Raw genomic sequence first — 57,671 nt, forward strand, 5'->3', positions numbered from 1 at the left:
GCTCGGCGCCGAGAACATCCCGGCCGAGGGCCCGGTCATCATCGCCTCGAACCACACCGGGATCGTCGACGGCCCCCTGCTCCACGGAGCGCTCCCGCGCGGGTCGCACGTCCTGGTCAAGCAGGAGTTCTTCGACTCCAGGATCGGCTTCCTCATGACGTGGGCGGGCCAGATCCCCGTGGACCGGACCTCGGGGCGTGCGGCGCTGGCGGTCGGCAAGGCGATGCTCGACGAGGGCCGGGTGGTGGGGATCTTCCCCGAGGGCACCCGCGGTCGCGGCGATGCCTCCGAGGTGCGCGCCGGCGTCGCGTGGCTCGCGGTCAACACCGGCGCCCCGATCGTCCCGGCGGCCTGCCTGGGCACCCGGCGCACCGGCGACCCGCGCGGGTACGTCCCGCCGCCGCGCGCCAAGCTCCACGTGGCGTTCGGGGAGCCGATCAGGCTGAATTTCCCCGAGGGCAGCAGCCGGCGGGAGAAGATGGCGCACGCCATGTCGGCGATCGGTGCCGGGCTGCAGGCGCACGTCGACGAGGCGCAGCAGGTCACGGGAGTCCGACTGCCGAAGAGTGCCCTGTAACGGCCCGTCCGCCTGCCGTGACGTGAGTTGTCGCGGCCCATCGCCTGCCGAGGAGCGCGCTGCAGGGGCGTCCGCCTGACGAGCGCGCTGCAGGGGCGTCCGCCTGACGAGGAGCGCCCTGAGCGGCCGCGACGGAGGCGGGGTTCACACCCGCACCGGGCTCGCCACGGCACCGGCGACGGCGGATCGAGACCGATCGCACCACCCGGACCGGCCGGTCTGGTCGTCGGATGGCCGCGGGCACGGGAGAATGGCGCCATGAGCACCGACCCCGCGCGCGAGCGCACCGCCGCGCAGCCCGACGACGACCGCCTCGACCGGGCAGCCGACGAGCGCGTCGAGCCGGCCGCCGACGAGCGCACCCCCGAGGAGATCGCCGCCGACCTCGCCGAGGAGAACCGCCGCGCCGAGGCACTGCGCGCCGGCCTGGCCGACTACGTCCTGGAGGACGAGGACCTCGCCGTCCTCGAGGCGGGCGAGGCGGACGAGCTCCCCGGTGGCGAGCGGCCCGGCCTGCCGGTGCTCGCCGTCGTCGGCCGGCCCAACGTGGGCAAGTCGACCCTGGTCAACCGGATCCTCGGCCGTCGTGAGGCGGTCGTCCAGGACACCCCCGGCGTCACCCGAGACCGGGTGAGCTACCCGGCGGAGTGGGCCGGTCGCCGGTTCTCCCTCGTCGACACGGGGGGCTGGGAGGTCGACGTCGCGGGTATCGACGCGCGTGTGGCCGAGCAGGCCGAGGTCGCCGTCGAGATGTCCGACGCGGTGATGTTCGTCGTCGACGCGACGACCGGTCCGACCGACACCGACGAGCGGGTCGTGCGCATGCTGCGGCGCTCGGGCAAGCCGGTGATCCTCGTCGCGAACAAGGTCGACTCCCCGATGCAGGAGGCCGACGCCGCCACCCTGTGGTCGCTCGGGCTCGGCGAGCCCTACGCCGTCTCGGCGCTGCACGGCCGCGGCTCGGGCGACGTCCTCGACGCGGCGATGAAGGTCCTGCCCGAGGTGTCCGCCGTCGCGGCGCCCATGCCCGAGGGCGGCCCGCGCCGCGTGGCCCTGCTCGGCCGGCCGAACGTCGGGAAGTCCTCGCTGCTGAACTCCCTCGCCAAGGCCGAGCGCGTCGTCGTCCACGAGACGGCCGGTACCACGCGCGACCCGGTCGACGAGATCGTCGAGCTCGGGGGGAAGCCGTGGTGGTTCGTCGACACCGCCGGCATCCGCCGCCGCGTCCACCAGACCTCCGGCGCCGACTTCTACGCCTCGCTGCGCACCCAGGCGGCGCTGGAGAAGGCCGAGGTCGCCGTCGTCCTCGTCGACGCCTCCGTGCCGCTCACCGAGCAGGACACCCGCGTCATCCAGCAGGTGATCGACTCGGGCCGGGCGCTCGTCATCGCCTACAACAAGTGGGACCTCATGGACGAGGACCGCCGCCCGTTCCTCGAGCGGGAGATCGAGCTCGACCTCGTCCAGATCCAGTGGGCCCCGCGGATCAACATCTCCGCCAGGACCGGCTGGCACACCAACCGCCTCGTGCGCGCGCTCGAGACGGCGCTGGACTCGTGGGACACCCGCATCCCGACCGGCCGGCTCAACGCCTTCCTCGGCGAGCTCACCGCGGCGCACCCCCACCCGGTGCGCGGCGGGAAGCAGCCGCGGATCCTCTTCGCGACCCAGGCCTCGAACCGGCCGCCCCGCTTCGTCATCTTCGCGACGGGGTTCATCGAGGCCGGCTACCGGCGGTTCATCGAGAACCGGCTGCGGCAGAACTTCGGCTTCGAGGGCTCGCCGATCGAGATCAGCGTCCGGGTGCGGGAGAAGCGGCGCCGCTGATGGGTGCGGCACCGGGAGACGCGAGGGGCGGACCGTCGGGCGACGCCGGACCGTCGGGCGACGCCGGGCGCCGGCCGGCCGCCGACGTGCCGGTCACGCCCGACCGCCTGCTGCGCTGGGGCCTGCCCCGTGACCCCAGGGCCGTGGACCACGTCCTGGGGTTCGTCGTGACGACCGTGCTGACGATCGTCGTCACGCGCGGCTACCTCCAGCTCACCGGGTTCCCCCAGATCGGCGGCGAGACGCTGCACGTCGCGCACGTCCTGTGGGGCGGGCTCGCGATGGCGATCGCCATGGTGCTCGCGCTGTCGTTCGCCGGTCCCGTGGTGCGACCGCTCGTCGCGTTCATCGGCGGGGTGGGCTTCGGCCTGTTCATCGACGAGGTCGGGAAGTTCCTCACCCAGGACAACGACTACTTCTTCTCCCCGGCGCCGATGATCATGTACCTCACCCTCGTGGGCGTGGTGCTCCTGGCCGACGTCCTGCACGGCCGGAGGCCGCCGCACCCGACCGAGCACGTCGCCGCCGCCGCGGACCACGCCGTCGCCGGGATCGCCGGCGGGCTGAGCGAGCGCCGCCGCGCCGTCGCCGAGGACCTCCTCGCCAAGGGGGCCGGCGCCCGGGGGAGCGCGGAGACGGCGGCCCTGCTCGCCGTCGTCCCCGACGACGACGCCGAGGTCCCCGACCCCCTCGACGCCGCCGGGCGTCGGCTCCAGCGCGTCATGCGCGCGGTGGCCGGGCGCGAGTGGGCGCTGCGCAGCGTCGGCGTCGCCCTCGGCGGGCTCGTCGCGGTCTCGCTCGGCGCCGTCGTGCTCAGCCTCGACGAGGCGGCGGATCCCACGTGGGCCCGGGTCACCACCGTGGCGACGGTCGGGCTCAGCCTCGCCGCCGTCGGGCGAGCCCTGACCTGGTTGCGGCGCGACCGTTACCGCGCGTTCCAGTGGCTACGCCGCGCGGTGCTCGTCAACGTCCTGCTCACCCAGGTCGCGGTCTTCCGCATCGAGCCGTGGCTCGCGACGCTGGGACTGTTCGTGGCCCTGGTGGCCTTGGGGATCATCGCGGCGGAGAAGCACCGGCTGGAGCGGCTCCACCGCGGCGAGGCGTGAAGCGGACGGATCAACGCCCCGCGTGAAGGCCGGCCGGCGCTCCCAGGTCCCGGACAGAGCGCCAGGGCTGGGGCCGTGGGGTCACGGCTGGACCGCTGTGTCCATGAGCGGGACGACGGGGACGGTCGCCGCGACCTCGGCCGCGCTGGAGACGATCGCGACCGCGCGTCCGGTCAGGGGCAGGCACAGCGCCATCCCCGCGTAGCCGGCGTCGACGTTGACCAGACCGAGCACCGGTGTCCCCGCGGCGCCGCCACTGGGGTCGTCGGCCCACGCGGCGAACTCGGAGAGGGCGGCGGTGGAGAGGATGTGACCGCCGCAGAGGAGCTGCATGAACCGGGCGAGAGCCTGCGTCGTCGACGCCATGCCGCTGGCCGGCCAGCCGGCGCTCGCCGCCGCCAGCGAGGGGAGGTAGCCTCCGCCGTCGTCGAACCGGCGGGCGGCGTCGGGGCGGGCGGGGAGGGCGACGGGTCCCTGCGGCCGCTCCTCGGGCTGGACGGCCAGGCCCTCCAGACCGGTCCCGGTGAGGACGTGCGTCCGGAACGCCTGCGCCGCGCTCAGTCCGGTGACGTGCTCGATCGCGAGCCCGAGCAGGACGTCGTCGGTCGACGAGCCGGGTGAGCCGGCCGCACCGCGCTCGTCCGGGACCGCGTCGAGCAGCTCGGCCGGGGTGAACCGGTGACCGGGGTCGGCCTCGATCGTCGCTCGGAGCGCGAGGTGGTGGTCGGGCAGGCCGCTGGTGTGGTGGAGGAGGTCCCGCACGGTGGCGTCGGTGTCGAAGCCGAGGCTCTTGGGCAGGTAGTGCGTGACCTCCCGCTCGAGGTCCAGGAGGCCGTCCTCGACGAGCGACATCACCTCGGCGAAGAGGACGAGCCGGCCGAGCGTGCCGATGGAGAACTGGTGCTCCGGGGTGACCGGGGTCGTCCCGTCCGCCGTGCCGACGACGGACGTCCAGGTGCCCTCCTCCGCGCGGATGACCGTGAGGACGTCGGCGCCGCGGTTCCCGCCCCGCTCCTGGAAGGCGTCGTGCGCGGCCTGGATCGCCGCACGGACCTCCGGGTCGACCTCGCCGTCCGCCACCTCGGCGAGCGCCGCCGTCGGGAAGGGCAGCGGCAGGGCGTCCGGTGGTCCCGCCTCGAGGTTGTCCAGGATGCTTCCCGGCGACGGCGACGGCGCGGGCCACGGCGCCGGCGACGGCGACGGCGCGGGCCACGGCGACGGCGCGGGCGAGGGGACCGGTGAGGGTACGGACGCCGAGGTCGCCGTCGTCGGGCCGGGGTCGGCGGGTGGTGGCTCGATGCAGCCCGCCGCAGCAACGGTAAGGGCGACGACGAGCGCGAGCCGTCGCGCCGACGGTCGGCGGCGAGACCGCGTCGGGGTTCGCGCGGCGGTGAGCGCACCCATGTCTTCATGGTCCTGCGGGCGATCTCACGGGGCGAGGGTCTTCCGGCCTGTCGGCCGGTGGTCACCCGGCCCGCGGGGTCTCGATCACCCGGCCCGCAGGGCCTCGATCATCCGAGGCACGGCGCCGTCGACGGCGGGGGCGTACGGGTCGTTGGTCAGCAGGACCAGGATGGCGCCCTGCTCGGGCAGGCAGAGCGCCGTCGCGAAGTGGTACCAGCTCCGGCCGAAACTGCCGACGGCGGGCGGGCCGACGCTCTTCGTGACGTCGGTGAACCCCAGACCCCACGGCACCGGGCCGTCCGTTGTGGCCATCTCGGTCAGCGAGGTCCGGGAGACGAGGTGCCCCCCGCACAGCAGCTGCATGAAGCGGGCGGTCGACGGCGCATCCCCGGCCATGCCCTCAGCGGCACCGGCGTAGCTCGCGTCGCGCAGGCTCGGCAGGTAGCGCTCGCCCTCCTCGTGGAGCTCCCTCGGGTGCGACCGGCGCACCGACAGCGCCACCGGACCGGCGGGCCGCTCCGCCGGCTGGACGACGAGGCGCTCCAGCCCGGGCGGCTCGAGCACCCCGGCGCGCAGGGCGGCGGCCAGGGGCTGCCCGGTCACCTCCTCGACGAGCAGCCCGAGCAGGAGGTAGTCCGTGGAGGAGTAGGTGGCCGAGCGGATCGGCTCCGGAGGCACCGGTAGGAGATCGAGGATCTCCGTGGTGTCCCAGCGCTCGGCGGGTTCGCGCGAGGCAACATCGACGCCCACGGGGCCGGTGTAGTCGAGGATCGTGCTGCGGTGCCCGAGCAGCTCCCGGACGGTCACCGTGCCGGGGTCGATCGGCAGGGCCGGCAGGTACCCCGCGGCCGGCTGCTCCAGCTCGACGAGGCCGCGCTCCGCCAGTCGCATCACCTGGGCCGCGATGACCGTCTTCGTGATGGCACCGAGCTCCATCTGGATGTCGGTGGTGGCGGGGGTGCCGTCCGCCGTCGTACCCGCGGCGCCCGACCACGCGCCGTCGGCCCGCAGGACGGTCGCCGTCGCGACGGTGCCGGGGGAGGCGGCGACGTCGTCGAGGACCGCCTGGAGGGTCGCGGCGAGGTCCTGCGGGAGCGGGCCTTCGCCCGCCTCGGCGAGCGACGCGACCGGGAAGGGCAGGGGGAACGACGACTGCCCGAAGTCCGTGGGGGACGAGGGATGCGGTACGGGCGACGCGGCGGTCCGGGGCGCCGGTGCGGGCTCGGCCCTGGGGGAGGCCCCTGGTGGCCGTGCGGTCTCGGGAAGCTCCGGAGCCTGCGAGGTCGCCGGGGTGGGGTCGGCTCCGCGGGGGTCAGGTAGATCAGGGGAGGACGCCGGACTGCAGCCCGCCAGCAGGCCGAGGCCGGCGAGCACGGTGAACGTCCGTCGTCCCACCGTCTCAGTGTGCGCCCTGGGACGGCTGCGTGCCGGAGGCCGGCGTCAGGTCGCGGCGCGCCATCGCGCCGTCGAGAGGCGACGCCTACCGGGAGCTCAGGGCCGGATGGCCGGAATCACGAGCTGACCTGCGGTGATCGTGGCCTCGAGCGACGGTGCGGTCATCACCACCGCGAGCACGCGACCGCTCACCGGCACGCACATCGCCATTCCGGCATAGCTCCCGTCGAAGGAGTAGATGCCGAGCGTCGGCTGTCCGGCGTCGCCGGTGAAGTCCTCGGCCCACACGGCGAGCTCCGAGAGCGAGGTGGTCGAGAGGATGTGGCCTCCGCACAGCAGCTGCATGAACCGGGCGAGCGACTCCGTCGTCGACGCCATGCCGCCGGCCGGCCAGTCCGCGCTGGCCGCCGCCAGCGAGGGCAGGTACCCGCCGCCCTCGCTGAACCGTTCGGCGGCACGGCGGTCGAGCGCGGGAAGGGCGACCGGACCCGCCGGCTTCTCCTCGGGCTGGACCACGAGGTCCTCGAGACCGGGTGCGTCCAGGACGTGGGCGCGGAAGGCCTGCGCGACGCTCGTCCCGGTGACGTGCTCGATCGCGAGCCCGAGGAGGACGTCGTCGGTCGCGGATCCGCCCGTGCCGACGGCGTAACGCCGTTCCGGCACGGCCGCCAGGAGCTCCGCCGGCTCGAAGCGGTGGCCGGGGTCCCCGAAGATCGTCGCAGCGATCGCCGGGTGGTAGTCGGGTAGGCCGCTCGTGTGGTGGAGGAGGTCACGGACGGTCGCATCGGTCTCGAACCCGAGGTTCTTCGGCAGGTAGTGCGAGATCTCCCGCTCGAGGTCGAGCGCGCCGTCCTCGACGAGGGTCATCACCTCGGCGAACAGGACCACCCGACCCAGCGCGCCGATGCCCACCTGGTGCTCGGACGTCATGGGGGTCTCGCCGTCCACCGTCCCGACGACGTGCGTCCAGGTGCCCTCCTCGGCCCGGATGACGGTCAGGCTGTCGGCGCCGCGGTTGTGGGCACGCTCGAGGAACTCGACGTGCTCCGCCGCGACCTCTTCCCGGACCGCGGCGTCGACCTCGCCGTCCGCCACCTCGGCGAGCGCCGCCGTCGGGAAGGGCAGGGGCACCCCCCGCAGCGGTGGTGCGGTTCCCCCGTCGGGCGGTGCCCACGGCGGTGGCCAGGTGGGTGACGCCGTGGCGGGTGGCGCCGTCGTCGTCGCGACCGGGTCGGGCCCGGCGGGCGGCGGCTCCGTGCAACCGGCGGTGCCCAGCGCAACGGCGAGCGCCGCCAGGACGGCCGCCGGGCCCGTCGACGGCCACGGCCCACGCCGGTGGGTCGGGACTCGCGCGACAGGCACCGCGCCCATGCACTGATGGTCCCGCCGCTACGGCCGCCCCGCCAGGGACCAACGCTCCCTCACTGACCAACGCTCCGTCACTCGCGGCCGAGCACCTCCGCCAGGATGGCGTCGAAGACCTCGTAGAGCCCGTACTGCGCGTTGTGGTTGGTCATGAGGACCACGACGACCCCGTCCACCGGCAGGCACGCGGCCACCGCGGCGAAGCCGGCGCCGAAGCTGAACGCGCCCACGCCCGGTGTCCCGCCCGGTGCGTTGAACCGGGTGAGGCCCAGCCCCACGTCCCGCCGCGGCTGGAAGTCCGCCATCTCCGTCAGCGAGGTCCGGGACACGACGTGCCCGCCGCACAGGAGCTGCCACCAACGGGCGACGGCGGGAGCGTCACCGGCGAGGTTCCCAGCGCCGACGGAGGCGGTCACCTCCGACGCCGACGGCAGGAACCCGCCGCCGGCGGCGAGGACGTCGCCGGGCTCGACGCCGCTGCCGAACAGCAGGGCGACGGGCGCCGTCGGTGCCTCGTCAGGCTGGACGACGACGCGTTCGAGCCCGGGGTGGTCGAGGACCCCGGCCCGCAGGGCCCGGGACAGGCTGGTTCCCGTCACGTGCTCGATCAGCAGACCGAGGAGGACGTAGTTCGTCGTTGAGAGCGCCACCTGCTCACCGGTAGGGCCTCGGCGGTCCGGCACGAGCGCGAGGACCTCCGGCCGGGTCCAGCGACGCAGCCGGTCCTCCCGAAGGACGATCGAGATCCCGGGGACAGCGAGGTGGTCGGGGATGCCGCTGCGCATCCCGAGTAGGTGGCGGACGCTGGCACCGTTGAGGTCGAACGGGATGTCCGAGGGCAGGTAGTCGGCGACGGGGGCGTCGAGGTCGACCTGGCCTCGCTCCACGAGCTGCATCACCTGCGCTGCGATGACGGTCTGGGTGATCGCGCCGACGTACATGGCATGGTCGGGGGTCATGGCGTTCGTTCCGTCCGCCGTCCCCGCGGCGCCTGCCCACGACCCGCTGGCGGCGTCGAGCACGACGGCGGTGAACCCGCCACGGCCACCGGTGCGCGTCGCGTCCTCGAGAACCGCATCGAGCGCCGCGGACGTCTCCGGTGGCAGGCCGCCCGCGCGCACCTCCGCGAGCTCCGCGACGGGGAAGGGGGCAGGGAACACGGGGGACGGGTCCGCTGTGACGATCGGAGAGGGGACGGGTGCGGGGTCCGGCTCGACGGGCGCGGTGCACGCGGCGAGTGAGGCGGTCAGGAGCGCGGCCAGGATGCCGGCGAGGGACACACCTCGTGCCCGGCCGGCCGACGGCGCCCTCCGGGACCACCGGCCCACGAGACCAGTGTCGCGCTCCTGCTCTCCGCTGGGAAGGGCGGTGGATCGTTGGTCTGGAGCCGATTCGGTGACGCGGGCGGGTCTGGGGTAATCTTCTCTTCGGCCCGCTGAGCGGGTCGGACGGGCTGTGGCGCAGCTTGGTAGCGCACTTGACTGGGGGTTAAGGGGTTTGCCCCGCTCTGGTCGGCCCGAACAACTGAAAATCTATGCCACGGGCTGTGGCGCAGCTTGGTAGCGCACCTGACTGGGGGTCAGGGGGTCGCAGGTTCAAATCCTGTCAGCCCGACGTAAAAGCCCAGGTGAGAGTAGGTTTCTCGCCTGGGCTTCTTCATGTCCGGGGGTCGTTTTCCGTGGTCCCCCTCTGGTCCCCCGGCGCTCTCGCTGGTGGTCGACTGTGGACGAACGGACCGCCCTGGACCTGCTTCCTGTGGATAAGGGGACCAAAAGGGGACCAGAACGCTTCCGGGAGCACTCCCGCGGGGGTGGGAGCGCATCACAGGCCCCTGGTCGCGGGGCTGCTGCGCCGGGCGTGCTTGCGTTGTCCGGCGGCGGAGAGGAAGGCGTTGGCCTGCTCAGCGGCGGAGGCGAGGTGGCGGTCGTCGGGGTGCAGGTAGCCGCGGGTGGTCTCCATCGAGGCGTGCCCGAGGATGTCTTGGAGGACGTGCAGCGGGATGCCGGCGTCGGCCATCCATGTCGCCCCGGTGTGGCGCAGGCCGTGCCGGGTGAGGTCAGGCAGCCCGAGCTTCGCCACGACGCCGTCCCAGTTCGTGGCGTCGCGGACGGTCGCAGTGGTGAGGTAGCCGCCCTTCGGACCGACCAGCAACGAGTCCGCGGGCTCCTTGCCGTCGGTGAGGCGTTCGAGCACGGGTCGGAGCGGTTCGAGGATCGGCACGCGTCGCTCTTTGCGGCTCTTGGTCGGCTTCGTGACCAGGCCACCCTTGCCGGGGAACGCCTGTCGGCGGATCATCACGAGGTTCTTGTCGAAGTCGACATCCCCGACCTGCAACCCAGACACCTCTGAGGACCGGGCCGCGAGCAGCGCGGCGAGCATCACGAAGTCGCTGTAGGACTGATGCACCTTCCCGCATGCGCGCGCGAGGCGGTTGAGGGTCTTCATGTCCGGGATCGCGTGCGCCCGCGGGGAGGCGTGTTCGGCGGACTGGCCGCGGAAGGCGTTGCGGTTCAGGCTCCGCTTGGCACGGTTCTTCGCGGGGTTGATCTGGATCAGCCCGTCCCGCACGGCTTCATCGAGCACCCGCACGAGCGGGGCGATGGTGTTCTTGATGGTTGAGGAGCCGTGACGCTGTTCCCACTCATCAATGGTGCGGTCGATGATCCCCGCGGTGATCTGGGTGACCGGCAGATGCCCGAGCGCGGGCAGCACCCGCAGCTTCAGCCCGTACCCGTAGGTCTCACCGGTGGAGGTCGGGTCCAGGCCACGCGCCCACCGGTCGCCGATGGAGGTGACGAACTCCAGCAGCGTCATGGACACGTCCATGCCCTTGGTCGAGGAGCTGCGGAGCTGGTCGAAGAACGCGTGCGCGGCCGCCTCATCCCGCACGATCTCCGATCGGATCACCCGGCGCTTGGTGGTCGGGTCCGTCCACCGGGCGCGGGCGCGGATGCCGTAGGAGCGGCGCTCCATGTCCGTGGAGACCTTCACACCGATCGGCGGGACCGGCTTGGGCTCGGCGGTCGGCTGCGGCTCAGCTCTCCGGGGCATGGTCGTGTTCCAGCTCGCTCAGCCAGCGGTCCACGGCGTCGAGCCGGTACCGGGCGATCCCGCCGAGGCGCAGGAACGGCGGCCCCGTGCCCGCCGACCGCCACCGCGACAGGGTGGACTCCGAGACCTTCAAGTACGCCGCGACCTCGCGGCTGTGCATGAGCGGCGACACCACGAGCGTTCCGTCGTCGCTCATGACAGTTCTCCGGTGTCGGGGTCGAGGGTGCGGTAGAACGCTTCCTCGGCGTCGCGGCGAGCCTGGACGTCGGCCATGACGAACTCCACAAACTCGGCGTCGCGGTCGATGATCGGCAGGTCCTCGATCGGGTCGGCGGGTTCCTCACCGGGCCAGACGGTCTGCCGGGTGGGCCGGTCGTGGTCGAGCTTCGTGCCGGACGCAGCGACCCATTCGCGCAGCCGCTGGCGGGCGTCGGCGAAGTCGCGGTGCCAGCCCAGTGGCGCGGAGCCGTTCTGCTCGGGGTCGTAGGCGCACAGCCAGTGCAGGTGCAGCGCGGACAGCTCCCATAGTAGCTCCGGGTGGGCGTACCAGGCGGGCGGGATCACCGCGGCGGGCAGACCGTAGGTGTGCCGCAGCCAGTCCACCCACCGGTTCAGCTCCAGCCACTCGACCTCGGCGTCGTCGGCGTTCAGCAGGTTCCAGTTGATCGGGTGTGGAGGCTCGGCGATCAGTGGGTCCTCGAAGCCCTCGTCGCCGCCGTCCAGCTCCGGGCCGGGCAGGTCGCCCGTGGTGGCGTCATCGTCGCGGGGATCGTCGGCCATGGTGTGCTCCTGTCTGCTCTCGCGGTCCCCGGTCATGCCGGGGCCTTGCTGTGGCAGGCAGGTGGGCGCGGAGACGCCTGGGCGTGTGCTCAGGTGTCAGAGCGGCGCAGCAGGGCCTCTGTCTGCGCACGGTCCGCGGTGAGCTGGGTGGCGTCGGGGCGCTGGGGCCACGGGTGCAGGTCGGTGACGATCGGGGGCGCGGAGCGCAGCAGCACGATCCCGGTGCCGAACGGGAGCCGGCGGATGCGGTCGGGCGGGAAGATTGGCACCCGCCGGACGGAGCGCTGGTTGGAGCGGGTGCCGTGGTCACCCCGCGTCACGGAGTCGGTGTACTCGTCGCGTTCCCCGACCAGCGCGCTCAGGTCTTGCAGATCGCGGCTGTTGGACGCGCCGCCGAGGATGACCTTCACGATCGACGCGTCCCAGATCGCGCCGGCCTGATGCTCGTTCCACTTGTCCCTGGCCTGCGCGAGGGACTGGAGCACTGGCATAGTGGTGATGCCCGAGCCGCCGCCTTCGGCCATGAGCGTCGGCAGCGACGGCAGGGGTGAGAGGTTGGCTATCTCGTCCAGCGCGAGCAGCATCGGCGGATCGAGCCGCGCGCCGGCCGATCGTGCGGCGAGGCGGCGGGCGGTCTCGATGAGGTCTTCCACGAGCGCCGCGACGAGCGCGGCGCTGGCCCCCGCGCCGGACCCGGTGGCCAGGAGGAACAGGGTGCCCTTGTGCTGGATGAAGTGCTCGGGGTCGAATCCTTCACCTGGGCCGGGTGAGACGGCATCGAGCACTCGGGGGTCGGCGAGCGATCCGAGGGCGAGGGACACGCCTTGCCAGATGGAGTCGCGGGTGCGGGGGTCGGAGTCGATCATCGCTTCCAGAGACTCGGCCCATCCGGTCGCCGCCTGGCTCGAGCCGGTCAGGATCGCCACCGCGTCGGCAGCGGCGGTCGGGTCGAGGGTCCAGCGGAACAGCTCGGCCGGTGGGCGGTGGTCGATCGCGGCGGCGTGCAGGAGCGCTTGCAGCGCGGCGCGGGTCTTGCCTTCCCAGAACCCGCCGCCGTCGACGCCGCCGGATGAGAGGCCGGTTCCGGCGGCGAGCCCGGTGGCGCGGATCATCGCGGTCTGCGGGGACTCACAGCCACGGATCGGTGACCACCGCATCCCCGCGGGCAAGCCTTCGGCGAGGTGCTGGGGGTCGAAGATCGCGACCGGCCCGACCCGGCTGCGGGCGCGCAGGGTCGCGGTCAGGTTGTCCGGGCGGGTCGAGGTCACCACGACGGCACCGGGGGCGTCGAGGATCGCGGGGATCACCAGGTGCAGGCCCTTGCCGGAGCGGGGCGGCCCGATGACCATGATCGAGTCCTCCACCGACGCCCACACGCCGGTGCCCTTGGAGGCGCCGAGCCGGTAGCCGACATCTTGCGGGCGTGGATCATCCAAGCCCGGGCGGAGGTTCCCGGCGCGGCGCAGCAGCGCCTTCTCGGACGCGGCGGCAGCGACCTCATGCCGGGTGGCGATGCCCGCCATCCGGCGCGGGTCTTGCTCGACTCGGTGCGTGTGACGGCGCAGCCGCGACCAGACCCACACGCCGCCGGTGATGAGCACGGCGAGCAGGAGGCCCGTGACGAGCCAGTAGACGACCGGGCTCATGCCGGGCGCGTCCAGGGCGCCAGCGGGATCGCTCGGATCGAACAGCACACCGATCCCGGACGCGGGACCACCGGCGGGCTGGCTCGTGCCGGTGAAGAATGCCGCGACGGAGCCGGCGCCGCGGAGCACCAAGGCGACGCCGAACAGGCCGACCAGCCCGATCATCGCCGCGTTGGTCAGCTCATCACCGAACGAGCCGGTCTGCCGGCCCTGACTGTTCATGGCAGCCGCCGGATGATCGTGGTGCCGGAGATGCGGCCGAACAGCAGCACCTCCACGACGCCGCCCGCAGCGTCCGGCCCGAGCCGGTCCGGGTCGACCAGGGCGCGGGCCGTGCCGGTGCCGGACACGTCGGTGTGCCCGGTGACGACGGCGACCGCCACGTCCTCTCCGGGAACGAACCCGTCACCTTCGACGGCGTGGAACGCAGGCCGCGGTGTCGGTTCCTCAGGCTCAGGCGTCGGGTGGGGTGCTCGGCGACGTCGGGTCGCGATGATGTCGGTGAAAGTCGTCCCGTCTGCCTCGCGGACCTCGACCCGCGCCGGAGTCGTCCGGTCATCCGTGGCGCGGTCGATGATCTGCCCGAACGAGGCTCGCCGCCACGGCGGCGCGAACGGGTCGGGGTCCAGCCGTATCCCGTCGACGGTGACGGCCACGGTGCCGTCCTTGCGCACGTCGAGCACGACGAGCGGAATGGACACGGGGACGGATTCGGGCTCGGCTCTCCTCATAACGGCGAGGTGGGCCAGCAGCGGACTGCCGCCGCTTGTTCAGGATTCGTGACCCTGCGCAGAGCCGGTCATGCGGGCGGTGGTGTCGAACGCGGCCAGTTCGGCGGGATGAAGCTGGTGCTGGACGACGAAGCTGCGGTCCTTGATCCGCCAGAGCCCTTGCCCGGTGCCCAGTCCCGGCAGGAGGCGTTGCTCGGTGCCGGTGAGCCCGAGCGTGGTGGCGGTGGGGCCGAGCTGGTCGGTCTCTTGCCGGTAGACGATCCGGGTCTCCGCGTTCGCCAGCAGCGAGTTCGCCAGAGCACGGTTCGCTGAGCCGAGGTCACCGACGTTCTCCAGGTCGGTGAGCTTGTGGAACACGAGCAGGTTCGCCAGGCCGTAGTGGCGGGCGAGCCGCCAGTGCGCGTCCATCCGGCGCAGCAGCGCCGGGTGCGACATCAGCCGCCATGCCTCGTCGTAGATGACCCAGCGTCGGCCGCCGTTCGGATCGAGGAGGGCGGCTTCCATCCACGCCGACGAACAGGTCATCAGCACCGAGATCAAGGTGGAGTTCTCGGTGACGCGGGACAGGTCCAGGCTGACCATCGGCAGCGTCGGGTCGAACCTCACCGTCGACGGGCCGTCGAACAGCCCGGCCAGGTCACCGGCGACGAGCCGCCGCAGCGCGTGCCCGACTTGACGGCCATCCTCAGCAAGTCGGCCGTCTGGATCGTCGGCCGGGTCTGGGCGCAGCAGTCGGTCGACCACCATCGGCAGGATCGGCACGTCAGCGTCGCGCACCGCGCCGGCCAGGGCGGTGTCGATCGCGGTGTGTTCCAGCGGAGCGAGCGGCCTAGCCAGGACGGTCTCGGTGAGCGCGCCGAGCAGGTCGCGGCGCCGCGCAGCCAGCGTGGTCGCCCACTCCTGATCGGAGAGGCCACCGGGACGGTAGCCCTCATCGAGCGGGTTGAGCCTGTTGCCCATCCCGTGTCCCAGGATGATCGCTTTCCCGCCGACCGCTTCGGCGACGCCGGTGTGTTCTCCTTTGGGGTCGCCGGGAACGTAGACGCGGTAGCCGAACGGCAGGCTGCGGGTGTAGAGGCTCTTGGCGAGCGAGGACTTTCCGGAGCCGACGATCCCGGCGAGGACCAGGTTCGGGGCGGTGATGATGCCCCGCCGGTACAGCACCCACGGGTCGTAGACGAACGAGGACCCGGAGTAGAGGTCCTGGCCAATGAACATGCCCTGCGGCCCGAGACCTGCTTCGGCCAGGAACGGGTAGTGGCCGGCGAGGACGGCGCTGGTGTCCTGGTGCCGAGGCAGCCGGAACCTCCCCGGCGTGCGGAGCGCGGCTGGTCCGGGTTCGCCGGCCGAGGGCAGGTAGACCGTGGCACGCCGTTCGGCGCGCTTCGCCTCCAGCTTCGCGCGGGCGGTGGCCTTCTCCGCCTGCCGTTGCTCGGCGACGAGCCGGGCGGCTGCTTGTCGCCGCTGCTTTCGCAGCCGCCGTCGTTCGGAGGCCGGTGCGACGAGGACGGCGGTGTGCAGCTTCTCGTCCCGGTTCACCACGAGAGCCCTCGGGTCTGCTTGACGGCGGCGACGCCGGGATGCTCGAACCAGCTGCCGTCCCGGACTCCGCTGTGCCGTCTTGCGGTGTCGCGTCCGGCTGGGCGGTCCGGAGGTGGGACGGGGGTGTCGTCGGTTGGGTCGATCGCATGGTCGGCGGGGATCAGGTGCCGCCGGTAGAGGGCGACGTGCCCGGCCTGCGGGTTGTAGGACATCGCGTAGTCGCCGGTCTCGGCCTGCCGGTCCCCGGCATAGACAGGGGCGTGGTCGTGAACATCGCCGTTCTCCAAGGCGGCGTCGGTGGTCTCGTCGCCGTAGTCCCAGCCGGACAGATGCTCGATCCCCGCCTCGACGCCGTCACGGTCGATGAGGTCGAGAACCCGGTCGGCGTCCTCGCCTTGCAGGAACACGACCCCCACCCAACGATCAACGAGTTGCGTCGGTGGGTTCCAGACGATCCGGCCGGAATGACTCATCGCGGCGTTGAGCCGGTCGTGGGCCTGGTCGATGAGCGTGCCGGCCTGGTGCAGCTCGTCGGCCGCCGACACCGCCTCGACCGCACCGCCGGCCGGGTCGCGTGCTTCGTCGGTCACCTGATGCTGCTGGTTCAGGTGGGCGGTGGCGAGCTGGTCCAGGACTTGCCGGAGCGAGCGCGCCCCTGCCAGCAGGTCACCGATCACCGCGTACGTGTCGGCCGGGTGGTCGAAGCTGCGGGTGGCGTGCGCGAGCCCACGCAACGCCTCGGACGCCTCGGCGGCATCGCGAGCGGGATCGGTGAACGTGGGCATCGCGGTCTCCATCACTTGGTTGCCCGCCAGGTGCGCTTCGCCGGACCGCTGTCCGTCCCTCTCCGTAGGCTTGTAGCCATGCCCTATGTCGCCACTGTGTTGCGCGTGATGATCGCCTCGCCCTCTGATGTGCCGGAGGCTCGCGATGCTGTAGAGAAGGCGGTACACGGCTGGAACGACGCGAACGCGAGGAACAAGGGCGTGATCCTCCAACCGTGGCGTTGGGAAACCTCAGCGGTGCCGGTCATGGGCGCTCACCCGCAGAAGCTGATCAATGCACAAGGCGTCGATGATTCGGACATCGTGTTCGCGCTGTTCGGCGGACGACTCGGCTCACCGACACCTGACGCGATCTCGGGAACCGCCGAGGAAGTAGACCGAGCGCTGGAGCTAGGCAAACCTGTTCATCTCTACTTCTCGACCGCTGCTCTCCCGAACGACATCGATACCGCGCAGCTCGATGCCTTGCGGGCCTTCAAGAAGGACATGCAGGACCGCGGACTCCTCGGCGAGTTCAACAATCCCGAACAGCTCAATCACGAGGTCTGGAAAGCGATCGAGCACGACATCGTGGCCCTGAAACTCGACGCGACACCCGCCGTGCAGTCACAGCCAAGCGGAGTGGACTTCCTGGTTCAGCCCCATCAAGAGCGCGAAGTCTCGGGAGTGAACTCGAAGGGTGCACCGCGCTACACGACGAAGCACTGGCTCGACATCACAAACACTGGCGATCGCGACGCGGAAGGCGTTCTGTTCGAGAGCGTTGGCGAGGACAGTGCCATGTTCATCGCTGGCCCGGAAGGATCCACCACGATCCACCGTGGCCAGACCCGGCGCCTGCCGGTGATGTTCACCTTCGGAGGGTCGGGTGACCCGGTTCTTCGCATCCAATGGGTCGAAGATGATGACGCCAAGCACCGAGACTTCCACGTTGGGTAGTCACCTGTAGCTACACCGTGCGGCACAGCGGGAGCGCCGCCGCGGTGAACGCTGCGGCTTGCTGGCCGATGAGCCGGCGGGTCTCGCAGGAGGCTTGGATCGCGGACTGCTCGATCGCGGCGACTGCGGCTTCCAGGTCATCGAGGGTGGGCGCGGTGATGCTGATGAGGCCGGAGACGCGGAGCACGCCGTGTCCGGCGGTGAGGTCGGCTTCCTGTTGGAGCACGTCGTGGTACTCGGCGGTTTGGGCGGCGTCCTCGATCTGTCCCATCCGTGCGCGCTGGGCGGCATCGGAGAGGTGTTCGACCTTCTTCTTGCGGATGTCGCGGGCGGCCTGGTCCGATCGCATCGGGGTGTAGAGCAGTGAGACGGAGCGTTGGATGCCGGTGGACAGCAGTACGGGGGCGAGGAAGCCCGGGTAGACCATGCTCCGGGGCCATTCGGCGACCCACAGGACGGTGTGCCAGGCCGAGTCGGTGCGCAGGCTGCCCCAGGTCTCGGTGACCGCGACCGGGCCGGCGGTGGCGAGGTCTTGCCCGAGCTTCCCGTGCCGCTCCAGCGTGGCGGCGACGGCCGGGTCGTAGGCCGAGCGCAGGATCACCGCGACCTGGCCGGGGCCGAGCCACCCGACCGGGGTCAGGTCGGCCGACCGCAGCGCGGCGGTCAGGGTCGCCATCTCTTGGCGCAGGACCGCGGCGGCGCCGCGGATGCCGCCGCCGGCGGTCCTGATCTGCCGGGCTGCGGTCTTCATGTCCAGTGAGAGGCTGATCGTGGTGGCGTGCCGTTCCCCGGCGGGACCGGCTCGTTCGATCAGCTCGGTGTAGGTGGTCGCGGCCCAGGAGTCGTCGGCGGTGCCGTGCTCGGCCCACCATTCGGCCAGTCCGGTCCCGGAGTCCGGCAGCGTCCGCTCCAAGACTTGCAGGGTCGCGATCCGCCCGGATCGGCAGACTGTGGCGAGCACCCGCCCCCAGGAGGTGACCCGGCGTTCCTGCTCGCCGGGGTCGAGCAGCACGAACGCGGGATGGGTGACTTCGCAGACCACGGTGAGGGTGGACTGGCGGGGGTCGTGGATCATGCATGCCCCGGTCTCGGGGTCCAGATGCTCGCGCAGCCGGGCCATGTCGCCGGGCATGGCGAGGTTCCCGACCGGGCGCGGGGTGACGATCCGCCGGCGGTACAGCAGTTGCCCGCCGGTGGAGCGCCACAGCCACCAGCAGGCGACGGGCAGCCATTCGACCATCGGCCGCCCGGCGACGGGCACCCAGGTCAGCACCGCGGCGAGCAGCCAGATCGGGGCGGTGTAGGCCAGCAGCATCCCGGCTCCGCCGTAGAACGCCGTCAGTACGGCCAGCCCGCCGATGCCGAGGGTGATGAGCTGTGAGACTGAGAGCCCCAGCAGCACGCCCCGGCGGGTGAGGCGGGAGAACTTCACCGGCGTCAGTTCACTGCCCGGAACCTTCTGATCTGTCGTGGTGGGCATGGCCGATCACTCCTTTCCGGTCTGCGGCGGCTGGGACGGTGCCGGGGTTCGCGGCTGGGGCGCAGACGGCGGGGGCGGTGTCTTCGACGGCGCGGTCTGGCCGCTACCCGCTTGGCCGTCGGCGCCGCTGGCGGCGGTCTCGGCCTGTCCGGCGACTGCTTTGCCGGCCTTCGGGCCGGCTTCGGCCGCGCCCTTGACGACCTGCGCTCCGACGACCACTGCCGCTGCCGGACCCGCCGCCGCAGCACTGGCCCCCGCTCCTGCCGCCGCACCGGACCCTGCGCTGGCTCCGGCGCCTGCGGTGCCAGCGCTGCCGGTGCCGCTGGCTGCGGCCGGTGCCGGGGTGCGCGGCGGCGGGGTGCCGCCTGGTCCGCCGCCAGCCCCCTTCCCGCCTCCCGGGTCGCCGCCCTGGGGGTCATCGAGAACCTTCTTCGGCTCGCCGCCGCCGGGGGTCTTGGAGGGCAGCGGGAGGGGACGGTTCAGGGCGTTCTTGGCTTCCTGCTCGGTGCCCATCTGCTGGTAGAGGTCGAAGCCGATGAACGACACGAACCGGTAGACCATGTACGGGGCGAAGGCCGCGATTCCCATCAGCACGATCCCGGTGATCGGCTCGGTGACCGCGGTGATGTCCGCCTCGATGGGGGTGGCGATCTGGGTGATCGCCAGCAGGAAGATCACCACGAGCACGAGCTTGGACACGATCAGCGCGATCACGAACGCGGCCCACTTGCCGATCCACCCCTTGGTGGCATCCCACGAGGCGCCGGCGAACGCGATCGGCGCGAGCACGACCCCGACCAGCAGCAGCGCCTTGCGGATCAGCAGTGAGAACCAGACGATGAAGACCGCGGCGATCATCAGCCCGGCCAGGAAGATCGTGACGATCGCGCCGACGCCGGGAGCGGCGATGTTGATGCCGGTCAGGCCGGCGGCGAGCAGGATGATCTTGTCGCCCATCGTCTCGGTGGTCTCCCCGGACGCCTGGATGATGCCGATGCAGAGCTGGTCCACGATCTCCAGCGCGAGCGCGGTCAGCGTGACCACAACGAACGCGCCGAGCACCGATTTCGCCGCGCCGAGCGCGGCCCGGGACAGGGCGGTCGGATCACGCTTGATGAGCCCGGTGATGAGTTGCAGGCAGAAGAAGATCAGCACCAGGAACACGCCGATGCCGAAGATCAGGTTGTAGACGCTGGTGAACCCATCGGTCTGGACATCGACCAGGGTGGTCGTGTCGAACACCGCCCACATCGCCTCGATCAGCCAGCCGGCCGCGCCGCCCATCGCCTGGGCGAGCCAGTCGAACGGGGCCGCCACGACCGTCGCAGCAGCTTCCCCGGCCACATCGCACACCGACGAGATGACCGGCACATCGCAGACACCCATCGTGAACCTCCTGTCGTGTCCGGGCCGGCCTCAGACGGCCTGACCGACGTCCCAGAAGAAGTTCACGAGCGTCACCGCCGCACCGCAGATCACCGCGGCACCGCAGGAGATCAGCACGCCGAGCTTCCCCCGCCCGGACAGGTGCGGATTGGAGCTGTTGGCGCCGTAGGCCCACACGATCGCGGACACGATCAGCGCCAAGACGGACAGGATGAGGCCGACCGTCATCACCGCGCCGACGATGGCGCGGAGCTGTTCGATGCCGGGCAGGCCGGAGCTGTTGGGGTCGATGTCGATCACGGCGGTTACTCCCTCGCTGAGCGGATGGCTGGTTCAGCGGCGAGGTGAGCCAGTCACACCCTGAGCGCGTGCTGCCGTCGCGCGGGGGTCAGAGCTGGCGGCCGAGGACGATCAGCCAGTTCACCCACGCCACCCCGGCACCGGCGAGCACGGCGGCACCGACCCCGACAAGCACCCCGACCCGGCCTTTGGAGGCCAGCGAGTGGTTGCCGTGCGAAGCGCCCAGCGCCCAGCAGATCGCCGAGACGACGATCATCAGCACCGCGACGACGAGCACGATCGTGAGCAGCGCACCGATCACCTGTTCCAGGTCACCGATCCCGGCCAGGCCGTCGAAGTCGGGGAACACGTCCATCACGCACCGGCCTTGACGGTGACGTGGAGGTGGTCGAAGTGTCCGCCGGTCACGTCACCGGGGTCGTGGCTTCCGCCGCCGTCGTAGTCGCGCCAGCCTTCGCCATCGCGGGCGATCGACCAGATGCGGCCCTGCCAGATTAGGTACTCCACGCCCAGGGTCTCGGCGTGGTCCTTCATCCAGTTCGTCACCCGCCAGCCGTCCTCGAGTTGCGTGGGGGTGGGATAGGTCCCGATCCGGTTGCCGAAGGTGATGTCGCAGGCGCGTCCCAGCGGGTGCTCGGAGGTGGTGCCGGGCCGGGGCGAGTAGCAGGCCCAGCCGGTGTCGGGGAACCCGGCGCGGGCTTGGGCCACGAGGTGTGCCACCCGGGCGGTGATCTGCCCGTCGCTGGTGGGGTCGTCCACGAGCCGGTCGGGGTCGCCGTCGACCGGGGCGGGTTCGCCCGCGGTGCCGCCGGGGGTGTCACAGCTGGTCGGGGCGCCGACTGCGGCTTCGGGCAGGTCGGCGGCGTTGTGCGCGTTGAGCCAGGCGGCGGCGTCGACGGCCTCGCCGTGGGTGCCGCCGGGGCGGACCTCGAAGTGTAGATGCGGTCCGGTGGAGTTGCCGTAGCTGCCGACATCGCCGATGTGCTGCCCGGCGACGACCCGGTCACCGGCTGAGGCGTGGAGGCCGGATTCCCACATGTGGGCGTAGGCGGTCGCCACCGTCTGGCCGTCGATCTGATGCTCGATGACGATCAGCCCGCCGTAGCCGCCGGAGAACTCCGCGACGGTCACGGTGCCGTCCGCGGCGGCGAGGATCGGGGTGCCGTCGGGGGCGGCGAGGTCGGTGCCGGTGTGGAACGACGACTCTCCGGTGATCGGGTGGACTCGTGGCCCGAACTCGCTGGTGAGCACCCAGGTTCCCTCCGGCAGCGGGAACACTACCCGCGCGGACTGTGCCACCGGAGCCGCCGCGACCACGGACCCCGCCGGACCGGCCGAGCCGGATGCGCCGGTTCCGTCGCTGGCGGCGCCAGTGAGGGCATCGAGGATCGCGTCGGCGACTGGCTGGTAGTTGCGGTAGCGGTCCGGGTAGGCGCTGACTTCGACGGCTTGGGCGGCTTCGCCGGGGTCCATGTGCTGCCAGCCCGGGATGTCCAGCAGCCCCCGCGGGCTCGGGTAGTTCGGGCCGTCCGGGCCGCCGAAGAACGCCCGCGCCTGGTAGGTCGGGTCCATCAGCTCCGCGACGGTGCCCCACCCGGATTGCGGTCGCATCTGGAACAGACCGAGCGAGTCGTGATCCGAGCCGTTGCCGTCGTTGGGGTAGTTCCCGCTGTCGGGGTAGGCGCCGGTGTTCGCCAACTGCCGCAGCGTGCTCTCGGTCAGCGCGGCCATCAGCGCGATCGTGATGCCGGGTCGGCCGACGCCCTCGATCCCGCCGCCGATCGTGATGATCGTGGCCGCGTGCGTGAGTTGCTGCCGGTTCAGCGTGAACGTCTCACCGTTGGCGGTCGTGACCGTCAGCGACTCCGGGACGGCCCCGACGGTGACGGACCCGCCGGGGGTCGCGCAGTTCGCGGCGGCGGGATTCATCAGCACGCCGATGCCGACCAGCCCCAGCATGGGGCCGAGCAGCAGCAGCGCGAGGACGGCGGCGGTGAGCTTCGTCAACACGGTAGGACCCGGCGGCTATCGGAGTGGGTTGTCGAGCTGGGACAGGCGCAGTACATGACACAGGCCGGTGCGCAACTGCGGTGTCGGCGGCGGGCAGGCCAGGAACACCGTGAACGACACCGACTGCTCAGCCGTGACCGGTTCGCCGTTCCAGACGCCCGCGCGGTGGCGGGTGCCCTCGATCGTGACCGCGGTGGCACCAGGAGGGAGCTGCCCGGGCTGGGCTTGCTCGACCGCCTGATCCCATGCCTCCGGTACGAACGAGCGGTCGATGACCAGGCGCTGGGTGGTGGCGTACTGGCGCAGCTCGATCCACGCCTCCCGGGAGGGCAGGTAGGCGGCGATGTCCGAGGCGAGTCCGGCCTGCTCGGCGCCGGAGGGGTCGCCGACCTCCAAGATTCCCGCGGAGTAGTCCAGCGGCATCAGCCCCGAGCCGGTGTCCCACCCGAACAGCGCCTCCGCGACGTTGCGGGCGAACTGATCCGGGTCGTGAGAGGGCAACACTAGCGGCGGCCCTGGCGCCTCCGGGCCGGTCTCGCCGGGCACGGTGACGGTCGGTGCCGGTGCGGGTGCGTCGTCACGGGGTGGTCGTGGGCCGGTGATGAGCCCGTAGACGCCGATACCGACCAGGAGCAGCAGCACGATCCCGGCGGCGATCACGGCGATCAGCCGGCCACGGGACCAGGACGCGAGATTCGTCTTCATACCCGCCAGGTGCGCCCACCCACGACACGCCGGGACCCGGGGTAGTTCAGAGGGCGCGTAGCAGCGGCTGGTCGGGCTGGGTCGCGGTGCGGGCGGTGCGGAGCCGGTCAGCGAAGGCCATCGTGCCTTCGACGGCGGCGAAGAACGCCTCGATCTGCTCGTCGGTCAGGTCGGTCGCCAGCTCGTCCACGTCGTAGTGCGTCCACCACGCGTCCAGCTCGCCCCAGGTCAGCACGAACGCGCGTACCGAGAACCGCGTCGGCCCCTCGTCCCCGTCAGCGGGTCGCGCCCCGGATGCGGCCCGTTTCGGAGCCTTTCCGCGCCGGGTGGTGTGGACGCGGGCGAGCGCTTCGTCGGCCAGCTCGTGCAGCCGCCGGTCCCGCTCGGCACCGGTGTCGGCGTGTGCGTCCCGGAGACGCTGGAAGATCGGATTGACCGGCGCGCCGGCCTCGATCCGCGCCAGCCCGTCACGGGCCTGGCCGCGCAGCTCCTCAGAGACGGCGGGGTCGCCGGTCAGGCGTTGCAGGAACCCGATCTGCTCCAGCCGCGTGTAGGACGACGAGCCGGTCACCATCCGTGCTGCCTGCGCGCGGGCATCACCGAGCGGGCCGGGTGCTGGTGGTCCCGCCGAATCGGCGGGACCATGCTTCCCGGGCTCGTGGCCGTCCTGGAACTGGGTGGCCGCCTTCCTGCGGGCGGCGTCCTCGGCGATGAGTTCCTTGATCTCCCGGTACAGCCCGGCGGCCTCGATCGGGGTGAGGGACTTGTGGAGCTGGTTGTCGTCCTGTTCAGCGAGCAGATGCCCGAGCCGGTCCGAGATGCCCGAACGCACCCACACGCTGACGCGGCGGTGCCCGAGCTGCTTGATCGCCGCGAGCCGCCGCGCCCCGCACACCAGCGTCCCGTCCGGGGTGATCGTCGGCGGCTGCAACAGGCCGTCCCGCTCGATCGACGCCGCCAGAGCGTCGAGGTCGCCCAGGTCGGTGCGGTGCCGGCGCCCGACGGTGATGGAGTCCACCGTCCGCTCCAGCTCGATCCGCCCGTCCGGGGTGTTCATCGGGCGCCTCGCGACGTGTCGGTGCCGCGCGTGTTCGTGCCGGGTGCCGCCAGCGACAGGGTGAGCACGAGGTCGTCGTCGCGCAGCAGCACCGGCAGCGTCTCACCGATCAGCAGCCGCAGCAGGATGCCCCGTCCGGCGCCGGTCGCCGCGAGCTCCGCCGCGGGGCTGCCCAGCAGCGCACGCAGCAGCACCGCCCAGGTCCGGCCCGGCATGTCGAGCAACGCGCGGGCGTGCTTGTCGCGCCGCAGCGTCTCGTAGGCGGTGTGCCGGTTCCCGACCCGGGTCAGCGCCCCGCAGACATGCTCCACCGCCGCCCGCGCGGTCCCCGCCGGCCAGCCCAGCAGCACCAGCAGGGTGATCGCATCCGCGACCGCCGCGGTCGCCGAGGTCGGTTCCGACCCGTCCCGCCCCGCGTCGTCATCGTGTTCCTCGCCGTGCCCGGTGGTGTCATGCGGATCGGTGATCTGGAAGGCGGGGTGGTAGTCGTCCAGTGGGTTCTCCCGGTCGGAGAGCCGTTCGGGGTCGTGGAACACCGAGTAGCGGGGCCGACGCGCCTGGTGGGTCGAGCACAGCAGCCCTTGGCCGCGTTCCTCGGCGATGCAGGTGATCCGCACCGCGTGGGTGACCACCGCCCACGGGTCATCCGCGGTGCGGGCGGCCTTGCTGCGCATCACGTCGAACGCCGCCGACGCGGCCTCCCACGGGTCGAGCCGGTGCTTGTGCGCCAGGGCCGCGTACTTCTCGGCCGCGAACGCCATCAGCTCGCCCGCCACCGGGTCCTGCTCCCACGCTCCACGCCCCGCGGCGTGGAGCCGGTGCAGCAGTGCGCGCAGCCCTTCGCTGCTGCGGTAGTCCTCCGCCCGCTCGCCGCTGCTCGTCGCGTTGGTCGTGCCGGTGGTTGTGGTGTCGTCAGTCATGGTCGGGGCACCTCCTGGCGGGCAGGTGCGCCCGCAGGTCCCTGCGGGTCTGACCTCCGCCAGCCAGGCGTCCACCACTGACCACCGCTCCCGGCTACCGCATCCCGACCCCGGACCGCGCCTGGGCATGGTCCGTGCCGCCGCGACGCCCGAACGCCGACAACGGCGGCAGATGCCGGGCCCGTTCGCCCGCCCACTGCGCGCCCTTCTCGATCGGAGCGCGCAGCCGGCGGCTCCCCGCGGCGGCGAGGTCGACGCCGCCGCGCGACAGCGCCCCGCCGGCACGGGCGAACAGATCGGTCGGGCGCACCCAGTCCACGCCCCGGCCCCGTACCTGCGCCAGCTTCTCCTTCGCGGCCCGGCGGGACGCGGCGTCCCTGATCGCGTCCGGCGTTCCCGTCGCCTCCGCATCCTCGGCCGGCGCGGTCTGTGTCTGCGGGGCGTCGTCCGGCACGCGATGCCGGCGGTACTGCTCGACCGGGTTCGTCTGGTCCTGGTCGTTCATGACGTGACTCCTTCCCTTACGGGCTCGGACCCGGGCGGGCCGGCCTCATCGCTGTGGTGCGCGTCGGGACGCTCGGGGCGGGGCAGCCACCGGCCGACCGTCGAGGGATGCACTCCCAGGTGCCGGGCGATGGCCTTGTTCGACCACTCCCGCTCCCGTAGCTGCGCCGCCTGCGCCCGACGATCCGAACCCGCGTCTTCACCCGCCTCGACGGGGCCGGGCGTGGCAGGCGGGGGTGCGGCCGGTGCGGGCTCGATGCCTGGCACGGTGGCCGTGGCGGGCGGCACCTCGCCCGCTGTCTCTGGCGGGTCGGCGGGACGGGCGCCGGCTCGGGTCAGGACGACGGTCAGATGGGTGATCGCCAGCAGCACCACGGGCGGCACCGCGGCGACGGCGGCCGCGAGCGGGCCGGGCACGTCGGCGTCCGCGGCGACGACCGCGTGCAGGGAGTTCGCCGTCACCGAGACCGCCGCGCCGCCGATCAGCAGCGTCCACGGATACCAGGCCGCCTTCTCACCGGCGAGCGCCACCACGGCGACTGTGGACACCACGATCACGCCATCGACGATCAGTGGCCACGCCCACGCCTGCCCCGCACCGATCCCGGAGCGGCGGGCCAAGTCCGCCAACGCGGTGAACGACAGCCAGAACGCCCCGGCCGCGATGAACACCGTCCCGGCAACGGATGTGACCACCGCCCAGCGCTGCCCCCGCACCCTGTTCACCCCAGGCCCCTCACCGCGCTCGCCCGTGACCCGGGATCACGTCGAGCGAGCCCGCCCGCTGGCGGGCTCGCCGAGGCGGAGCGTTCTCGGCGGGCGGCTCCCGCGTTGACGCTGCGGTAGGCGCTGTAGACGGTGCGGGTGATCTCCCGCTCGGCGAAGTCGGGCTGCTCGGCACGCACCAGCGCATCTAGAGCCTCGGAGACCGGCACGTTCCCCTCAGCCAGGCGGCACGCGGCCCAGAACAGCTTGTAGTTCCGATCGCCCTTGACCTGCCGGGACAGCCACGCCGCCAGCCGGTCCGCGTCTTCCCGTCCCGACGCCTGCCCACCTTGCCGCAATGGGCGGCGTGGCGGTGGCGGATCGAGGAAGTCGCGTAGCCGCACCGCATCCACCGGGGCGACCACACCGGTGGCCACTTGCTCGACCCGGTACGAGACCGAAGTACCGTCCAGTCGCAGCGTCGAGGGCGGGGCGATGACGTAGCCGCCGTCCCCGCGGCAATCCACGCCGGCCTTGCCGACCACCCACGACCGCTGCACCCGCCCCGAGACAGCCGGGAAGTAGGCATGCTGACCCCCGGTGGGCGTGGTCACCGTCGCCAATGGCGCCGGGATCAGACCCGCCCGAGCCGCCCGCGCATACGCCGCGTACCCATCGACACCGTGCACGTCCACATCGATCACAACCAGACCTGAGACGGCGCCGGTCGGGATGCCGATGTTCGCCTCCGGCTGCCACCGCCACCACCCCTGCACGCGCCGCGCGTCGGTCGTCGCGCGCCGGAAACCGGACGAGACGAGGGGCGTCTTCTCACCCGGCACGCACGGGAACACCGGCACCCCGGCCCGTGCCAACTCGCGCGCCGCGACCGACAACGGCAGACCGTCGAGCCGGTCGAACACGGCGGCGAGGGTTCCGGGGGCGACCATCACAGCACCGGCCCCGGCGCCGCCTGCACCCTCCGCGGCTCACGCTCGGGCAGCGGCTCCACCCGCGGCGCCCGCTCCGGTGCCCGTTCTGGTCCAGAGTGTGCGGGTCCGGAGCGTTCGGGGGTGTCGATGCGCAGCGAGGTCGGGTTGCCGTTGCCGAGCTGGATCGTATCGAGCTGGCCCAGAACCTCGGTCGCGGTGCGCCGGACCTTCTCGCCGGTGTCGCGGATGACCTGAACCGGGTCCTTGCCGTCCACGTTCGCCGCCCACCCCGCCACATAGGGGACCGTGTAGTCGCTGGTGTCCATGCCATGCGCGGCAGCGATCATCAACGCCACCGACTCGGCCTCGACCTCACCGGTCCCGCGATGCCGGCGGGCCTCCTGCTGGTTCGGCCCGTGCATCCGGACGTGACCCAGCTCTTTTCTGCACCAGCGCTGAGAGGCCGCAGGGGAAACTAATGTCATGCGGGTTAGGTGTGCGAACCGATCCCGAGGTCGTTCTCACGCAGCACGGGAGCCTTGGTGCGGCATGTGGAAGGGCGGATGTCGAACTCCACCGCCGCTAGCGCAACCGAGACAAACTACCGTCTCCCGAACGCTGGTAGGGGGTTCGGGGGTTCACGCCTGGATGACGCGAACCCCCGATGCTCGCTCACCTGGTGACTACAAAGCGGCCGTTCCGTAACGATGCCCTGCGCGGCACCGGTTCTGCGGTCTGCACTGTCTCCTGGAGGCCCACGAGGATGTAGTAGATGCCGGCCATCTGCGGCGACGCGTCCGGCCAGAGGTTCTCCCGGTCATCGTCCGAGAGCATCGAGATGGCCGCAGCCACCTCGGCCTCTGGGACATCGAGCTCCAGGGGCTCGGGCAGTTCCACAGACTCGAGCGATGCGACGGTGACCGTGCCCTCACTGCGGGAGGCGGCAACGACGGTGCCCCCCTTGCGCAGTTGCTTCACGAACGCGTCGAACGGTGCTTCCTCCACTTGGACCTCTCAGGAACTCGACGGGTAGGCGGTGATGATGTTCTGTGTCGCTCGGGCGACGATGACGTTCACATACTTGACCGCGACAACCTTCCCCGTCGACTTGTCTCTGAGCTGGATCTGCCGCTTGTAGTAGTAGGTGTCGTTCGAGCTCACGTAGGTGGCCGACGCGGGGTACAACAACGTCTCGGCGATTGCCCAGTCTGCGGCCGTTCGCCAGTTCACCCCGTCGTACACGGCGATCGCTTCCCAGTGCGCCTGGTGATTTTTTTGAATGTGCCGGTAGCCCCACGCGTCCGACCCGCACTTCAGGTAGGCCTTTCCTGCCGGCACGCTTTGCCAAGCCACCCGAGTGAAGGGATAGAGCCCCGTGGTGTGGTGTAACTGAGCCGGCTGCGTGAGCGGCTCTGCTGGGTTTGACTATGCCGTCTTCAGGGCGGGCGCGTCGACCTCCTCGTCGGTGTGTCGGCCGGTGGTGATCGCGGTGGGTGCGGTCGGGTGCAGCTTGGTCATGGAGGCCTCGGAGAGGTAGCGGCGGTCGGCGGCCTGCCACTCGTCGTGGGCCTCGATCAGGACCGCGCCGACGAGGCGGTCCAGGGCGGGGACGTTGGGGAAGATCCCGACGACGTCGGTGCGGCGCTTGACCTCGCGGTTGAGCCGTTCGATGGGGTTGTTGGACCAGATCTTGGTCCAATGGGCCTCGGGGAAGTCGGCGAAGGCGGTGATGTCGGCCTTGGCGCCGAGGAGCATGTCCGCCACGGCGGGGAAGCGGCCGGCGAGCATGTCGGCGACGGCGTCGACCTGCTCGCGCACCGCCTTCGCGCCGGGCTGGGCGAAGATGGTGCGGATGGTCGCGGCGACCATCTCGGCGTTGCCCCGGGTGACCCTGGCCAGCACGTTGCGCATGAAGTGGACCCGGCACCGCTGCCACGCGGCTCCGGGCAGCACGGTGGCGATCGCGTTCGTCAGGCCGCGGTGGGCGTCGGAGATGACGAGCTGGACCCCGGCCGGGGAGGCCTCGGTGGTCACGGCCAGGCCCCGGTCGCGCAGGGAGCGGAGGAACTCGGCCCAGAACGCCTCGGTCTCGCTGTCACCGACCGCGTGGCCGAGGATCTCCCGGCGCCCGTCGATCGTGACCCCGGTGGCGATGACCACCGCCTGGGTGACCACCCGCCCGCCGATCCTGACCTTGCAGTGCGTGGCGTCGAGGAAGACGTAGGGGAACCAGGTGTGGTCCAACGGCCGGTCCCGCCAGGTGGCCACCTCCTCGTCCAGGGCGGCGCAGATCCTCGAGACCTCGGACTTGGAGATCCCGGACTCGATGCCCAGGGCGGTGACGAGGTCGTCGACCTTCCTCGTGCTCACCCCGTGGACGTAGGCCTCGCAGATCACCGCGTGCAGGGCCCGGTCGACCCGCCGGCGCGGGGCGAGCAGGGAGGGGAAGAACGACCCGGTGCGGGTCTTGGGGATCTTCACCGTGATGTCCCCGGTCGCGGTCGAGACGAGCTTCTCGCGGGTGCCGTTGCGCCGGGTCGTGCGCTCTGGCGTGCGCTCGTGCGGCTGGGCGCCGATGTGCGCGCTCGCCTCGGCGTCGATCAGGTCCTGCAGCGCCGAGCCGAGCAGCCGGCGCATCACCTCACCCTCCTCGGCGTGCAGAAGTGTGTCGAGCAGGGCAAGCAGGGCAGACTGGTTCTTGGCCATCGTGTGATGCCTCTCTACGAGTTCTTGGTCGTTCTCGCAGAGCCTCACGCGGTGGCCCCTCCATGTGTAGGACCGACACGACCGCCGTGTCCCGAAGGGCCCGAGGGGCCACCAGGCCAGTTACACCACTCGATGGGACTTACCCAGTGAAGGTGCGCACCAACTTCGTGCTCGCGTCAGATACGCCGCATGCAGCCCACGTTGCGTTGATGCTGAACTCGGGCATCGCGTGAGATGGCTGCCCGGCTTCCGGTGCAGTGGACCAGTAGAGGTCCTCGGACGCTGGGGCACCGGGTTGGACGAGGGTTGCCTGGACCGGTCCGGCTGCAGCCGGTGCTGCTACGGCTACGCCGATACCGCCGACCGATAGCGCGAGAAATGCGGAAGTAATCACGGATGCGAACGAACGTGCGATCAAGACTCTCTCCCTTTGGTGCGAGCCCCGGCCGACTGCCGCGGGCGGTAGCGGCAGCCTCGCGATAATTCGTTCCACTCCGGCACGGATTGAATGGCGTCTACCTGCCATGGCATCTACCTGCCATGGCCTGATATCCGCTCCTCGTGTCTCGTGGTGAACGCCCCATCACAGCAGGCCATCCACCGCAAAGCGCGAAGAGCCAGAATGGGAGGCGGTAGTCGTCTCGGGTGCGGTAGTCGCGGGCGAGGCGGCGGTGGAGTTCGATGATTCCGTTGATCGCTTCGGTGCCGTCCTTACATTTCGGCGCGTCATCGCTTCCGTATGGTGGGTATTCCGAGGTTCGTGGCGGTGCGCTGCATCTGGACGAGCTTGAGCTGGGCGGCGTCGAGGCTGACCTGTAGCCCGTCGACCTCGCCGAGCCAGCCCTGGTCGTGGGCCTCAGCGATGCGCTCGGTGAGGGAGGCGATGATCTGCTCGAGGCGGTCGTGCTGGGTGGGATCGGGCCGGAGCATGGGGCAGCGGATGCAGGCGTGTTCGTGCTGGCAGCCGGTGCCGTAGGCGCGCCCGCAGGTGCCGAGTTCGAGCTTGCGCTGGGCGAAGTGGCCGAGGAAGTCGTCCCATTCGCTGTCGGTGGGCTCGCGGTATTCCTCGGAGGGGCGTAGCGCTCGGCGGCGGGCGATGAAGGCGCGGTGGTGGTCGATGACGTCCTGGTCGTAGATGGCGACGTAGGTCTGGGTCGTGGCGATCGACTCGTGGCCGAGGATCTTGGCGGTGATGTGCACGGGCAGGCCCGAGGCGACGGCCTCGGTGGCGAAGATCCGGCGGAAGTCGTGCGGGGTGAACTTGGCGGGGGAGCCGTCGTTGTTGGTGATCTTGGCCGTGGCGACCAGCTCGTCGAGCAGGCGCATCACGTAGTTCTTCGTGATCTCGTGGTCGCGCAGCCCCCAGCGGCGTTGGAACAGGAACGGCAGTGTGGGGCTGTAGGTCCGTTCGGCGGCGTCGTAGCGGCTGATCAGTGGGATGTGCTCGGCGCCTTGGCGCACGTGGGTGATGATCTCGGCAAAGACCATCGCGAGCTCGGGGCCGATGACGAGGAGGCGTTCCTTGTCGGTCTTGGACGGGGTGATCTGGAGCATCGGAACGATCTCGCCGGTCGAGGGAAGCCGGTAGGAGACGAACGAGCGGTGGGTGATCTCGAGGACTTCCTCGATCCTGGCGCCGGTATGCCGAAGCACCTCGACCAGCGCCCATCCCCAGAACCCGCGTTCCGCCTCGAGGGTCAGGTTCCGTACGACGTCGGGCTCGCTGTCGGCGTAGGCGCGGATCACGCCCTTGCGGCCGGTGCCGCCCTGCGTGGGATCGGTGACCGGGGCGGTGCGGCGAAGCGTCTGGCCGGCGACGGTGAACTGGTGGCCAGGGGCGGTGCGGCGAGCCGCGTCGAGTCGTTCGCGCGTGGCGTCCCGGTGTGCGATCGCGGCGTCGACGAGGCGGGGCAGGAGTGGCGCGAGCTCGCGGGTGCGTTGGTGCATGCGCGATCGCGCGTGCTTCTGGGCCTTGGTCATGCCGGCCAGGTCGCGCGAGTCGACCGGCGTGGGCGCCGCCCAGGGCGCCCACCGGGCGGGGTCTTGCAGGGCCCAGTGCGAGAGGTCCGCGTAGAACGCGCGCACGCTCATCAGGACGGTGTATGGGTCCTGCCGCTTCTGGCCGACCCGGTTCGCGCCGTAGCGCACGACGTCGTGCAGGCGCTGCTTCCAGCACTGGGCCACCTCATCGCTCAGGTGCAGCGAGTTGATGCCCGGCTCGTGGATCTCGAGGTCTTTCCAGAACAGCAGGACGAGCTTGGAGGCCAGGTAGCGGATGGAGTTGTAGTCCATGCCGGGGCGCCGCTCGTAGAGGTAGGCCACGAACAGGTCGCGGATGGGGCGGCACTGCACGTCGTAGCGGTCGACGAGCTCCTCGATCGTGAACTGCCCCTTGCGTGAGGCGCCGTAGATCGTCGGCGGGCTGTCGGCCGGCAGGATGCCGGCGGTGAGCAGCAGGGAGTACCAGTGTGAGTGCTGACGGCTGCTGTAGCCGTCCTGCGCACGGTAGGCCTCGATGCAGTCCTCGAGCGTGATGTCCGCGAGCCTGCCGCCGTTGTGCATCAGCACCCTCGCCAGCTGACGCAAAGAGAATTGCGAGTCGGTCGGTTGCAGCCGGCGATCCTGCTGGCACAGCCGACGCATGAGCGCGAACCCCTCCGGGTCGCGCAGCTCCTCGCACCTGTCGAACGTGAGCTTTGACGCCATGTTCGAGTAGAGCCACGCGTAGTCCGGACGGATCACGTCGAGCACGATCAACCGCCAGGCCGCGCCCGTGAAGGTGCGTCGTCGGACCGGGCCCTCCTCGTGTCCGCCGATCAGGTCGATCCACTCCTTGCCAGCTTGGTCGACCGAGGAGGCGTGCCACCTCTGCTGCCAGGACTCACCCGGGAACCTCACCAGCCAGTCGAGCAACTTCCTGACGCCCGCGACCGCCTCACGCCTGTGACCCGGGCGCCGGGGCTGGTCACTCTCGAGCGCTTCGACGGCCGCGACGACTTCCTCGAAACTCTGCTGGGACGCGGTCCACACGGTCGGTCGCGCAATGGCCGGCGTGGGTAGCGATGGTGTCGGCGCCTTCGGTCGCAAGGCACCGTTGTTCGCAGGCGTGTGCCGGGACGGACGGGCCCCGCGCTCAAGGAACGCGACCGGGTCGACGCGATCAGCCACGAGAACCACTACCGAGGAGGAGTTCGAGGACCTCGGCCGAGTAGTCCGCGCTGCCGACAGCCATCGCCTGAGCTGGCCGGTCGGTACGACCGCGCAGGTGAGACTGCACCCGGGCGACGACCTCGTCCTCGCGGGGACGTAGGTAGATCTGGGTGGTGGTGATGTGCTCGTGCCCGAGCACCCACTGGACGTCGGTCAGCGACAGGCCGGGGTCGTCGACCATGCGCTGCGCGGCGGTATGGCGCAGGTCGTGCAGCGTCCACCCCGTGCCGAGCGTCGCGTTCGCGCGTTGAAGCACACGCCGCACGGCCGAGTAGGTCAGCGGCCGGATCGGGGAGCGTCGCGTCAACCACAGCGCGCGCTCCCCATCGGGGCGACGGGTCTGCTGCTCGTACAGCCGCAACCACACGAACGCGTCCGCGGACGCCGGCAGCCACTGGATGCGCCCCGAGCCCTTGCGCTGCACGGCGATGCGCTGCGAACCCGGGTCGATCATGTCCATCGTCGTGCTCAGCAGCTCCGAGGCCCGAGCGCCGGTCGAGACGTAGAACGAGAGCAACGCCCGGTCACGATCGCAGACCATCGCCGCGAACAGGTCGTCGAACTTCCCGTCCGACAACGCGCGAGGGATCCGATCGGGCTGCTTCTGCCGCAGCGGCGCCCGCCGGCCCGGCGCGAACGGTTGCATCGGGTTGTGATGGGCCTGGACCCGCCGCCCGTTGCGGTGCTCGGCAGGCGGCACCGGGTTGACCACGGGGCCCTCGCCCGCGCGGATCCGGTCCTCGTAGAACATCTTGATCACCGCCAGGGCGTGGTTGATCGTCGCCGGTGCGTACCCGCGGGCGCGGCCCGATGGGCCGACCAGGCGCATCCACAACACGAAGTCGCGCGCTTCACCTCTGCCGGCCTGCTGCCATGGCACGCCAATCGCCGCGAGGAACCGCCACCACCGCAACAGATCCATCGCGTAAGAGCGCAGCGAGCCCGGGCTCGATCCCGAGGCGAGCATCGAGGCGAAGAAGTCGGCCACCTCCGGCACCGGCTCGCCGGCAGCGTCGAGCAGTGCTACCCCGACGGGATCACCATCAGGCACCACAACCTGCCCGACTGCCATCACCTCGATCGCCGTCACGTCCCGCGACAGCCCCACACTCTCATCCACCCCACGCCTCCCTCACGTCGTCGTGGGGCAGACCTCAGCACACCGCCCAGCCAACGAGAGCCCGGCGACCAGCACCCGGCGTGTCGCGTCGGCGTCACGTCGGCGAAACTGCAGGAAGGCGCATCGTTGGTGCGGTCAACGGATCGTGCGCGAGGGTCTTCACCTGCGCGGCCGGGTCCATGTCCGTGCGCACGAGCACTTGCCGGGTGTCGTAGTCGGTCATGCCGTTCGCGCCGCGGATCGCGTCGGCGTCTGGCATCCGCAGCACCTCATACCCCAGCGACTCGACCTGCGCGGCCAGCCCCTCCCACAGACCGGCGGGTGCCTCGCCTTCCAGCAGCTTCGGGCTTGGCAGCTCCGGCAGTTCGGCACCGTGAGTCCGGGACACATCCCACACATGAGCGGGAACGACGCTGACGATCCGGCGCTGCACCACCTCGCCCGGGCGCGGTTTCTCGCCTTTGGTCAGGCGTCGCCACGAGGCGGGGTCCTTCGGCGTCGCTGTCGCGAACCTCACCCGGACCGGCGCGCGAATCTCATAGCCGCCGCCGGCCTCGGCCCAGCGGCCCATCTTCTTCCAGTCCTGGAACCCGGCCACCCACGTCGGCGTCGGGGCCGACACCCGGCCCTGCTCGTAGGCGTCCAGGTGCTGCGCCCAGATCAGCAGCGTGTTGTTGAACGACCTCGACCGGAACCGTGCGGCGAACTCCATCGCCCGACGCCAGTCCTCACCCGACACCAGTTCCTCGACCGAGCGCACGATGCGTTCTTCGAGCGCGTCGAGCTTCGCTTCCCGTGTCTCGTTCCTCATCGCCATCGCGGGACCTCCCTCCGCCAGGGCCGCCCCGGGAGGGAGCAGCCGTGCGACCACGAGGTACGCCGGGCGGATCAGGAAGACGAGACGGACGACGGAAACGAGACTGGCGACCGTCAGGCTCCGCGACGAACCCGACTGGTCTCTACCGGACTACCGGAGCGAGGGTGTCCTCGGTTGTCGCACGAGCTGATCCTGCGGTTATCGTCGGGGCAGATGCGCGCTTCCGCCGGTTGAGTACGGAACCTTCTCCGTAGCTCAAAGCCCGATAACCGGCGGGAGTCAGCCCGACGCTACGGCGGAACTGGCGCGTAGCGAAATCTGAATCGCTCCAACCCACCTCGCGAGCAATCAGAGCGATCGGCGCATCGGATTCGCGCAGGAGCGCGGCCATCCGCTCGGTGCGAAGCATCGTGAGATAGGCGATAGGAGACTTCCCGAACGCCTCCACGAACAAGCGGCCGAGCTGCGACTTTGAGAGATGTACCTCGTCAGCGAGCTCAGTCGTAGACCATCGTCGCTGGGGTTCAGCACGCAGGAGATCAGCTGCCCTGCGAACTTCCGCTCGCAATGGTGCGAATCGGCGATGTCGTGGCGCGGACGGCCACGTTGTAGTGCGCTGCGTCGGCGACACTCGCACCTGCGAAGTCTTGACGAAGGGCGCGATCACATCGACCAGGCTGAACCAAAGAGCCTGCATCCGGTAGAAGTTCTTCGCGGGTCGTCCTTCGATGCTTAATGCCGCCAACTCATCGAGCCAGGGCATCAGCCCCTGGGTGCGATCCTCGCCGAGGCGGAGTACCTGCGCAGGTTCGGTGTACATCGTTGCTGCGAAGTCCTGGGCGTCGAGACGGTGGCACAAGCTGCCGACGTGCTGCCAGAACACCTGGTCGATCACATAGTCCGTGTCTGCGTAGATCGTCGTTACGGTGATGTGCCCCTCGGGCTCGCTGCCACATAGAGTGTTCGCGCCGAGCAAGATTACGTCGCCGGGCCCGACGGGCTGTTCACCAAACTCACTGAAGAGGATTGCCGAGCCATCGCGAACGACGATCACCTTCACGCAGTCGTACGCGACCGGCAGGCGAGCACGGGAGATGGTTGCGGTACGAACTATGAGTGGTTCGTACCGCAACCCTCGCCTGCTTCGATCAAACGAGCTGTTCGAGGGCGCCATAGAGCACCTCGTCCATCACATTTACGTGCTCGCGGATGCCTACGAACTGCCCATCGAGTCAGTGTTCGTGACTTCGACGTTGGGGAGGGCAATTCGCGCGGCAATGCCGCCTGCAATACAGAGACCAACAATTGCGAGTCCGCTGCTGAGTACGTAGGGCGATAGCCCGTGGGCGATCGACGTAAAACCCAAGCCGACGTAGACGGTGACCCCCGCGGACCCGCCGAGCTGGTCCGAGGCCCGCTGGACCCCGGACGCGACTCCCGCATCCTCTTCTGTGACCTCGGTCACCGCCGCATACTGCAGTCCAACGAGCCCGAATCCCATGCCTGCGGCGATAAACAGCATCGCGGGGGTCAGCAGCCATGCGGGGGCTTCCAACTGCGCAGCTACAGCGATCACGATCATGCCTACTCCTGCGGAACTTAGCCCGACAACGATGCAAGAACGCGCTCCCCAGCGCCCCAAGAGGCGGGGCACGATGGTCACGGCGGCGATGAGTGCCACGGCAAGGGGCAGGAGTAGCAGACCGGCTTCCAGTGGGGAAAGACCGACTTCATCCTGTAGGTAGAACGTGAACAGCAGGAATGATGTCGAAAGCGCCGCGCTCAGTAGTGCAGTCGCAAGATTTGCTCGCACCCGTGTTCGGTTATGGAAGAAGGTCAGAGGAACCAGAGGATTCGCGGCTCGGCGTTCCACTGTGACGAACAGGCCTGCGGCGACACTCGCTCCTACCAGGGCGGCGATTGCTAGCCATGGCAGATTCCCGGTGTTCTCTCCGGCTTCGACCACCCCGAATGCGAACAGCAGGGGTGCGCTCGTCAGCAGGATCGATCCAAGGAAATCCAACGGGGCGCGCTCTTGTTTCTGGTCGCGTGGCAGGAGGACGACCGTGGCGAGCAGTACGAACAGAATGAATGGAACCGCGATGAGGAAGATCCATCGCCACCCCAGGTGTTCGGTGATGATTCCCGAGAGCACGAATCCCAGTACGAGACCGCAGCTCGCCACTGCCGCCCAGACGCTCAGCGCACGGCTGCGAGCCTTCCCTTCGGGGAACAAGAGCACGATCGTTGCCATCGCAGCAGGCAGGGCGAGTGCTTCACCTGCTCCCTGGAGCAACCTGGCGATCACGAGTAGCGCGAAGGAATCTGCGAGCCCTGCCATCAGAGAGGCTGCTCCGAAGATCGCGGTACCGGTGAGAAGGAGGCGGCGGCGGCCAAAGACGTCCCCCAGGCGGCCACCGAGCATGAGCAAGCCACCGCCTGCGATGGTGTAGCCGACGACCACCCATGTCAGGCCGCGCGGGTCAACGCCCAGATCGTTGCCAATGGATGGCAGCGCTACGTTGACCACGGTGACATCTACGGCGATGAGGAATTGCAGGACAGACAGGCACACGAGGACTGCCCAGGAATGTGCGGCCGAAACTTGCGCTGGCCGCGACGATGAGGTGCTGAAAGACATTGAAACTCCGCTGCTCGAATGAAGAATCGGGCGACAACGTGTGTCGCTCCGAACCGACGATCAAGCGACGGAACGTGGAAACTGAAAAGTGAGAAGACGTTCCGCCGCTAGCGGAGCGTCTCCGTCACAGCGGCAGCGGCCGCAGCAGAAGCACCTGACATGCCTCCCATCCTAACCGACAGCAACTACGGATGCTTCGGCCCTGCTGTCCTACGTCCCGCGTTGAGACGCCCCGTCGACGTGGCGCCGGGCTGCGCCAGCCCGCCGCCACCCTCTCGCAGGTCACCAGAGCCACCACGCGTCTTGCAAGCGAGGAGCGCACCCGTAACAGAGAATGGGTTCATGGCTGAATCCTGTGCATTCTGTGGCTCCGCAGGGCCCCTCACCCGCGAGCACGTTTTCGGTCAGTGGGTGAGCAGGATCGGCCTCGATCTAACTCCGATGCGTCACCATGCGGGTCCACTGAATGGACTGCCGCGCGACATGGGAGAGCAGCCGCCATTCAGGCAAACAGTGAAGAGATTCTGCGCATCATGTAACAACGGGTGGATGAGTAACCTCGAAGGCGTCGCGCAGCGGGCGCTGACGCCATTGATACTGGACGAGCCTGGGACGATTGCGCATGAGGATCAAGCCGCGATCGCGACGTGGGTCCACAAGACTGCGCTGACAGCAGTGCTCCTGTCTAGCAAAGAACAGCGCGAGAACGGCTACGGGCTCTCACCCTCCGAGTACAAGGCGCTCTATGAGCGCAGGGAGCTGATGCAACCGCTGGACTTCAGTCAATTCTGGATAGGCCGATTCAGGGGGGTCGAGGGGTTCTCGGCTGTACGTGTCACTCCGCTGACGGTTCGCCTCCCGAGCTTCCCCGAGCCGCCGCTGCCCCAGGGCTACGCGATGACAATCGTCCTCGGCTCGCTCCTGCTGCACGGCGTACGGTTCACCACGCCAGGTTTACAGGCAGACACGACCACAGGCATGGGGATGCCGCAGTTCTGGCCATCGGAGACATCCGTACAGTGGCCGGCTGGTCAGACTTTCACGGAGAGCTCTCTGATCTCTATCGCGAGTGGAGGGACGTTGCACGCGACGGGTGGCGAGGTGCCGATACAACCCTGGAGTCACGCGGCCCACCTCCCGCAGAGCGAGTTCGAGAACGGGACTGTTAAAGTACCTGCGCTGTGCCGCAAGCACGACATCCACTATCCCGTGGCGCTGCTACAAGAAGCCAAGCAGGGCCGTTCCTACGCATTCATGACTTCGTGCGCATGCTCCGCCTACCTGATCCATACGGACTCCGATCGCGTGCGCTTCAGAGGTGCGGGCGAGCCGGAAGGCATCGCTGCCATGTACGCCGACATAGCTGGAGAAGAATTCGTCGTCGAGGATCAGATCGGGGAGTTCGTCTGTAAGAGGTTGCTCGCCTGAACCGATCAGCAGCGTCAGGAGCGCCGCGGGTGCACCTACTGCATGTGACGGTCTCGATGCGGGTGATGTCTGCTGGTGACGGCTACAAGTACCTGCTGCGCACCGTCGCCACCGGTGACGGCGACCGGGTGCTCGCCACGCCATTGACCCGCTACTACACGGAAGAAGGAACGCCGCCGGGGCGATGGCTCGGGTCGGCCGTTACCTCGCTCGGCGGCGGAACAATCACTGTCGGTGATGAGGTCTCCGAGCAGCAGCTTCAACGCCTGATCGGGCAGGGCCGAGACCCGGTGACCGATAAGGCGCTCGGCAGTCCGTATCGGAAGTATCCAACCGTGGCTGAGCGGATCGAACACCGCACCAACAGGCTCGACGCCGGCCTCCCGGTGACGGAGCGTGCCGAGGCAGTCGCCGCAATCGCGGCTGAGGAGAGTGCGCGTGGCGCGCGGAAGGCGGTTGCGGGGTTCGATTTCACGTTCTCGATTCCGAAGTCTGCCTCGGTGCTGTGGGCGGTGTCGGACGCGGGGACGCAATCGTTGATTGCGGATGCGCATCATGCGGCGGTTGCGGAGATGGTTGCGTTCATCGAGCGAGAGGTTGCAGCGACGCGCGTCGGCGCGGCAGGACGCAACGGGGCGGTTGCACAGGCTGACGTGTCTGGGGTGATCGCGACCGCGTTCGATCATTACGACTCACGGGCGGGTGATCCGCATCTGCACACGCATGTGGTGATCTCGAACAAGGTGCAGACCGTGCACGACGGCAAATGGCGCTCCCTCGACGGTCGCCCCCTGCACGCCGCGACCGTCGCCCTCTCTGAACTCCATGAAGCCGTGTTCGCCGATCACCTCACCCGTGCGTTCGGCGTCGAGTGGGAGGCGCGAGACATGGGGCGTGACCGCAACCCTGCCTGGGCGATGACGACGGTTCCTGAGCGACTGGTGGCGGAGTTCTCATCGAGGTCTAGGCAGATTGACGAGGAGAAGAATCGTCTTATCGCTGAGTACGTTGCCCGTCATGGCAGGCAGCCGTCGCTTGCGACCGTCATCAAGTTGCGTGCGCAGGCGACGGTGGCGACCCGCCCGGAGAAGCAGGTCCGTTCCCTCGCAGACCTCACTAACGAGTGGCGGGAGCGTGCGTCGCACGTTCTCGGTGAAGACGCCACCCGCTGGGCCCGCACCGCCACCGCCAACGACGCCCTCATGCTGTTGCGCGCGGACGATGTGCCGTTGGACGTGATCGCCTTACTGGGGCGCAGCGTGGTGGAGGCGGTTGGTGAGAAGCGGTCGACCTGGCGGCGCTGGAACCTCACCGCCGAAGCCGCACGACAGACCATGCCGTACCGGTTCGCCACCACGCAGGATCGTGAAGCTGTCGTCGGGATGGTGGTCGATGCCGCCGAGCGCGCTTCGATCCAGCTCACCCCGCCCGAGCTTGCGTCCAGCCCTGCCGTGTTCCGTCGGGCTGACGGCAGCAGCAGATTCCGACCAGTCGCATCGACCGTCTACTCATCGCCGGACATCCTGGCGGCGGAAGACCGGCTCCTCGCGCGCGCCCGCACCATGACCGCACCCACCGTGCCCGTCGAGGTGATCGAGAAGACCACCCGGCGCCCAGACCGCGACGGCAGGCTCCTCGCCGGCGACCTCACCGGCATTGCGATCTCAGGTCGAGCAGTGGACGTCTTGGTCGGCCCGGCCGGGGCTGGGAAGACCACAGCGATGCGCGCCCTACGCACGGCGTGGGAGCGGGAGCACGGGCGCGGCAGCGTCGTCGGGCTGGCCCCGTCGGCGGTAGCAGCGCAGGTCCTCTCTGATGATCTCGGTATCCGGGCGGAGAACACCGCGAAGTGGTGGCAAGACCACCAGAACACCGGTGCGTTATTCCGTAAGGGGCAGCTCGTGATCATGGATGAAGCCTCCCTCGCCGGCACCCTCTCCCTGGATCGCATCACGGCGCACGCGGTGGAGGTGGGTGCGAAGGTGCTGTTGGTGGGTGACTGGGCGCAACTGCAATCCGTCACCGCCGGCGGCGCGTTCTCACTCCTCGTCCACGACCGCAACGACGCCCCCGAACTGCTCGACATCCACCGGTTCATCAACGACTGGGAGAAGACCGCTTCCCTTGACCTTCGTCACGGCCACACCGAAGCCATCGACGCCTACGCAGCCCACGGTCGCATCACCGGTGGGGACACTGGGGCGATGATTGATGCCGCCTATACCGCCTGGCGCGCCGATGCCCTCGCCGGGGTTTCGACGGTGCTGATCGCGGACTCGACCGAGTCCGTCCATGCTCTGAATCAGAGCGCCCGCGCTGACCTCATTCTCGACGGCACCGTGAACGCTCGCCGTGAAGTCGCCCTCCACGGTGATGCCCGTGCCGGGGTCGGCGACACGATCATCACCAGGAAGAACGACCGCCGACTCCACACCCCACGTGGCTGGGTACGCAACGGGGACCGCTGGACCGTCACCGACGTCCGCGACGACGGATCACTCACCGTCCGCCGCGCGAACAACCGCGGCACCGTGATCCTCCCGGCTGACTACGTCTCCGATCACGTTGATCTGGGATACGCCGTCACAGCCCACCGTGCTCAGGGCATCACGACCGACACCTCTCACGTACTCGCCGACCCATCCACCACGCGCGAGAACCTCTACGTTGCGATGACTCGTGGACGGCATGCGAACCTCGTTTACGTCGCCACCGACCGGCCCGACGACAGCCACACAACACCGCACCCCGCGGACGATTTGGATGCGACCGCGCGGAGCGTGCTCCACGGGGTACTGCAACACGTCGGCGCGGAACTCTCCGCACACGAAACGATCACCGCAGAACACGAGCAGTGGGGCTCCGTGTCGCAGCTCGCCGCCGAATACGAGACGATCGCGCAAGCCGCCCAACACGACCGCTTCGCCATCCTCATCCGCCAATCTGGCCTCACCCCGGACGAAGCAGAAGACGCGATCCGCTCCGAAGCATTCGGGGCACTCTCAGCCGAGATGCGTCGAGCGGAAGCGAACCACCACAACATCGACGCTCTCGTGCCGCGCCTGGTGGCCGCTCGCGGGTTTGGCGACGCCGACGACATTGCCTCGGTGCTTCACCATCGCCTGGCACGAGCAACCGCACGACCGGCAGGTTCCGGGCGCACCCGTAAGGCGCCCCAGCTGATCGCGGGTTTGATCCCCGAAGCCACTGGTGAGATGAGCGCCGAGATGCAGAGCGCCCTTTCTGAGCGTCACGATCTCATCGAGCAACGAGCTGACGCGATCCTCGACCACGCCGTCAGCGAGAACCAAGACTGGGCGGTCGCACTCGGAAAGCGGCCCGCCGAGCCTAGAACAGCGGCAATGTGGCGCCGCCAAGCGCGCACGGTCGCGGCATATCGTGACCGCTACGGGATCACCGCGAAGACGCCACTCGGCCCAGCGCCGGATAGTGACGCGCAGAAGATCGATGCCGCACGAGCAGCAGCGGCACTGGCGAGACTTCGCGACATCGCTGCCCAGCGGCCGGAGCCGGACACACGCCGGTCGCAGGGACGCGACCGATCCGGCCTCGTGCGCTGAGCCGAGGCCGACGGGCTCTTCCCGATGTCTGACGTGCGACGTACAGTGGAAGGACAAGCAAGGCGACTTTCAAATGTGTGTCGCCGTCACCCCGAGCGTGACGGCATGACGGCCTCCGGGCAGTCCTTCAAGGTTCTTTGTCGCCAGACCCTGAGAAGAGGACTGCCGTCATGATCCGCCAACTCTGGGACCTCAGCATCTACGCCCGCGCATTTCTGCGCCGCTACATGCCCACCAACATCCTCCTCAACACCATCCGAACCCGCCGAGGACTCAAATGGGGCGTACCCGCGATGCTCCTCGCCGCGCCGTACCTCCTCGCCGCGAGCATCTGCACGAACCTCATCGACAACGGCGCACCTGGATGGCTGTACCTGGTCGTTCTGCTGTGCGTATGGAACGCGTTGAAATTCCTGTGGATCGGGCCCGTCAGCCTCATTCATCTCGTGCTCATCCGAACTCGTGAGCGGCGCACGCGCTTGGCCAGCTGGAGCGCATAACACAAGGCGGCCGGAGGTCCGCCCGCTGCCGGAGTTTGTCGCTTGAGCGCAAGCCGCGCATTATCTAGCTCTGAAACTGGAGAGAGTGTGATGCCCGAGGAAGGTAGGCCCGGATGACTGAACCGAATCGTTCTCTTGTGCATCTGGAACGCCATGAAGCTGACCGTTATCGGGCGTGTCCGCGTGATCTTACTTATCCGAGCCAGACCGACCGAACGAATTGAGTAGCGATGCACTCGACATGATTATCGGGACTCCCTCGCCGAGGCAGGGGCTGCCGCTGCAGGGCGCGCATTTGAGTGCGCGGCCTGCAGCGACCTCGTTGGAGAAACGATCTGTCCTAGCGGGACATGATGATAACGTCCTGCGTTGCGGTTGCCACGGCTATGCCGTCCTTCACAATCCATGCCTGAACCCAGTGTGCGCCAGGGAAATCGCTTGTCTCCTGGATCTGGTTTCCGCGCTTCAAGATCTCTCCTCGGAATGCTTTCCGGCTTGCCGCTTCGGGCCCAGCGTTCCGGACCTTCCAGTACACGTCGTACGGTTCCTGCACAGTGCAGCCCTCGATTTCGAATTGGAGGGAGCGCCCGATTGGGACCAGATTGCCGTTCGCGCTGAGCGGGCGGTAACGCCCGCGACCCTTCTTAGTTGGTGACATCCGGCCGACGATGCGGAAGGTGTCGGCGGCTGACCGACGCTCGGGGTAACCGAATCGTTCCGTGATGGTGAGCTCTCCGGGGGCCATTTGGTGTTCATAAGTCGGTGTCTTCGGCGCGGCGGATGCGGAGAGCGCCAGTGTGGAGGTGGCGCTGCTCGCGCCGAACGAGTCGCCGAACAGCTTCTTCCACTTGTCGACGCTCTCAGAAGCCGCGGCGTCGATCGCTTCGCGGGCCAGCCGCGCCCAGCGCTTCAGTTGGCTCTTGAGGTTGTCGAATCCTGTTTGGGTGAGACGGTCCGCGAGGTTCTGACCGATGCGGTCATCCACCCACGGTGGCACCGAGTGCAGTTCGAGGTAGTCGCGGAGGTCTTCGACCAGTGCGGTGAAGGTTGTTGCGATGTTTCCATAGTTGTCTATGCCGGCGAAGCTCTTCACTCGTTCGGCGAGCAACGCGGCCAGCACAACGGAAGGGCAGTCGATGGAACTGCGATCGCGCAGCCACTTGACGAGTCGGATGACGCGAACGAGATGGCCGTTAGTGGTGCCGTTCTGTTGGTTGAACCAGTCCGTGAAGGCGGTCGGGTCCTGTCGAATGAACTCGTTACGGGTGCGATGGGTGATGTAAGTCAGGCCGTCGGCGCGTTCGATGAACGGTACGACATCGATGTGGAAGTCGTTGGCGAAGTCGATAGTCACGCACCGCTTCCCGAGCACCGTCTTTTCGGCGTAGCGGGGCACCGCGTCAAGCGCCTTCTTCAGCTCGAGAGTGTACTTCTTCGGTTCCCACTCGTCCTGCTCAGCCATCGGAAGCAACACGTCCGCGTCGAAGTCGTTACCGGACAACGGCTTGATGATGGTTCTATGTGCGAAGGATCCCTGCGGGATAAGACTGCCTTCGAGCTTGTCCTCGAGGATGGTGCTCTCTTCGAGCGCGGTATCGAGAGACGAGACCCGTGAATGCAGCGTGTCGAGCCGCGCCTGGTTCAGGTTGACGTGGTCGCGGAGGAAGTGGTTGAACTCCCTGATGCGTGCGGTCATTCGGTAACCTCCATAGCAGCCTCGTAGCCTTCGACGGTGAGCTGATACACGACCATCGTCGGCTGAGCGGTACGCATACGGTAGCGACCTATGGCGATGGCAGCGGGAGCCGGCACTGATGCGATCAGGTGCAGCGTACGGATGCCGGGGAGGTCGTTCTCGATCTGTGCAAGCGCCTCGCGCCACGCACGTCCGAACTCCTCCAACGCTGCGCGGGTGCTGATGAGCTCGGGGTGAGGCATTTGCCCTATGGGCGAGATAACGATGCGTGGGAGGGATACCAGACCCGAGGGAAGGCGGGATTCCTTTACAGGCGAGGTCAGCTCGACGATGACTGTTGCTTCGTTCGCGGGAGTGGGCGATGAGATGAGGGTGACGTTGAACTTCGGCGTCTGGATGCCGTCATCCCATGTCCACGCGGTCACGTCGTCGACGCGCTTTCGTCTGAATAGCCGGGTCTCGGTCTTGTCGTCAAGCTTTGATCCCAGGTAGACCAGCGAAGGGATAGGAGCGAGGGCGAAGACGCTGATGGTCTCTATGTCGCCGGCTGTGACAGCTTCAGCGACTCGAGCTGTGAGGCGATCGAGTTCTGTCCGATGCGCGTCCCAGGCCCATCCGTCATTCGAGTCGCCGGGGAGGTGGAGTGTGAACGCACCGTTGCGGGTGTCGTCACCCATGCCTGTGTAACCCTCGGGTCGTAGCGCCTCAGCGACCTGTGAGAGCGAGATCGGGGCGGCTGTCCCGCGAATGTCGGCGCTCACGGTCACCACTGAAGTGGGTCGCAGGATTGCAAAGTCGGTAACCTCGCGGACGCGGCGCTCGTGCAACTGCTTCTTCTGGGTCAGAAACTCCACTGTGTACTTATCGCGATATACCTTGTCGTCGATGCGCTTGTGACACGAATAGCAGAGCAACAGAAGATTCTCTTCGAAGGCCCGGGCGTTCGCGTCCAGGTCCGATTCGCCGCGTGGCGCGTTCTTGCCTGAGCCGGCGCCGACGATGTGCGCGATCTGTCCCACCGGGATGGCGTGCCAGAATGAGTCGGCTCCGTCGAGGAGATAGGTAGCGCAGAGCACGCACCGCCCGGCGGCCTTCGCCCATATTCGAATCCTCGTGCTGTCTGGCACGTCCTTACGCTGAACCTCTGTGTCGCGTGTGGTGACCTCACTCACTACTTCTTTCATCATGATGCGCACCTCCGTGGACGCACCGAAGCGGTGAGTTGCAGGGCATACGTCGTCTTGACGTGCCTACGCGGGCTTAAGAACGGAAGCACCAATCTCGCTAGGTCATGGTGCTCTCCGCCCTGCCCCTCGTCCGGGTCTCGGGTTGTAGTGCTTCGGGATTCCAGGGTATCTACAGGCACCGACATTCAACCGAACCGTAAGAACGACAAGTTCGTGGGTTCCACGAGAACAAAACCTCGATCAAAGGATTCTGAGTGACCACCGCTGTGAACCGCGATTGTGACGGCGGTATGACCACGCCTTTTGAGGTAATCAGGTTGGCTCCGGCGTCAGAACACTAGATCGCTGAGACTCGACGCCCATTCACCAGTTACTGCTTGCATCGGGGCGAGCCTGTCGGGGAACTCGTTGTGTCGGTTCATGGTGGCTGTCGCGCCGAAGCGGAACTCCCATCGACCTGTCGGGGAGAACAAGCAGGCTGCGACGACATCGAACCCGTCGACGGGGTAGAACCTGGATGCGGGGTCGTTCTGGGAGGCGCGGGTCTTCTGCACCTCGACCTTGAAGTCGCCGTTGGCGTAGGTCTTCGGGCTGGCGTTCTTGCACTCGACCCGAAGTATCCGCCCATCGTCGAGGGTGACGTTGAAGTCATGCTGAGCGTCGAGATCGAGACGCTCGACAGACGCGACGTCGGGGGCGTGCTGGAGCTGGAGTTCGAGGTGGTACTCGGCCACGCCGCCACGGACGGCGACCGCGAGACGGTTGCGGCCGCCGATGATGTCGAGGATCTGCTGACTAGTGAGTGCGAACTGCTCTTCGAGGACGTGACGGAGCGGCGCCTGGTCTGCTGCATCGCGGGAGGCCATTGCCAGGGCAGCGGAGTAGCGCAGAGGTGGGTCCAGACGCAGCGAGGTAGCCCGGCGTTCCAGGCGGGCGTAGTCGACCAGCCTGTCAGGAGTGAAGGCGACCACGGTTTCCAGGCTCGTCGGGGAGCGTGCCTCGGATCGCTTGTTGCCGGCCCGGTTAATCTTCTCCCAGACATGCCAGCCGCTGTCCTTGGCCTGGTCGATCTCGGCGTCTTTGGCGTAGAAGGAGATCCCCATCGGCAGCGGGTCCCAGAGGTTGGCGTCCAGGCCAAGGATGATCCCGGCTTCCAGGTCGACACCGAGGATCATCGTGACGTCCACGCCGGCGACGTCGCGGCCGACCGGATGCTCGCGCTTCCAACTCTCTTCGGAGCCGTAACGCAACTGGCCCCGCACCTCATCGTCAGGCCGATTCTTGATCACTTTGTGCGTGATCCGGAAGGGGTAGACGAGCAGGCCGAGGCGTTCATCGGAGTCCATCTGCACGCCGAGGTAGAGGGGTGCCCGGTTGGTGTCGCTGGCGTAGATCACTCGACCGCCGGACGCCTCGACCGCGTTGATGAGGAACTCGTACTGGTCGGCACGCCCGGAGACACGGTAGACCTCACCGAAGGCCCGGCGAGCGATCGTCTCGTCCTCCATCGGGCACCTCCTGACCTCGGCTGTCCACCGAATTCGTCGGTCACACTGGGGATGTCGGTGGCACTTGGCAGACTGCTCTCAACGATAATGGTTGTACACGTCCGTCCGCAGGAAGCGGGCGGCGTGCGCATGAAAGGGAGTGAGGTGGCGTATGGGTGAGCAACTGCCGGTGGTCAGTCTGTTCTCCGGCGCTGGTGGTCTCGACCTCGCCGTGGAGCGTGCCGATGCCGAGCCGCTGGTCGGTGCCGATCCAGGCAGTGGCCTGCTGCGGGTGTCGGTCGCTACGGACTACAACGAGCCCGCGCTGGCGACTCTCAAAGCTAACTTTGACTCCACCGCCACGCTGACCGGTGACATCCGCACCACACCGACCGAGCAGATCCTCGCCACGGCGGGCCTGCGGCCCGAGGAGCCGGTGCTCGTGGTTGGCGGCCCGCCATGCACCCCGTTCTCGAAGTCGGGGTTCTGGTTGGAGCAGAAGCGAGAGAGCCGCGACCCCAACGCCTCACTGCTCGACGAGTACGTCCGGGTAGTGCGGGAGTCGCGTCCCGAAGCGTTCGTGCTGGAGAACGTGCAAGGCCTGACCTACAAGACCCACAAGGCGCAGTTCGAGCGTTTGCTCAAGGGTCTGGGCGAGCTGGGTTATAACCCGCAGTGGAAGGTGCTCCTTGCCGCCGACTATGGCGTGCCGCAGCTACGCCGCCGCGTGTTCGTTGTCGGCAGGCGCGACGGGAAGAAGTTCGAGTTCCCCGAGCCCACCCACTCCGGGTGGAGCGAGCGTGACCGCACGATCGATACCACCAAGATCCCGCACGTCACCGCGGCCCAGGCCTTCGCTGATCTGCCCCGTCTTGTGCGGGCCTCGACGGAAGAGATCGTTGACGGGCAGTATGGCGAACTCGCCGCAGAGGTCCCGCCCGGCCAGAACTACCTCTGGCACACCGAGCGTTACGGCGGACGCAACCACTTTGAGTGGCGGAGCCGCTACTGGACCTTCCTGCTCCGGCTCGACCCCAACCGTCCCTCCACCACACTTCAGGCACAGCCCGGCCCCTGGGTCGGTCCCTTCCATTGGGAGAACGTCAAGACCGCCAACGGTGACCAGCGAGTACGGCGCCTCCGCGTCAATGAGATGCTCCGACTGATGTCCTTCCCCGACGACTTCAAGATCGACGGCACCCGAGCAGACGTACAGCGCCAGCTCGGCAACGCCGTACCGCTCGAACTCGGCAAAGCCGTCGTCCGAGCCCTTATGGACCAGCTTGGTTACCTATCCCCATCACACACCGCACGCGAGGTCATCTTCGCCTAACAACAACGAGGAGCCACCGTGTCAACGAAGACCAAAAGCTCAACATCTTCTGCTTCATCTGCCGCGGAAGGTTTCGTCGGCACGCGTTGGGTTCGGGCAGCCCTACAGGTAAACCCCTTCGCGTACAAAGGGAGAAGTGAGCCTGCGAGAAGTTACACGAGTGAAGATGACTACAACGCTGCGCTACTCGATCAGTGTGAAGCTCTTGATGTCCGCATGATCGCGATTACTGACCACTGGTCAGTCGAGACTGCCGAGGGTTTGATCAAAGCCGCACAGCAACGTGGGATCATTGCGTTGCCCGGCTTCGAGGCGAACTCGTCTGAAGGTGTGCACATCCTCGTGATCTTCGACGCGGACACCAGCGTCGCAGAGATCAATGCCGCGATTGGAATCTGTGGCGCATCCCCCGGAGCTAGCGGTGCCGGCGACTGCAGCTACGCCGAGATCGTGGACAAGATGACACACCGTGGAGCCTTGGTCATCCCCGCTCATGTGAACGTCTCACCGAGTGGCATGCTGTCGCGAATCAGTGGCCAGCCGCTGGAGAAAATGGTTGTCAATGCAGATGTCCACGTGATCGGCGTGACCCCCTCGGCTGACGATGCCACCAACCAAGAGGCTATCGTCGCGAACCGCAAGCCTTTCAAGCGCGCACATCCGTTGGCGGTCATCCACGCAGATGATGTCATGAAGCCGAGCGATCTGGAGAAGCCTGGGGCTACGTCATGGTTCAAGGTGAGCAGCGCCTGTCTAGAGAGCCTGAAACTCGCAGTCAGAACCCCCGCCACTCGCGTTTCGCTCACCGATCCCGCGGCAACGCCACGAGCGCTGATCCGCGGTATTTCCTGGACTGGGGGCTTTCTCGACAACGTCGACATACCGATCTCTGAAGAACTATCAGCCCTCATCGGTGGCCGAGGAACTGGAAAGTCAACCGTTGTTGAGAGCCTTCGATTTGTTCTGGGAATCGATCCGATCGGAAAAGAATCTACTGCCGACCACAAGGCGATCGTGAAGGAAGTTCTAAAGTCGGGAACGATCGTACGGGTCCAAATCGAGACTCCTCATCCGGCACCACGTCGATACACAATCGAACGGGTCGTCAACGAACAGCCTGTGGTGAAGGACTCCAACGGCGCACCAACCAAGCAACGTCCGGAGGATGTAATCCCGAGGGTAGAGATCTTTGGACAGCACGAACTCGCCGAGCTTGCTACTGACCCCGCGAGAGTCGCCACGATGCTTCAGCGATTCACCGGCTCTGACGGCCCAGATCATGAACACCAACAGACCCTCTCTGCGCTAGCAGAGAATCGCGTCGCCCTCGGAAAGGCTGAGAAGTCTCTGGCGGATCTGGACGACGAGCTCTCAGAAATACCGCGCCTGGAAGAGCAGATTCGTCAGTACGACTCGACGGACGTCCCCACAAAACTTGCTAACCAGCAGAGGATCGGGCAGGACGAGGCGGTATTCACCGAAGTGACCACACGAGTCGCAGACGTCCGAGAGCGCCTGCGATCACTGACTGAGCCTCAAGTAGTGAGCGATCTGACCGCAGCCTACGATTCTGTTGCAGATTCACCGCAGAAAGAACTCTTGGAGACGGCCACGGCCGCTGCGACTGAACTTGCGAAGGTCATTACAGATATTTCTTCACAGGCTAGTCTGGCACTAGATGCAGCCGAAGCAGCCGTTAAATCTGCCAAGGTCGAGTGGGAAGCTGCAGTCGGCTCCCAAAGAACCGAGTACAACGAAGCTCTGCGGCTCCTGCACGATCAAGGTCTTGAGCCTGATAAGTACGTTGATACGAAAGCGACCTTGGAGGGCGTGAAGGCGAAGAAGCCTCGCAGAAAGAAGCTCCTCGAAACAATTGCTGAGCTGAAACGTCAACGCGAATGCCTGCTTGTGGAACTGCAGGAACATGAGAAACGGCTGGCTGAGAAGCTACATGAAGCAGTTCGCTCGGCAAATGACTCTACTGGTGGAGTTGTCATGGTCCAGCCGGTTCCGGCCCCCGAACGTAGCCACATCAAGAGTGTCCTCGACTCCCATGTTTCCGGAGCGCGGAACAACATTACGGCAGCCATTAACAAAGATGATTTTTCGCCACGAAGTTTCGTCGCGGCCGTGAGGAGCGGACTTGATGAGATTGCGAAATACGGGATCAAGGGAGCGCAGGCGAACGCTTTACTCAATGCAGGTGAGCCGCTTCTTCGGGAGTTTGAAGAACTCTCAGTTGGTCTTGCGGTTGACGTCAAACTTGACATCGCATACGGGTCGAAGACTCGTGAGTACAAGAGCATGAGTCAGCTCTCAAAGGGGCAGAAAGCAACGGCGCTACTCCTTTTGCTCCTGAGCGGGTCTGATGCTCCTCTAATCATCGATCAACCAGAGGATGATCTTGACAATCGATTTGTGTATGACGGAGTCGTCACAAATCTTCGAAATCTCAAGGGAAAGCGCCAGGTCATTACGAGCACTCACAACGCTAACGTTCCGGTTCTCGGAGACGCCGAGCTTATAGTCGCGCTCGAAGGCGACGGACAACACGGATGGCCGACGGATGGCGGCATCGGGTCGCTAGATGACAGGAAGATCAGATCGCTCGCGGAGAACATCCTCGAAGGCGGACCGGACGCTTTCAATGCACGTCAACATCTGTATGGGTTCTAGCGTTCGTCAGTGAACGCGACACGTATCCAATCAATTTCGGGGAATTGGCGGTTAGCAGGTTACGCTCGCGATGTCAGCAGCAGGAAGCGTCGGTAAATCGACGTCTCACTCGTGTTCTGACGTTCGGACGCTCTTCCGGTCGGTCAGAAGCCCCAACTAGCCGCGGCGCCAGACAACAACTGGAGGGTGACGCGATTGCTCTCGACCCCGTTGCTGAAGTTGAAGTTGGCTCCGGTGATCTGCCCTACTTCCTCGACGAGCGGATCGGATACGAATACCAGCATGCCTGTCCCGAAGGTCGGGACAGTTGGCTGGAAAGTAATCTGGTTCTCGCCGAGGAAGTCGAGGTCTGCGGCGGCGCCAATGTCCTTCGGACGGCCGTAGGTGACGAGTTGCGGAAGCACACCGTCAACGGCAAAGTCCACCGTGTCCGCCGCGTCGGTGAATGCATTCGCGTAGGCCGCCGCTCGTCCCGTTAACCGCGCGATGGCTTCCCTCATCTGCTCCTCACGGAACTGATGGCGTTTAAGTGCGAAATGCGGCTCGAACTCATCGACGTGCTCAGATGACACCGCCGCGCGAAGAGCCATACACTCGATGCGAAGCTGCTGACGGTCAGGCTCGGTCAGTGCGGCGCGGGTGACAGCGAGCCGTTGCCACGACTCTGACGCGCGAAGCGCGGAGGCCAGCGCCTGCAGTTCAAGGCTGGCGTCTAGGCGCTCAGCACCAATTGCGAGGGTGGGCGGGGGTGCGAGCTGGAAGCCGTGACCCATGTCTCCGCGCGCCCAGACCGCTTTCCAGCTGAACTCGTCCGTGGTGAATGGGGTGTTTGCAACGAGTTGAGGCACTCGGAGTAAGGGGTATCCGGGAAGCTGTGCGCGAAGCCACGCGAGTTGAAGACGGAACGCGACCTCGACTTCGTATGCCGCGAAAAGCCACGCCTCGAAAGTGTCCGGCCTCTTCACATGCCCGAGCATCGGCTGGCTTATCAAGTAGCTCAGCTCTGAGTTGAGGCGCAGTGCATGCGCACGCATCGAACTCGCACGAAACTCGGCAAGCATCGCCGTCAACGGCTCCTTAGAGGGGACGCCATCTCGTGGCATTACTGAAACCACTCGGTGCACGGTCTGCGAGCTTCGCCACTTGTTCGCGAGCTGATCCACCGCAGTCCAGATTTCCTTCGTCATGCGAGCCATCCCGATGTGTCTGTGAGCTGTTCAACTGCCTTCTGAACGTCCGATGCCGCAGCATGCGCAGGTCCACCGTCGAGAAAGTGCGATGCGGATGTCCGGCCGAGCCGTTCGACGGGCGGGTTCTGGAGCAGACAAGTTTCCACTGTTTCGACATAGGACATTGGCCAGTCTTCTGCTCCCCAGATCTCTTCTCTCTCGCCGATGAAGAAGGTGAGGCCAAGCGGACGTAGCCGCTCCAGTATGAGGGCGCGCTGTACATCGGGGAAGGTATCTAGGAGGACATCGAGATCACGTTGACGCTGCCGAACGAACTCCTTGACCCGGGTTTGAGCCTCTTCGGCGGAGCGCGGACGGGAGGCGAGAGCGGGCGGTACTGCCCCGAGTCGAGCACGCAGTGCCAGGCGCCAGAGCCGCACGGCCCCGTATAAGGGCCCTCGTTCGTGATCGACGACTGTCGCACCGATGGTGGTGCCGGAGGCGGCGGTCGCTCGTAGGATCCAGCGCCCGTCGAGGGTTTCCTTCACCTGGACAGTGCAACCGGTTGTCCCAAGAAGCGCTTCAAGAAGCTCTGTTACTCCATGCGCGTAGCTGCCGATGCCAGGGAAGTGGTTATCTGCGCGCGCAACGCGTACGGATAAGAACGGCAGATCCCGTGAGACGCGGTCAGAGACGTCGACGCCAAGTTCGCTGGCGAAGACCACCCACTCTGACTGAGTCGGGTGGAGAACGGAGGGCAACGGGGCGAGACCCGCAGCGACCGCGGTCCCCGCGAGGTAGTCGGCGAGAGAGTCGTGAAACGGCGCGACCACCCCCATCCCCACTTCGGTAATCAGTCCGATGCGGAGGCCCGCAGCGCGCGCACTGGCACCGTCGGTTCTGGACGAGAGAAACTTGGCCGCCTCGTCGGTGTTGGCGATCCATTCGTATCGGTCCGAGTACCGACGCTGGGAGCTGAGCAGACGAGCGAAAACGACCCCCAGCAAGGGCAAGTATGTTTGGGCGTCCACGGACGGTTCCCGCTCAGCTAGATGCAAAAGGAATCTCTCATACACGGCGCTTCGAGATAGCTCGACGGAACCAGATGCACCCGCTTCCAGGAAAATGGTGAGAAGCATCGGGTTTCGTGCGCCATCTCCGAGGACATGCTCCGCGCGAGCCCGGATCTGTGACAATCCGGATGCAGTCGCTCCCACAATCGACTCGATGAGTCGCTCCTGGTCGGAATGCGCGAGGGGTGTGACGCTGAACGCTTCTTGCTCGGGGGCGGGTTCCAGCACACGGCGTAGTACCGCAGGATCACGCCCGACCAACACGACCGATGCGAAGCCCGGCCGGCTGAGCAGGGGTTTCAGATCCTCCGCGAGATGTTCAAGTGTGGCATCAGGGATTTCGGAGACGCCGTCAATGACGACGACAGCGTCGGGATCAGCGAGAACCTTGCGGCCGGCGTAGGTGGGAATCGCTTTGCCCACACTGAAGCCGAGCGCGTCCGCGACGAGATCTCCAATACGTCCGGGTATGTACGTCTCGGCTCTGCAAACCACAACTGCACGTCCAGAGGCTGCGGCCGACGACTGAAGCATTTGTATCGCGCTGGACTTGCCGGTTCCGGTTGGCCCCGACACGGATGCGGCTTTCACACTGAGGAGGGTCTGCGCCTCGACAACAGGGTCTTTTCCTAGCGGGGTCAGAGTGAGCGGTACAAGCGCGGGCAGGGTGTTGGAAGCCGTCGCTAAGTAGGAGTCTTTCAGTGTGCCAGCCCAGTGGTACTCAGCGCGTTCTCCGTGTTCACCGCCGATCAGCGCCCGGAGTTCGTTTGCCGTGAATAATCGCTTAGATGGGTCGGTGTGCGCCGCACGCTCCATGAGTACCCTGACCAGGCGGTCGACGCACTGCACTGCTTCTTGTTCCTTGTCACGTAGGAGCGGGTCGAGCCGTGCAGCTATACGCCGCTCGGCGGACTCAAGCAGAGCGCCTACGGAGGACGGATCGACGTGGATGCGCGCGAACAGCAGACGTTCCGCGAGCGCTTCAGGTATGTCCAGTTCTGTCGCCAGTCGGCCTGTCCTGCCAGGCTCGGAGCTTCTGAGGATGTCGCTGAGCGTCTGCGCGCCAGGCCCCAGCTCTCCGTTGGTGACGAACGTGAACTTGGCATCTGGCTCGTTGAGATCGGCCCAACGTCGAATGACATTGGCAATCGGCTTCGGTGTCCACGGCGCACCCGAGCGGCTCTTCATCTGATGCGCGCTGACGGGCTCTGTTGCAAAGATTGGCGGCAGTCAGAGGTAGGCTGTCGCTCTGCGCCGATCAGGCGGCTGCTGCGAAATGGTGGTTGAGCATGCCCATGGCCTCCGTCAGCGCCGAGGGCCCAATGCCAAAAGCTCTCTCCACAAGGCGCACCTCGCCCCTGATGCCGGGCTGCAGGCACCAGGGGCGAGCCTGTCCTTTGCGCAGGGCTCGCATGACTTCGAATCCCTTGATCGTGGCATAGGCCGTGGGGATCGATTTGAAACCGCGCACCGGCTTGATCAGTATCTTGAGCTTTCCGTGATCGGCCTCGATCACGTTATTGAGATACTTCACCTGCCGGTGGGCCGTCTCCCGGTCCAGCTTTCCTTCGCGCTTCAATTCGGTGATCGCTGCACCATAGCTCGGCGCTTTGTCGGTATTGAGCGTGGCAGGCTTTTCCCAGTGCTTCAGGCCTCGCAGGGCCTTGCCCAGGAACCGCTTCGCTGCCTTGGCGCTGCGGGTCGGCGACAGGTAGAAATCGATCGTGTCGCCCCGCTTGTCGACTGCCCGGTACAGGTAGGTCCACTTGCCCCGCACCTTGACGTAGGTTTCATCCAGGCGCCAGCTCGGATCAAAGCCACGCCGCCAGAACCAGCGCAGCCGCTTCTCCATCTCCGGGGCGTAGCACTGGACCCAGCGATAGATCGTCGTATGGTCGACCGAAATGCCGCGTTCCGCCAGCATTTCCTCAAGGTCGCGATAGCTGATCGGATAGCGACAATACCAGCGCACCGCCCACAGGATCACATCACCCTGGAAATGGCGCCACTTGAAATCCGTCATCGTTCCGTCCGTCCAATCTCCGCCAAGCATGCTCAAGCTTCACGATTTTTGCAACAGAGCCATATCGACAACCTCTCGCGCAACCAAGACATCGCGGTCGGACTGCAAGTGATCTTGAAGCCACGGGCCCGTCCCACCCCGACATGGACCTCGATGCCCGAACGGACGTTAGATTTCGAGTTCTAGGCGTTCTGCGATGAAGGTTGGATCCCAGCCGGGATTGAAAGTGTCGACGTGGGTGAATCCGAGCCGCTCGTATAGGCCACGCAGGTTCGGGTGGCAGTCGAGCCGCAGCTTGGCGCACCCCTGCGTTCGCGCGGCATGGCGGCAAGCCTCGATCAGCGCGGAGCTGACACCCCGGCCCGCATGTGTCCGTCGCACCGCGAGCTTGTGCAGATATGCGGCCTCCCCCTTGAGGGCGTCGGGCCAGAACTCGGGATCCTCGGCCGACAAGGTGCAACAGCCGACGATGCCGTCGCTGCAACTCGCGACTAGGAGCTCGGATCTCAGGACGAAGGTCTCCGCGAATGTCCGGTCGATCCGCGCGACGTCCCAGGCGGGCGTTCCCTTGGCGGACATCCACGCCGCAGCGTCGTGCATCAGCCGCACAACCTCGTCGATATCACCCGAGCAGGCGACCCGAACGTTCGGAGGCTCCTCGCTGTCCATTCGCTCCCCTGGCGCGGTATGAACCGCCGCCTCATAGTGCAGTTTGATCCTGACGAGCCCAGCATGTCTGCGCCCACCTTCGCGGAACCTGACCAGGGTCCGCTAGCGGGCGGCCGGAAGGTGAATGCTAGGCATGATCTAACCCTCGGTCTCTGGCGTCGCGACTGCGAAATTTCGCGAGGGTTTCCGAGAAGGTGATTGCGCTTCGCAGATCTCCAGGCGCGTGGGTGCGGACGTAGTCAGCGCCATTGCCGATCGCGTGAAGTTCCGCCGCAAGGCTCGCTGGACCCAGATCCTTTACAGGAAGGCCAACGGTGGCGCCCAAGAAGGATTTCCGCGACACCGAGACCAATAGCGGAAGCCCCAACGCCGACTTCAGCTTTTGAAGGTTCGACAGCACGTGCAGCGATGTTTCCGGTGCGGGGCTCAAGAAAAATCCCATCCCCGGATCGAGGATGAGCCGGTCGGCAGCGACCCCGCTCCGTCGCAAGGCGGAAACCCGCGCCTCGAAGAACCGCACAATCTCGTCGAGCGCGTCTTCGGGTCGAAGGTGACCGGTGCGGGTGGCGATGCCATCCCGCTGCGCTGAGTGCATAACCACCAGCCTGCAGTCCGCCTCAGCAATATCGGGATAGAGCGCAGGGTCAGGAAATCCTTGGATATCGTTCAGGTAGCCCACGCCGCGCTTGAGCGCATAGCGCTGGGTTTCCGGTTGGAAGCTGTCGATTGAAACACGGTGCATCTGATCGGACAGGGCGTCTAAGAGCGGCGCAATACGTCTGATCTCATCGGCCGGCGATACAGGCCTCGCGTCCGGATGGCTGGCGGCCGGTCCGACATCCACGACGTCTGATCCGACTCGCAGCATTTCGATCGCCGCGGTGACAGCGCCGGCGGGGTCTAGCCGCCGGCTCTCATCGAAGAAGGAGTCCTCGGTGAGATTCAGAATGCCGAACACCGTCACCCTGCTGCGTAACATCGTTGCTGCTCCATAACATCAAACATCGACCCACGGCGTAACGCGCTTGCTGCTTGGATGCCCGAGGCATAGACTGTACAAAAAAACAGTCATAACAAGCCATGAAAACCGCCACTGCGCCGTTACCACCGCTGCGTTCGGTCAAGGTTCTGGACCAGTTGCGTGAGCGCATACGCTACTTGCATTATAGCTTACGAACCGAACAGGCTTATGTCCACTGGGTTCGTGC

Annotated in this window: 48 protein-coding genes, 2 tRNA genes and 1 pseudogene (2 of these 51 only partly in view); 12 read left to right on the plus strand and 39 right to left on the minus strand. The window is 67.7% G+C overall.

Features of this window, described 5'->3' with window-relative positions:
* The 3 genes from AAEM63_RS06970 to AAEM63_RS06980 form a co-directional block, all read left to right on the plus strand.
* On the plus strand, positions 1-577 hold the 3' portion of the coding sequence (locus AAEM63_RS06970; RefSeq protein ID WP_341360866.1) for a lysophospholipid acyltransferase family protein. The gene continues 113 nt to the left of window position 1, outside the view; 577 of the gene's 690 nt are visible here — the last part of the coding sequence; the start codon falls outside the window, past its left edge; it ends in the stop codon at positions 575-577.
* Between the two features lie 258 nt (positions 578-835).
* On the plus strand, positions 836-2,404 hold the full coding sequence (gene der / locus AAEM63_RS06975; protein ID WP_341360867.1) for a ribosome biogenesis GTPase Der: 1,569 nt from the start codon (positions 836-838) through the stop codon (positions 2,402-2,404).
* Positions 2,404-3,510, plus strand: a complete 1,107-nt coding sequence (locus AAEM63_RS06980; protein ID WP_341360868.1) for a hypothetical protein — start codon at positions 2,404-2,406, stop codon at positions 3,508-3,510. Before der ends, AAEM63_RS06980 begins: the two co-directional genes overlap by 1 nt.
* A gap of 81 nt (positions 3,511-3,591) precedes the next feature.
* Here the strand turns inward: AAEM63_RS06980 and AAEM63_RS06985 are convergent, their stop codons facing one another.
* The 4 genes from AAEM63_RS06985 to AAEM63_RS07000 form a co-directional block, all read right to left on the minus strand.
* The gene (locus AAEM63_RS06985) at positions 3,592-4,914 is read right to left on the minus strand and encodes a serine hydrolase domain-containing protein (RefSeq protein ID WP_341360869.1); all 1,323 of its coding nucleotides are present in this window, start codon (positions 4,912-4,914) and stop codon (positions 3,592-3,594) included.
* Between the two features lie 84 nt (positions 4,915-4,998).
* On the minus strand, positions 4,999-6,309 hold the full coding sequence (locus AAEM63_RS06990) for a serine hydrolase (RefSeq protein WP_341360870.1): 1,311 nt from the start codon (positions 6,307-6,309) through the stop codon (positions 4,999-5,001).
* 96 nt (positions 6,310-6,405) lie between these two features.
* On the minus strand, positions 6,406-7,680 hold the full coding sequence (locus AAEM63_RS06995; protein WP_341360871.1) for a serine hydrolase domain-containing protein: 1,275 nt from the start codon (positions 7,678-7,680) through the stop codon (positions 6,406-6,408).
* A gap of 68 nt (positions 7,681-7,748) precedes the next feature.
* Positions 7,749-8,834: a serine hydrolase gene (locus AAEM63_RS07000; RefSeq protein WP_341360872.1), complete on the minus strand. Its 1,086-nt coding sequence runs from the start codon at positions 8,832-8,834 to the stop codon at positions 7,749-7,751.
* 289 nt (positions 8,835-9,123) lie between these two features.
* Here AAEM63_RS07000 and AAEM63_RS07005 point away from each other — a divergent pair.
* A tRNA-Pro gene (locus AAEM63_RS07005) sits at positions 9,124-9,194 on the plus strand.
* 20 nt (positions 9,195-9,214) lie between these two features.
* A tRNA-Pro gene (locus tag AAEM63_RS07010) sits at positions 9,215-9,288 on the plus strand.
* Positions 9,289-9,495: 207 nt separating this feature from the next.
* On the opposite strand, the gene AAEM63_RS07015 is transcribed toward AAEM63_RS07010, so the two are convergent.
* The 7 genes from AAEM63_RS07015 to AAEM63_RS07045 form a co-directional block, all read right to left on the minus strand.
* Positions 9,496-10,725 carry a tyrosine-type recombinase/integrase gene (locus AAEM63_RS07015; RefSeq protein WP_341360873.1) on the minus strand — a complete coding sequence of 410 codons (1,230 nt, stop codon included), beginning with the start codon at positions 10,723-10,725 and terminating at the stop codon, positions 9,496-9,498.
* Positions 10,709-10,921: a helix-turn-helix domain-containing protein gene (locus tag AAEM63_RS07020; RefSeq protein ID WP_268777298.1), complete on the minus strand. Its 213-nt coding sequence runs from the start codon at positions 10,919-10,921 to the stop codon at positions 10,709-10,711. The genes AAEM63_RS07015 and AAEM63_RS07020 overlap by 17 nt, the downstream gene beginning before the upstream one ends.
* Positions 10,918-11,505, minus strand: a complete 588-nt coding sequence (locus AAEM63_RS07025) for a hypothetical protein (RefSeq protein ID WP_114116228.1) — start codon at positions 11,503-11,505, stop codon at positions 10,918-10,920. The genes AAEM63_RS07020 and AAEM63_RS07025 overlap by 4 nt, the downstream gene beginning before the upstream one ends.
* Positions 11,506-11,594: 89 nt before the next feature.
* Positions 11,595-13,373: a TraM recognition domain-containing protein gene (locus AAEM63_RS07030; RefSeq protein ID WP_341360874.1), complete on the minus strand. Its 1,779-nt coding sequence runs from the start codon at positions 13,371-13,373 to the stop codon at positions 11,595-11,597.
* Positions 13,370-13,852, minus strand: coding sequence for a hypothetical protein (locus tag AAEM63_RS07035; protein WP_308420487.1), 483 nt, complete (start codon positions 13,850-13,852; stop codon positions 13,370-13,372). Before AAEM63_RS07035 ends, AAEM63_RS07030 begins: the two co-directional genes overlap by 4 nt.
* A 69-nt stretch (positions 13,853-13,921) precedes the next feature.
* Positions 13,922-15,421: an ATP-binding protein gene (locus AAEM63_RS07040; protein ID WP_222843205.1), complete on the minus strand. Its 1,500-nt coding sequence runs from the start codon at positions 15,419-15,421 to the stop codon at positions 13,922-13,924.
* Positions 15,418-16,209 carry a hypothetical protein gene (locus AAEM63_RS07045; RefSeq protein ID WP_282072114.1) on the minus strand — a complete coding sequence of 264 codons (792 nt, stop codon included), beginning with the start codon at positions 16,207-16,209 and terminating at the stop codon, positions 15,418-15,420. The genes AAEM63_RS07040 and AAEM63_RS07045 overlap by 4 nt, the downstream gene beginning before the upstream one ends.
* 78 nt (positions 16,210-16,287) lie before the next feature.
* Here AAEM63_RS07045 and AAEM63_RS07050 point away from each other — a divergent pair, with 78 nt between their 5' ends.
* The gene (locus AAEM63_RS07050) at positions 16,288-17,148 is read left to right on the plus strand and encodes a DUF4062 domain-containing protein (RefSeq protein ID WP_114116232.1); all 861 of its coding nucleotides are present in this window, start codon (positions 16,288-16,290) and stop codon (positions 17,146-17,148) included.
* Between the two features lie 10 nt (positions 17,149-17,158).
* On the opposite strand, the gene AAEM63_RS07055 is transcribed toward AAEM63_RS07050, so the two are convergent.
* From AAEM63_RS07055 to AAEM63_RS07150, 20 genes are all read right to left on the minus strand, one after another.
* On the minus strand, positions 17,159-18,628 hold the full coding sequence (locus AAEM63_RS07055; RefSeq protein ID WP_268777299.1) for an SCO6880 family protein: 1,470 nt from the start codon (positions 18,626-18,628) through the stop codon (positions 17,159-17,161).
* 6 nt (positions 18,629-18,634) lie between these two features.
* A complete protein-coding gene (locus AAEM63_RS07060; RefSeq protein ID WP_114116234.1) occupies positions 18,635-20,014 on the minus strand; it encodes a conjugal transfer protein TrbL in 1,380 nt (459 codons plus the stop codon).
* Between the two features lie 30 nt (positions 20,015-20,044).
* Positions 20,045-20,314 carry a DUF6112 family protein gene (locus AAEM63_RS07065; RefSeq protein ID WP_007926521.1) on the minus strand — a complete coding sequence of 90 codons (270 nt, stop codon included), beginning with the start codon at positions 20,312-20,314 and terminating at the stop codon, positions 20,045-20,047.
* 88 nt (positions 20,315-20,402) lie between these two features.
* Positions 20,403-20,669: a DUF6112 family protein gene (locus AAEM63_RS07070; protein ID WP_114116235.1), complete on the minus strand. Its 267-nt coding sequence runs from the start codon at positions 20,667-20,669 to the stop codon at positions 20,403-20,405.
* Positions 20,669-22,273: a M23 family metallopeptidase gene (locus tag AAEM63_RS07075; RefSeq protein ID WP_187346593.1), complete on the minus strand. Its 1,605-nt coding sequence runs from the start codon at positions 22,271-22,273 to the stop codon at positions 20,669-20,671. Before AAEM63_RS07075 ends, AAEM63_RS07070 begins: the two co-directional genes overlap by 1 nt.
* Before the next feature lie 66 nt (positions 22,274-22,339).
* Positions 22,340-23,029 carry a hypothetical protein gene (locus AAEM63_RS07080; RefSeq protein WP_114116237.1) on the minus strand — a complete coding sequence of 230 codons (690 nt, stop codon included), beginning with the start codon at positions 23,027-23,029 and terminating at the stop codon, positions 22,340-22,342.
* Positions 23,030-23,075: 46 nt separating this feature from the next.
* On the minus strand, positions 23,076-24,086 hold the full coding sequence (locus AAEM63_RS07085; RefSeq protein WP_114116238.1) for a ParB N-terminal domain-containing protein: 1,011 nt from the start codon (positions 24,084-24,086) through the stop codon (positions 23,076-23,078).
* On the minus strand, positions 24,083-25,006 hold the full coding sequence (locus AAEM63_RS07090; RefSeq protein WP_114116239.1) for a hypothetical protein: 924 nt from the start codon (positions 25,004-25,006) through the stop codon (positions 24,083-24,085). The genes AAEM63_RS07085 and AAEM63_RS07090 overlap by 4 nt, the downstream gene beginning before the upstream one ends.
* 94 nt (positions 25,007-25,100) lie before the next feature.
* Entirely contained in the window at positions 25,101-25,511 is a 411-nt protein-coding gene (locus tag AAEM63_RS07095; protein ID WP_341360875.1) for a hypothetical protein, read from the minus strand.
* The gene (locus tag AAEM63_RS07100) at positions 25,508-26,227 is read right to left on the minus strand and encodes a helix-turn-helix domain-containing protein (protein WP_282072119.1); all 720 of its coding nucleotides are present in this window, start codon (positions 26,225-26,227) and stop codon (positions 25,508-25,510) included. The genes AAEM63_RS07095 and AAEM63_RS07100 overlap by 4 nt, the downstream gene beginning before the upstream one ends.
* A gap of 5 nt (positions 26,228-26,232) precedes the next feature.
* Positions 26,233-27,138 (minus strand): bifunctional DNA primase/polymerase, encoded by a 906-nt coding sequence (locus tag AAEM63_RS07105; RefSeq protein WP_229730361.1) that lies wholly within the window; start codon positions 27,136-27,138, stop codon positions 26,233-26,235.
* Positions 27,139-27,164: 26 nt separating this feature from the next.
* Positions 27,165-27,632 carry a hypothetical protein gene (locus AAEM63_RS07110; protein ID WP_341360876.1) on the minus strand — a complete coding sequence of 156 codons (468 nt, stop codon included), beginning with the start codon at positions 27,630-27,632 and terminating at the stop codon, positions 27,165-27,167.
* Between the two features lie 187 nt (positions 27,633-27,819).
* Entirely contained in the window at positions 27,820-28,152 is a 333-nt protein-coding gene (locus tag AAEM63_RS07115) for a hypothetical protein (protein ID WP_123918954.1), read from the minus strand.
* 9 nt (positions 28,153-28,161) lie between these two features.
* Positions 28,162-28,500, minus strand: a complete 339-nt coding sequence (locus AAEM63_RS07120) for a hypothetical protein (protein ID WP_341360877.1) — start codon at positions 28,498-28,500, stop codon at positions 28,162-28,164.
* A 72-nt stretch (positions 28,501-28,572) separates the two neighbouring features.
* Positions 28,573-29,853: an IS256 family transposase gene (locus AAEM63_RS07125; RefSeq protein ID WP_341358468.1), complete on the minus strand. Its 1,281-nt coding sequence runs from the start codon at positions 29,851-29,853 to the stop codon at positions 28,573-28,575.
* Between the two features lie 726 nt (positions 29,854-30,579).
* On the minus strand, positions 30,580-32,751 hold the full coding sequence (locus tag AAEM63_RS07130) for a site-specific integrase (RefSeq protein WP_123918950.1): 2,172 nt from the start codon (positions 32,749-32,751) through the stop codon (positions 30,580-30,582).
* A 262-nt stretch (positions 32,752-33,013) separates the two neighbouring features.
* Complete coding sequence (locus AAEM63_RS07135; protein ID WP_211338860.1) at positions 33,014-34,183, minus strand: tyrosine-type recombinase/integrase; 1,170 nt, start codon at positions 34,181-34,183, stop codon at positions 33,014-33,016.
* A 94-nt stretch (positions 34,184-34,277) separates the two neighbouring features.
* A complete protein-coding gene (locus AAEM63_RS07140) occupies positions 34,278-35,000 on the minus strand; it encodes a hypothetical protein (protein WP_341360878.1) in 723 nt (240 codons plus the stop codon).
* A 142-nt stretch (positions 35,001-35,142) separates the two neighbouring features.
* Positions 35,143-36,060 carry an AraC family transcriptional regulator gene (locus AAEM63_RS07145; RefSeq protein ID WP_268777302.1) on the minus strand — a complete coding sequence of 306 codons (918 nt, stop codon included), beginning with the start codon at positions 36,058-36,060 and terminating at the stop codon, positions 35,143-35,145.
* A 153-nt stretch (positions 36,061-36,213) separates the two neighbouring features.
* Positions 36,214-37,641: an MFS transporter gene (locus AAEM63_RS07150; RefSeq protein WP_222843206.1), complete on the minus strand. Its 1,428-nt coding sequence runs from the start codon at positions 37,639-37,641 to the stop codon at positions 36,214-36,216.
* 549 nt (positions 37,642-38,190) lie between these two features.
* On the opposite strand from AAEM63_RS07150, the gene AAEM63_RS07155 reads away from it, so the two are divergent.
* The 3 genes from AAEM63_RS07155 (at position 38,191) to AAEM63_RS07165 (ending at position 43,150) form a co-directional block, all read left to right on the plus strand.
* Entirely contained in the window at positions 38,191-39,069 is an 879-nt protein-coding gene (locus AAEM63_RS07155) for a hypothetical protein (RefSeq protein WP_341360879.1), read from the plus strand.
* A 56-nt stretch (positions 39,070-39,125) separates the two neighbouring features.
* Positions 39,126-42,650: a MobF family relaxase gene (gene mobF / locus AAEM63_RS07160; protein WP_341361331.1), complete on the plus strand. Its 3,525-nt coding sequence runs from the start codon at positions 39,126-39,128 to the stop codon at positions 42,648-42,650.
* Positions 42,651-42,820: 170 nt separating this feature from the next.
* On the plus strand, positions 42,821-43,150 hold the full coding sequence (locus AAEM63_RS07165; protein ID WP_341360880.1) for a sulfate permease: 330 nt from the start codon (positions 42,821-42,823) through the stop codon (positions 43,148-43,150).
* 340 nt (positions 43,151-43,490) lie between these two features.
* Here the strand turns inward: AAEM63_RS07165 and AAEM63_RS07170 are convergent, their stop codons facing one another.
* The 3 genes from AAEM63_RS07170 to AAEM63_RS07180 form a co-directional block, all read right to left on the minus strand.
* The gene (locus tag AAEM63_RS07170; protein ID WP_341360881.1) at positions 43,491-44,846 is read right to left on the minus strand and encodes a cyclic GMP-AMP synthase DncV-like nucleotidyltransferase; all 1,356 of its coding nucleotides are present in this window, start codon (positions 44,844-44,846) and stop codon (positions 43,491-43,493) included.
* Positions 44,843-46,018 carry an SAVED domain-containing protein gene (locus tag AAEM63_RS07175; RefSeq protein ID WP_341360882.1) on the minus strand — a complete coding sequence of 392 codons (1,176 nt, stop codon included), beginning with the start codon at positions 46,016-46,018 and terminating at the stop codon, positions 44,843-44,845. The genes AAEM63_RS07170 and AAEM63_RS07175 overlap by 4 nt, the downstream gene beginning before the upstream one ends.
* Before the next feature lie 344 nt (positions 46,019-46,362).
* Positions 46,363-47,541 (minus strand): hypothetical protein, encoded by a 1,179-nt coding sequence (locus tag AAEM63_RS07180; protein WP_341360883.1) that lies wholly within the window; start codon positions 47,539-47,541, stop codon positions 46,363-46,365.
* A 151-nt stretch (positions 47,542-47,692) separates the two neighbouring features.
* Between AAEM63_RS07180 and AAEM63_RS07185 the strand changes: the two genes are divergently transcribed.
* Positions 47,693-48,853, plus strand: a complete 1,161-nt coding sequence (locus tag AAEM63_RS07185) for a DNA cytosine methyltransferase (protein WP_341360884.1) — start codon at positions 47,693-47,695, stop codon at positions 48,851-48,853.
* A gap of 18 nt (positions 48,854-48,871) precedes the next feature.
* Positions 48,872-51,529 carry a TrlF family AAA-like ATPase gene (locus AAEM63_RS07190; RefSeq protein ID WP_341360885.1) on the plus strand — a complete coding sequence of 886 codons (2,658 nt, stop codon included), beginning with the start codon at positions 48,872-48,874 and terminating at the stop codon, positions 51,527-51,529.
* A gap of 143 nt (positions 51,530-51,672) precedes the next feature.
* Here AAEM63_RS07190 and AAEM63_RS07195 read toward each other — a convergent pair whose 3' ends face one another.
* The 5 genes from AAEM63_RS07195 to sul1 form a co-directional block, all read right to left on the minus strand.
* Positions 51,673-52,716, minus strand: a complete 1,044-nt coding sequence (locus AAEM63_RS07195; protein WP_341360886.1) for a hypothetical protein — start codon at positions 52,714-52,716, stop codon at positions 51,673-51,675.
* Positions 52,713-54,959 carry a hypothetical protein gene (locus tag AAEM63_RS07200; protein WP_341360887.1) on the minus strand — a complete coding sequence of 749 codons (2,247 nt, stop codon included), beginning with the start codon at positions 54,957-54,959 and terminating at the stop codon, positions 52,713-52,715. The genes AAEM63_RS07195 and AAEM63_RS07200 overlap by 4 nt, the downstream gene beginning before the upstream one ends.
* Positions 54,960-55,029: 70 nt before the next feature.
* Positions 55,030-55,794: an IS6-like element IS6100 family transposase gene (locus AAEM63_RS07205; RefSeq protein ID WP_001389365.1), complete on the minus strand. Its 765-nt coding sequence runs from the start codon at positions 55,792-55,794 to the stop codon at positions 55,030-55,032.
* Positions 55,795-55,962: 168 nt separating this feature from the next.
* Positions 55,963-56,463, minus strand: coding sequence for a GNAT family N-acetyltransferase (locus AAEM63_RS07210; protein WP_000376623.1), 501 nt, complete (start codon positions 56,461-56,463; stop codon positions 55,963-55,965).
* A gap of 127 nt (positions 56,464-56,590) precedes the next feature.
* A complete protein-coding gene (sul1, locus tag AAEM63_RS07215; protein WP_000946487.1) occupies positions 56,591-57,442 on the minus strand; it encodes a sulfonamide-resistant dihydropteroate synthase Sul1 in 852 nt (283 codons plus the stop codon).
* A gap of 101 nt (positions 57,443-57,543) precedes the next feature.
* Here sul1 and intI1 point away from each other — a divergent pair.
* Positions 57,544-57,671 (plus strand): annotated as a pseudogene (intI1, locus tag AAEM63_RS07220) (class 1 integron integrase IntI1) (its annotated part continues 628 nt past the right edge of the window); the annotation flags it as partial.

The sequence above is a fragment of the Georgenia sp. M64 genome, from assembly GCF_038049925.1.
Lineage (GTDB): Bacteria > Actinomycetota > Actinomycetes > Actinomycetales > Actinomycetaceae > Georgenia.

What these genes read in the sequence shown, in the direction of transcription:
- AAEM63_RS07055 (WP_268777299.1), bottom strand. Translation starts at nt 18,628, where the DNA reads ATGCCCACCACGACAGATCAGAAGGTTCCGGGCAGTGAACTGACGCCG.
- AAEM63_RS07070 (WP_114116235.1), bottom strand. Translation starts at nt 20,669, where the DNA reads ATGGACGTGTTCCCCGACTTCGACGGCCTGGCCGGGATCGGTGACCTG.
- AAEM63_RS07075 (WP_187346593.1), bottom strand. Translation starts at nt 22,273, where the DNA reads ATGCTGGGGCTGGTCGGCATCGGCGTGCTGATGAATCCCGCCGCCGCG.
- AAEM63_RS07210 (WP_000376623.1), bottom strand. Translation starts at nt 56,463, where the DNA reads ATGGACAGCGAGGAGCCTCCGAACGTTCGGGTCGCCTGCTCGGGTGAT.
- AAEM63_RS07030 (WP_341360874.1), bottom strand. Translation starts at nt 13,373, where the DNA reads ATGAACAGTCAGGGCCGGCAGACCGGCTCGTTCGGTGATGAGCTGACC.
- AAEM63_RS07060 (WP_114116234.1), bottom strand. Translation starts at nt 20,014, where the DNA reads ATGGGTGTCTGCGATGTGCCGGTCATCTCGTCGGTGTGCGATGTGGCC.
- AAEM63_RS07110 (WP_341360876.1), bottom strand. Translation starts at nt 27,632, where the DNA reads ATGACATTAGTTTCCCCTGCGGCCTCTCAGCGCTGGTGCAGAAAAGAG.
- AAEM63_RS07025 (WP_114116228.1), bottom strand. Translation starts at nt 11,505, where the DNA reads ATGGCCGACGATCCCCGCGACGATGACGCCACCACGGGCGACCTGCCC.
- AAEM63_RS06980 (WP_341360868.1), top strand. Translation starts at nt 2,404, where the DNA reads ATGGGTGCGGCACCGGGAGACGCGAGGGGCGGACCGTCGGGCGACGCC.
- AAEM63_RS06985 (WP_341360869.1), bottom strand. Translation starts at nt 4,914, where the DNA reads ATGGGTGCGCTCACCGCCGCGCGAACCCCGACGCGGTCTCGCCGCCGA.
- AAEM63_RS07080 (WP_114116237.1), bottom strand. Translation starts at nt 23,029, where the DNA reads ATGAAGACGAATCTCGCGTCCTGGTCCCGTGGCCGGCTGATCGCCGTG.
- AAEM63_RS07045 (WP_282072114.1), bottom strand. Translation starts at nt 16,209, where the DNA reads ATGCCCACGTTCACCGATCCCGCTCGCGATGCCGCCGAGGCGTCCGAG.
- der (WP_341360867.1), top strand. Translation starts at nt 836, where the DNA reads ATGAGCACCGACCCCGCGCGCGAGCGCACCGCCGCGCAGCCCGACGAC.
- AAEM63_RS07015 (WP_341360873.1), bottom strand. Translation starts at nt 10,725, where the DNA reads ATGCCCCGGAGAGCTGAGCCGCAGCCGACCGCCGAGCCCAAGCCGGTC.
- AAEM63_RS07170 (WP_341360881.1), bottom strand. Translation starts at nt 44,846, where the DNA reads ATGACCGCACGCATCAGGGAGTTCAACCACTTCCTCCGCGACCACGTC.
- AAEM63_RS07185 (WP_341360884.1), top strand. Translation starts at nt 47,693, where the DNA reads ATGGGTGAGCAACTGCCGGTGGTCAGTCTGTTCTCCGGCGCTGGTGGT.
- AAEM63_RS07020 (WP_268777298.1), bottom strand. Translation starts at nt 10,921, where the DNA reads ATGAGCGACGACGGAACGCTCGTGGTGTCGCCGCTCATGCACAGCCGC.
- AAEM63_RS06995 (WP_341360871.1), bottom strand. Translation starts at nt 7,680, where the DNA reads ATGGGCGCGGTGCCTGTCGCGCGAGTCCCGACCCACCGGCGTGGGCCG.
- AAEM63_RS07180 (WP_341360883.1), bottom strand. Translation starts at nt 47,541, where the DNA reads ATGGAGGACGAGACGATCGCTCGCCGGGCCTTCGGTGAGGTCTACCGT.
- AAEM63_RS07095 (WP_341360875.1), bottom strand. Translation starts at nt 25,511, where the DNA reads ATGAACGACCAGGACCAGACGAACCCGGTCGAGCAGTACCGCCGGCAT.
- AAEM63_RS07090 (WP_114116239.1), bottom strand. Translation starts at nt 25,006, where the DNA reads ATGACTGACGACACCACAACCACCGGCACGACCAACGCGACGAGCAGC.
- AAEM63_RS07050 (WP_114116232.1), top strand. Translation starts at nt 16,288, where the DNA reads ATGCCCTATGTCGCCACTGTGTTGCGCGTGATGATCGCCTCGCCCTCT.
- mobF (WP_341361331.1), top strand. Translation starts at nt 39,126, where the DNA reads ATGCGGGTGATGTCTGCTGGTGACGGCTACAAGTACCTGCTGCGCACC.
- AAEM63_RS07200 (WP_341360887.1), bottom strand. Translation starts at nt 54,959, where the DNA reads ATGAAGAGCCGCTCGGGTGCGCCGTGGACACCGAAGCCGATTGCCAAT.
- AAEM63_RS07140 (WP_341360878.1), bottom strand. Translation starts at nt 35,000, where the DNA reads ATGGCGATGAGGAACGAGACACGGGAAGCGAAGCTCGACGCGCTCGAA.
- AAEM63_RS07195 (WP_341360886.1), bottom strand. Translation starts at nt 52,716, where the DNA reads ATGACGAAGGAAATCTGGACTGCGGTGGATCAGCTCGCGAACAAGTGG.
- AAEM63_RS07155 (WP_341360879.1), top strand. Translation starts at nt 38,191, where the DNA reads ATGAGTAACCTCGAAGGCGTCGCGCAGCGGGCGCTGACGCCATTGATA.
- AAEM63_RS07205 (WP_001389365.1), bottom strand. Translation starts at nt 55,794, where the DNA reads ATGACGGATTTCAAGTGGCGCCATTTCCAGGGTGATGTGATCCTGTGG.
- AAEM63_RS07150 (WP_222843206.1), bottom strand. Translation starts at nt 37,641, where the DNA reads ATGTCTTTCAGCACCTCATCGTCGCGGCCAGCGCAAGTTTCGGCCGCA.
- AAEM63_RS07085 (WP_114116238.1), bottom strand. Translation starts at nt 24,086, where the DNA reads ATGAACACCCCGGACGGGCGGATCGAGCTGGAGCGGACGGTGGACTCC.
- sul1 (WP_000946487.1), bottom strand. Translation starts at nt 57,442, where the DNA reads ATGTTACGCAGCAGGGTGACGGTGTTCGGCATTCTGAATCTCACCGAG.
- AAEM63_RS07125 (WP_341358468.1), bottom strand. Translation starts at nt 29,853, where the DNA reads ATGGCCAAGAACCAGTCTGCCCTGCTTGCCCTGCTCGACACACTTCTG.
- AAEM63_RS07165 (WP_341360880.1), top strand. Translation starts at nt 42,821, where the DNA reads ATGATCCGCCAACTCTGGGACCTCAGCATCTACGCCCGCGCATTTCTG.